This window comes from Saccharopolyspora kobensis, assembly GCF_900108315.1.
Lineage (GTDB): Bacteria > Actinomycetota > Actinomycetes > Mycobacteriales > Pseudonocardiaceae > Saccharopolyspora > Saccharopolyspora kobensis.
The window spans coordinates 623,534-677,629 of sequence record NZ_FNVB01000003.1; the positions used below are offsets into that span (position 1 = coordinate 623,534).

The following is a 54,096-nucleotide window of genomic DNA, read 5'->3' on the forward strand; positions in this document are numbered from 1 at the left end:
CCGACGCGGCCCGGGTGCGCGAGCAACGAGCGGTGCCCGAGAGCGCGTGGACCGAACTCGCTTCGCCCTTGGAACCAGCCGACCGCTTCGTCCCGCGACAGCGCTTCGGCGGCGACCTCGGCGATGTCGTCCGGTCGCTCGTAGCGGACGTCGGCGGTCTTGAGCAGCTCCTCGATCTCGGCGTCGGACCACTCGCGCCCCAGGTCCGCTCCGGGCATCGGCGACACCGCGTCGCCGTTCTCGGCGGCGTGGTGCAGCGCCGCGCCGAGCGCCGTGCCCGCATCGCCCGCCGCCGGCTGCACCCACACGTGCCGGAAGGGGCCGTCCGTGGCCAGCCTCGTGTTCGCCACGCAGTTGAGCGCGACACCACCGGCCAGCGCCAAGCAGTCCTGTCCGGTCCGCTCGTGCAGCCACCCGACCACGTCGAGCAGGACCTCCTCCAGCCTGGCCTGCACGCTGGCGGCGAGTTGCGCGTGGACTTCGTCCAGCGAATCGCCCGGGCCGCGGCGCGGCGCCCACCTGTCCCACTCGATCTCGCCGATCTCGTAGAGCCCTTCGCCGGTGGTCCGGACGAGTTCGGCGAAGTCCGGCAGGAAGGTCGGTTTCGCGTACGAGGCCAGCGCCATGACCTTGTACTCGTCGCTGGACCGGTGAAAACCCAGGTGCTCGGTCAGTTCCTCGTACATCAGCCCGAGGGAGTGCGGCAACCGCTGCGCGGCGAGCACCTGCAACCGGCCGTCGACGTACTCCCCGGCGAGGGCCGAGGTGCTCTCACCGCGTCCGTCGACGGTCAGCACCGCGCAATCGCCGAACGGTGCGGCCAACCCGGCCGACGCCGCGTGCGCGACGTGGTGCGGCACGAAGTGCACGATCTCCGGGTCGAGCCCCGGCAGTGCGGTACGCAGGAAGTACGGCGCGCGAAGCGCGAAGGTGGTGCGCAGGTGTTCCCACTCCGAATCCACCCCGGACACCGCGTGATCCACCAACCGCGGGTCGTAGGAGCAGACGACGGCGTCGAGCTCCGACGCCGCGATCCCGGCCTTCCGCAGGCACCACGCGGCGGCCTGCTCCGGTTGTTCCCACGCCGAGAACGGAACCGGCTGCTTCCCGTGCTTGCGGCGGGAGAAGCGTTCCTCCTCCGCAGCGGCAACGATGCGTCCGTCCACGACCAGCGCGGCCGCCGGGTCGTGGAAAACGGCGTTGATCCCGAGGATTCGCACGGTGTTCTCCTCCTGCGGGTGCGGATGTAGCGGTGGGAGGCCGACCTGCGGAGCGGCCGTGCCTACATCGCTACCCTGCGAAGCGACTCTTAAACGCGCCACGCCTGTGCCCGCCCGGTCCGCGGCCGGATGCGCGCCAGTCGCTCACGGTCCGCAGTTGACTGGCATGTGCGCGGCAGCGCTCGGGTAGCCGATGCGAAGCAGCGGTTCAGGAGGTGTCGTGCGAGTTCTGATCACGGGATGGCCCAGTTTCCTGCACGGTGAAGCGACCGCGGGTGACGTGCTGAGCATGCGGCACCTGGCGGCTGAGCTGACGGCGCGGGACATCCGCAACGAGACGGCGTGGAGTCCGCGGTTCGTCCCCGGTGCACTCGGTCTCGACGACGCACGACCCGCGGACTACACGCACCTCGTCTTCGTCTGCGGTCCCGCGCACGGCTGGCAGGTCTGCGACCTGCACTCGCGGTTCCCGGACTGCACCAGGGTGGCGGTCGGCGTCTCGGTGCTGGACGAGGCCGATCCGGCGGTGACGGGCTTCCACCGCGTGCTCCCCCGCGACGGGGTCGGGGAGCCCGCGGTGGACCTCTCGGCCCCCGTCGACGCCCGCGAAGTACCGGTGGCAGGCGTCGTGCTGGCTCCCGGCCAGCCCGAGTACGGGAACTCGCGCAGGCACGAGGAGGTGCACGCCGAGCTCCGGTCCTGGCTCAACGACCTCGACGCCGCCGTGCTGGAGCTGGACACCCGCCTCACCGGCGACGACTGGCGCCTGTGCTCCACAGTGGACGAGTTCGTCGCTCTCGTCGACCGGATCGACGTCATGGTGACCACCCGCCTGCACGGCCTCGTGCTCGCGTTGTCCCGCGGCAAGCCGGTGCTGGCGGTCGACCCGGTGCGAGGTGGCGGGAAGATGTCGGCGCAGGCCGAGGCCTGGCAGTGGCCCGCGGTGCTCCAGCCCGGCCAGTTCCTCGGCGGCGATCCGCGGTCGCTGCTGGACCGCTGGTGGGCCTGGTGCCTGCGAGCCGCGGGGAAATCGGCGGCGCGGCAGAGCAGCACCACCAGCTCACCGCTGGTGGCCGCCGGTGTCGACGCCCTCCTCGCGGAGCGGGAGCGGGTATGAGCACCGTGCTGGACACCACCGTCGTGATCGCCACGCGCAATCGGCGCGCGGAGCTGCGCCGAACCCTGCGCGAGCTCTGCGCGTTGCGGCAGCAGCCGCAGATCGTCGTGGTGGACAACGCATCGACCGACGGAACTCCGCAGCTGGTGGCGGAGCAGTTCCCGCGGGTTCGCCTGGTCGAAGCACCGCGCAACCTCGGCGCAGCGGCGCGCAACCTCGGCGTCGATCACGCGGACAGCACCTACGTGGCGTTCAGCGATGACGATTCGTGGTGGACGGAGGGCTCCCTCGCCCGCGCTGAGGAGATCTTCGCCGAGCACCGCGGAGTGGGGCTGATCGCCGCGCGCACGCTCGTCGGCCGCGATGAGCGCCCGGACCCGGTCAACGACCTGATGACGCGTTCGCCGCTGCGCACACCCGTTTCGCTGCCGGGCCCGCGCATCCTCGGCTTCACCGCGTGCGCCGCCGTCGTCCGGCGGCGGGCGTTCCGCGCTGTCGGCGGCTTCAACGCCACGCTCTTCTTCGGCGCCGAGGAGAAGCTGCTCGCCTGCGATCTCGGCGCGGCCGGGTGGGACCTGGTCTACGTCGACGACGTGGTCGCGCACCACCACCCGTCAACGGCACGCGATTCCCCGCAGGCCAGGCGAGTGCTCGAGAAGCGCAACGACCTGCTCATCGCCTGGATGCGCTATCCGGCCGGGGCCGCCGTCGAACGGACTTTGAAGCTGCTCGGCGATTCCGTCACCACCGGGGCGAGCCGCCGCGCTGTTCTCGGGGCCGCGCGGCGGCTTCCGCGAGCTCTGGCGCAGCGCAGTCGCCTGCCGCCGGAGACCGCGCGGGAAGTGCGCGTGCTGGAGGAATTCGGCCGGTAGGTGCCAGCGACCGGAACGGGGGCGAGAGGTGGACGCGCACCGCACCCGCAGCGGACGCCGCTCCGCGTCCGCTGAACTCCTGCTGCGCGGGCTGCTCTCGGAACTCCTCGTCGCGGTTCCGGGTGCCGGCATGGGCGGCATCAGCTGCGCCGCCCCGGCCCGCTTGTTCCTGCACACCGACGAACGGGCCGGGCGGATCGATGCGGGCCAGCTGCGCGACGGCACCGGGCCGTGTCCGGAGGCCATGCGCACCCGCAGCGCCGTTCTGGCCGACGTCACGGAGATCCGGACCTGGTGGCCGGGCTTCGCCCGCGCCGCGCGCGAAGCGCGCGTCTTCAGCTTCCTCGTCGTACCGCTCATCGGCGAGCCGCAGCTGCGCGCGGCGGTGAGCCTCTACGGGCAGCGCTCGCACGCGTTCGCCGACGCCGACGTTCCGACCGCGCTGAACGCGGTGGCGCAGCTGCGGAAACAGCTGTGCGAGCTCTTGCGCGACGGGAGCGGGCGCGCGGCGCTCGCCCGCGAGACCGCGGCTACCCCGCTGCGGAGGCACCGCCCTCAGCGGCGAACCAGCTGATCGTGCGCCGCAGCCCCTCCACGACACCGACCTCGGGACGCCAGCCGAGCTCGCTGTTCGCCAGGCTGATGTCCGGGCACCGCCGGCGCGGCTCGTCGACCGCGGCGTCGGTGTGGCGGATCGGCGAGTGCGACCCGACCAGGCTGCGGACCAGTTCGGCCAGGCCCAGCACCGGGATCTCCCCGGGACGTCCGATGTTCACCGGAGTGGTGAGCCGACCGGCCGCGACGGCCAGCAGGCCGCGCACCGTGTCGTCCACGTAGCACAGCGACCGGGTCTGGCTCCCGTCGCCGTTGACGGTGATCGCTTCGCCGCGCAGCGCCTGGCACACGAACGTGGACACCACGCGGCCATCACCCGGCCGCATGCGCGGTCCGAACGAGTTGAACACGCGCGCGATCCGCGTTCCGACCTCGCGGTGCTCGCCGAAAGCCGAAGTGAGGGCTTCGGCGTACCGCTTCGCCTCGTCGTACACCGCTCGGGGCCCGACCGGGTTCACGTTGCCCCAGTAGCTCTCGTCCTGCGGGTGGCGCAGCGGATCGCCGTAGACCTCGCTCGTCGACACCAGCAGGAAGCGGGCGCCGTTGCGCTCGGCGAGTTCCAGCGCGTTCAGCGTCCCGTTGCTCCCCACCCGGAGCGTTTGCAACGGCATTCGGAGGTAGTCCGCGGGCGACGCCGGGGATGCCATGTGCACCACCAGATCGATGCCGTCGGCTTCGTAGCCGTGACGCGCTATGTCGTGCTCCACGAACTCGAATTCCCGTTCCGAGCGCAACGCGGCGAGGTTCCGCGCCGAACTCGTGCACAAGTTGTCGAGGCAGACCACCGATGTTCCGCGCGCGATCAGCTCCTCGCACAAGTGCGATCCGAGGAAACCGGCTCCACCCGTCACCACTGCCCGGCCGAAATCCCAGTACACCTGTCTCCCACCCCCATCGGCTCGCGATACGGCGCTACCCGGCGCGGCCGACCGGCAAACCGGTGGTTACCACCGGGCCCCGCCGGGTAATCGCGGATCGTGCCGCCAGGAACCGACCACCGCGTCTCCGTCGTCATCGTGACGCACAACAGGTGCGCCGAAGTGCTGCGAACGCTCGAGCACATGACGGAACTGCCCGAGAAACCGCCGATCGTCGTCGTGGACAACGGTTCGGACGACGGCACTTCCACGCGCATCCGGGCCGAATTCCCCGGTGTGCGGCTGCTGAGCCACCGCGAGAACCTCGGCGCGGTGGGCCGGAACTGGGCCGTCGAGCACGTTTCCACGCCGTACGTGGCGTTCTGCGACGACGACACCACGTGGCAGCCCGGCGCGCTCGAACACGCGGCCGACGTGCTGGACCGCTTCGGCAGCGTGGCCGCGGTGATGGGGCGGTGCCTGGTCGAGCCGGATCTCCGCGAGGACCCGCTCGTCCCGGAGCTGCGCGAATCGCCGGTACCCGCACCGCACTGGCTGCCGGGACCGGCGTTGATGAGCCTCATGGCCGGGCTCACCACGTTCCGGGTCGCCGCCTTCCGGGAGGCGGGCGGGTTCTCCCCGAAGCTGTGGCTCGGCGGTGAGGAGGAGCTGCTCGCCCTCGACCTGGTGGCCGCCGGCTGGTGGTTGTGCTGGCGGCCGGACATCGTCATCCACCACGCTCCGTCGACGTCCCGGAACGCTCGGCTGCGGCGGCAGCTCGGCATCCGCAACACCGTGCTGACCGCTTGGCTGCGACGCCCGGTCCGCGATGCGCTCCGCCGCAGCGCCGCCGTCGCCGCGAGCGCGCCGAAAGACCGGTGCACGCTGGCCGCCCTCGTCGCGGCCGCCAGGGCGACGCCGTGGGTCCTGCGCGAGCGGGAGGTGGTCCCGGAGCGGGTCGAGCGCTGCCTGCGGGTGCTCGAAGAACCGCAACGGCACTCCCCCGCCCGCCGCTACGTGGGCTGACCTACTTCCGCGAGAGCCTCGCGCGGCGGCTGCGCAGTCGCCGGGTGAGCCGCCGACCCGGGCCGGCCCGGAGCGGACCCCGCGACGGCCGGTCGGGCACCCTGCGGGACCCGCCGGAGGCCTCCGCGGCGGTGGCCGCCGACGGCGGGACCAGATGCGCCCAGCGGGTGTGCGCAGGCATCGCGCGACGCTGCGGAGACCGGGCGAACAGCATCCAGGCGACGGCGGTGGCCAGCACGGTGACCAGCCCGGCCACTTCCAGCGCGTGGTCGGCACCGGAGACCTCCGAGAGCCATCCCAGCAGCGGGCCGCCGATCGCGCCGGACAACGCCGTCACCATGCCCTTGGCCGCGAGGACCCGGCCGCGCATGTCCTCGTCGGTGTCCAGCTGGATGCGGGTGCTCGTGGCGGTGTCGAGGACCACCGCACCGACGGCGATCGGGAACAGCACCGCGGCGAAGATGCCCAGTGTCGGAGCGGCTCCGCTGAAGAACTGCAGCACGCTCGTCAGCAGCGCCATGACCAGGACCAGGCGCAAGGTCAGCTGCTTGCAGGCCGCGGCGACGAAACCACCGGCGATCGTGCCCACGGCGAAGACGACCGACAGGACGCCGTATCCCGCCGCACCGGCCTGCAGCGGCCCAGCGCTCATGGCCGCCATCGTCACCTGGTAGTTGCGCCCGAGGCAGGACAGCACGAAGCTGAGCAGGAACAGCAGCACGAGCGGCCGGTGGCCGAACACGTAGCGCAGGCCCGCGATCGCTCCTGCCCGTCCCGGTGCGCTGGTCGCCAGCTGGAACATCCCGTCCGGGCGCACTCGGGAGATCGCGAAGAGCACCGCTGCGAAGCTGAGCGCGTTGAGCAGGAAGAGCAGCGGCACGCCGGTGACCACCACGAGCGCGCCCGCCAGCCCCATGCCGAGGATCCGGCCACCGGAGCTGATGATCGACCCGAGCGCCAGTGCGTTGCTCAGATCCTCCCTCGGAACCAGCTGCGAGCCGAACCGGCCGAGCGCGGGCCCGTCGAACACGGTGACCACACCACCGATCAGCGCCGTGGCGTAGACGACCGACAGCGGTCCGTCGACCCACGCGATGCCGGCGAGGACCAACGCCAGCGCGCCGTGCAGGCCCTGCGTGGTGAGCAGCACCCGACGGGTCGGCCAGCGGTCGGCCATCGCGCCCGCCAGCGGCGCCAGCACGACGCCGGGGAGCGTCTGGAAGAACAGCGACAGCCCCAGCATTCCCGGCGAACCGGTCTTGACCAGGACGAACCAGTTGAGCGCGAGGTTCTGCATCCACGCCCCGGTCACCGAGACGAAGTCAGCGGTCGCCCAGTGCCGGTAGTTCGGGTGTTTCAGCGCGCGGAACATCGGGGCCGCGGAGGCGCGCAAGGCGGGAGTCCTTTCCTGCTCTCGTCCCGGCGGCCGTTGATCGGGGTGTTCGGGCACCGGGCAGCGCCGAGTGGTGCGGGCGCTGCAGGAGACGGTGGCACTCCGACCAGGAATCTGAACACTATTTGTGTTCGGCTTCTCAGCGAATCGGTGAAATCGCAGGCAGATCGCGACTTCCAGCCGAACGACTGGTCACGAGGAGTCATCCCGCCCGGCGCGCACCAGCGACGAGCAGGACGGGATCCAGAATTGTCCACAGTAGATTTTCTCGGTCAGCGCTCAGCACCGATCGAGATCGCGAGCGCGGGTGGTGCGCTCAGCAGTGGTTCCGGGCGTCGCCCTGTCCTGGGACGGACGCCACAGCTTCGCGAATCGGTTCCGACCACGCCGACGGCGCCGACCAGACGAAGCTGTGCGGCCCGGGCATGACCGCGAAGCGTCCGTCCGCGGCCTCGGCCGCCAGTCCTCGCGCCCACGCCTCGGTCGACAGCCCGTCCTCGTCGCCGCGCAGCACCAGCACCGGGCACCGCACCCGGTGCACGGTGTCCTCGATCCGGTCCCGCAGGTGCACTTGGAGGAGGTGCCACAGCTGCCGGAACCCGGCGCGCGCCCAGTCCGGTGTGTGCTGCTGCTGCAGACCGGGCATCGGGTGGCGGGAGTCCATCCGCCAGTGCAGGAGGACCCGCGGCGTCGACCGGTACGCGGGGTCCACGGTGGGACCGGCGAGCACGAGGAGCTGGAGGTGCTCCGGCCGCATCGCCGCAGCGTGCGCCGCCACCTGCGTGCTGCTGGAGTTCCCGATCAGCACCGCGGGCGGCAGCTGGGCGCGGTCCACCCACTCGGCCACCGCCGCGGCGTATCCGGGCACGTCCAACCACCGGCGGGCGGGGCCGCTGCCGCCGAGCCCGGGCAGATCGACGAGGTGCGCCTGGGTCCACGTCGACAACGCGCGCATGGCGGGCATCAGGTAGTCCGAGACGCCCATTCCCATCAGCGCGATCACCGGCGGTGCACCGGCGCGCTCGCAGCCGAACACCCTGCTGCGCATGCGCCCCGCGGTGGTCTCGGTGTAGCGGACGAAGTGATCCGCGGCCGGGGCCGTTCGCCGGTCGGTCATGCGCACCACCTCGTAGCCGGCCTCGTCAACCGCCGGAGCCCGGCCTGCGCACCATGACCATGCCCGCGACCAGCAGCCCGAAGATCACCGACAGCGCGCCCACGACGACGTTGTTCCAGATCATGCCCGCCGTGGGAGCGCCCACCGTGGTGACCCAGGTCGCGATGATCAGCCACGCGCCGATCGGGGCCGCGGTCCAGCTGATGCCACCGCTGCGCTCCGGGGTTCCGGTGAGGCCGAGTCCGATGGCCGTGACGATGAGCCCGAGCACCAGGTTGTTCATGCTCAGCAGCGGCTGCGCGTCCGCGAAGCCGACCACCCACGGCGACACCGCGGTGTAAGCACCGGTGAGCATGAGGAGGGATTCGCTGCCTGTGGTCGTTGGTGCGGACAGAGCCGATTCGTGGCCCGCCAGGCCTCCGGTTGCTCGCCGCTCGCGCGTACCACGCTGTTCCGGGGCGACCATGACAAATCATCTCCTCCTGCGAGGTTTTGATTCCGGACTCCGGTTTGCCCCTCGGAAAAGCCGCGCAAACCTGCGCGGGCCGCCATTCGGGACCGCCACGCCTCCGGCGGAGTTTCGGCATTTCGCCGCGAGGAAAACCGAGAAATGGACATCATCGCTTCCGCTCCGGAGGAGGCGGGTCGTGAGAACCTTCTCGAATCGAGTTCAGCGGACGCACCGACTCGGCGCGGCGGTGCTCGGTGCGGCATTGCTGGCGCTGGGCATCGTGCAACTGCCGTGGACTCCCGTCCAGGCGCCGTGGCCCGAGATGAGCGCGCCGGTGGCAGCGGCCACGGCCATCGCGGGATTCGTCCTCGTCTGCGCGGCACCGTGGGGCAGCAGGATCGCGTCTTCCACCGGTGCCGTGCTGGGCGCTGTCTTCCTCTTGGCCGGACTGGCGCACCTGGCGCTGCTGCACACCTCGGCGAACGTCCTCGGCTTCGCCCTGTCGACCGCCTTGTTCTGCATCGGCGCCGGTGCCGTGCTGCTCGTGATCAGCCTGTTCGGCCGGGTGTCCGGTGGGCTGCCCCCGGACAACCCGTACCGCAGGAGCCACCCGATCAAGACGCACCGCCCCGACCCGGACGAGCAACTGCGCGCCGAGCACGCCGACGAGCGCGAACAGCGCCTGATCGACGCGGAGGTCTCGATGGCCCAGGGCACCGCGACGCCCCAGCAGTTCCGCATGGTCAAGCAGGAGTGGGCGCGCAGGCGCGAGGAGGAGCGCCGCCGCGCCCACCGCCACTACGAGGAGCAGGACTGACTCCGCGACGGAGTCGGTCCTGGACAGCGCAATTCAGCTGCGCCTCATGTCACCGCTGCTGCCCGCGTCGACGAGCACGAGCAGGTCATCGGTCAACGTGTCGCGCACGTGGTCCATCACACCGCCCTGGGTCGCCTCGCGGAGCACTTCGAAGACCACCCGCGCCGCGTAGGTGGCCTGCGGCTCGTCGAAACCGCTCCGCGAGCTCACGCGGTGCACGAACTCGTCCAACCCGAACCGCTCGCCGGTGCCCGCGCCGCCGAACACCTCGGTCCGGCGCAGGTGTTCGCCGATCTCCCGCGGGAGCTGGCCCGCCAGGTGATCGGCGACCTGCTCCGGAATTCGCTCGCCGAGCGTCTCCAGAGTGGCTCGCGTGGCGCCCTCGGCATCCCCGCGGCTGGCCAGCCTGGCCCGGTCCTGCACCTGTCCGATGAAGGCATCGTGCTGCATGAGGCATCAGTCCTCGATTGCGGTGAACGGTCGCATTCCGCTCCTCGGCCTTCCCGGAGCACGCGCGGGTTCAAACGGCGTTGCGCGGCCCGCAGCTACGACTCGTCGCCCCGGCCGGCCCGCCCGCGCATGTCGACGAGGTAGACCAGCCAGCCCAGCACCGCCAGGCCGACCCAGTTGATCCCCCGGTACACCAGGACGACCGCCATCGCTTCGGCCGCCGGAATCCCGGACGTCACCAGCACACCGAGCAGTCCGGCTTCGGCCAGACCCGCGCCGCCCGGCATGATCTGCAGTGCGATGCTCGCCTGCACGACGAGGAACCCCACCACGAGCACGGACCACGGCATCGGAACACCGAGGGCGATGGCGGTGGCCGTGAGGCTAAAGAAGTCGAGCGCCCAGCTCAGGGCCGCGACCACCACGACCGCCGCCCACTGGAGCCCGGTGGGGCGGAGCAGCTGGATCCGCTCCGACACCCGGCGCGCGGTCGCATCGGGCTCCGCCGCCCACGCTCCCCGGCCGATCAGCGGAACCCGGCGGGCGAGCTCGGTCAGCGCGTGCATGCAGCGGTGCAGCAGCCCGGCATTCGTGACGACGCGCCAGCACGCCCACGACCCGGCGGCGATGACGACGGCGACCGCAGCCGCGGTGAGGACCGGAACCCTGCCGGTGGCTCCCAGTCCGAGCACGCCCAGCAGCAACAGCACGACAGTCGCCACCACCCCGCTCAGCACGGTCGACCAAGCGGCCAGGACACCGCCCACACCGCGCTGGTGCAGCTTGTAGGTCGCATACGCGAAACCCGCCGGGTCGCCGAGCGCGGGCAACGTGGTCGACAGCGCGTTCTCGGCGAAGTGGATCGCTTGGACGGCCCACATCCCCACCTGCACGCCGCCTGCCAGCAGCAGGCGCCGGTGCAGCTCCCCGTAGGCCACCAAGCTGCCGAGCCCGCACAGGACGGCGACCGAGACCCACTCCCAGCGCGGGCCCGCCAGCGCGGAGCGCAACCGACCGGCCTCCCCCACCAGCCCGGGCAGCTGCCAGGCCAGGAAACCGATCCCGATGACGAGCACGGACCACTGCACGATCCTGCGCACGAGCTTCCACATGACTCCCCCGCTGCATTCCCCCAGGACCGCGCTCGCAACTACGTGTTCCCGGACGCGGATCACCGGCAAACACGCGCCCGGACCGCGCCGTGACTCGCCACCAGCGACGGGTTGTCGTCCTCACCGGCCGGGTAGTGAGTTAGGAGGAAATCGGGAGCGAGGTGAGCCATGCACCAGGAGAAAAACCACCAGCGGCACCGCGAGGGCGACGACGTCGAGACCGAGCCGGAACCGACCGGTGGGCAGCGCCGGGACAAGCTCAACGAGGACACCGAAGCCACGTTGGACGAGATCGACGACGTCCTGGAGGACAACGCCGAGGACTTCGTCCGCTCCTACGTCCAGAAGGGCGGCGAGTAGCCGCGGTCGTGCGCGATGTTCTTCGGGACGGCAGCGCTGCACCCGGCTTTCGTCGCGAGATGCGATGAAGACGCGGAACCGACTGACGCGCCGAGCCCGGCGAGCGGAGCGCAACACCGCCGTGCGGTTGATGGGAATGGCGGGCTGGGCCTGCTACGGGTTCATCCACCTCGTCATCGCTTGGCTCGCGGTGGAAGTCGCCTTCGGTCGGCCGCAGGAACAACCCGCTCCGCAAGGCGCGATCGCCAAGATCGCCCAGCAGCCCGTCGGCGCTGCGTTGCTGGCCCTCCTCGCAGCGGGTTTGACGGCGTTCGCGCTCTCCCAGTTCGCGATGGCCGCGATCGGCTTCGACTGGGTTCGCGGCCGCGGCACCCGCATCGCCCGCAAGCTCGGCGCGCTCGGTCGCGCCGTGCTGTCGCTCGGCCTCGGTGTGCTGGCGGCACGGCAGCTCACCGGCGTCCAGGTCGGCTCCAGCAGCGCCCAGCAGAAGCACTTCACCGCCAGCGTCCTCCAACTGCCGGCCGGCCGGATCTTCGTGGGTCTGCTGGCCGCCGTCGTGCTGGTGGTGGCCGTGGCCACGATCAGACGCGGGCTGATCAAGAGCTTCCTGGAGGACCTGGACCTGAGCGGCATGTCCGGGAGCGCCGAGACCTGGGTCGAGCGGTGCGGGGTGATCGGCTGGGTGGCGAAGGGCGTCGCCTACGCGAGCATCGGGGTGCTGTTCGCCGCTGCCGCGATTTCCCGCGACGCCCGGCGATCCGGTGGGCTCGACCAGGCGCTGCACCTGCTGGCCGCCAACGATCCCGGCAAGGTCGCTCTCGGGTTGATCGCCTTCGGCTTCGTCGCCTTCGCGCTCTTCTGCTTCGCCGCAGCGCGCACGCATCGCCGCTAGGCGTTCCCTTCCGATGGAGCCGACTTCCGCCGGCGCGCGACCGGAAGTCGACTCTCCTGAAGAACTTGCGCTCAGTCGCCGGGGCTCAGCAGCACCTTCACGGCTCCGTCCTCCTTGCGCTGGAAGATGTCGTAGCCGTGCGGCGCGTCGTCCAGGGACAACCGGTGAGTGGCGAGATCGCGCACGCCGAGCGGGTCGGACTCGTCCTGGACCAGCGGCAGCAGATCACCGATCCACCGCTTCACGTGCGCCTGCCCCATGCTGATCCGCACGCCCTTGTCGAACATCGCCAGCATCGGCATCGGGTCGGCCGTACCGGCGTAGACGCCGCTGACCGAGATCGTCCCGCCACGCCGCACCGCATCGATGCACTGGTGCAGAACCGTCAGCCTGTCCACCCCCGCCTTGGTCATCATCGGCTCGGCGATGGCGCCGGGCAGGGAGCTGACCAGCTTCTGCGCGAACTCGGCTCCGGGCGAGCCGTGGGCTTCCATGCCGACCGCATCGATCACCGAATCGGCCCCGCGCCCGTCGGTCATGTCCCGGACCGCGCCCGGCACGTCCTCCACGTCGCGCGCGTCGATCACCTCGATCCCGTGGCGCGACGCCATCTCCAGGCGCTCGGGCACGAGATCGACGCCGATCACCCGGGCGCCGCGGAAAGCGGCGATCCGGGCGCACATCTGGCCGATCGGTCCGAGCCCGAACACCAGCACCGTGCCCGCCTCCGGGACGGCGGCGTACGCCACCGCCTGCCAGGCCGTGGGGAGCACGTCGGAGAGGAAGACGAACTGCTCGTCCGGTGGCCCGTCGGGCACCTTGATCGGGCCGAACTGGGCTTGGGGCACGCGCAGCAGGTCGGCCTGGCCGCCCGGCACGCTGCCGTAGAGCTTGGTGTACCCGAACAGCGCCGCACCGCTGCCGTGCTCGCGCACCTGCGTCGTCTCGCACTGCGCGAACAGGCCGCGGTCGCACATCCAGCAATGGCCGCAGGAGATGTTGAACGGGACCACCACCCGGTCGCCCGGCTTGATGTGCTCGACCGCCGAGCCCGTTTCCCGGACGATGCCCATCGCCTCGTGCCCGAGCACGTCCCCGGGCTCCAGGAAGGGCGCGAGCAGTTCGTACAGGTGCAGGTCGGAGCCGCAGATCGCGGTGGTGGTCACCGCGATGATCGCGTCGGTGTCCGCTTCGATGCGGGGGTCGGGCACCTCGGTCACCTGCACGTTCCGCGGTCCTTGCCAAGTCAGTGCCTTCACGCGCACCTCCGAACTCTGTCGAGCGCTTCTCACACCGCGGGCCGGTCGGCGCTGCCCGCGTCGAACAGGACGCGCAGGTCGCAGCTGAGCGCCTCCCGGACCGCGTCCACCGCCCGGCGGGCGGCCATCCCGTGGACCAGCCCGAACACGACGCGCGCCCCGTAGGTGCTCTGCGGCGCATCGAGCCCGGAGCGCTCGCTGACCCGGCTGATGAACTCGCAGATGTCGAACTCCTCCGGGTCCGGGGAGCGCCCACCGAGTAGCTGTCCGGCCAGCTCGGCGGGCAACGCCTCCGCGAGGCCGACCGCGGTTCCCGGGGGATGCGCTCGGCCAGCGTCCGCAGGGCCACCCGGCCGAGCGCCGCCGCCTCGCCTCCGCTCAACCCGGTCCGGTGCTCCACCTCCGCGACGAAGGCGTCGTAGCGCATGACCGCTCCCAGAACTCCCGCCCGACCACAACGCCGGGCTCCATCGCGCAGCTGGACCGGAACCCGGTGACGTGCACTGCGCGCGCCCGGTTCCGCGGGTGCGGCCATCACGACCGCGCCCGCTTGGTCTTGCGGTCGCTCTCCTTGCGCAGCGCGTCGACGAGCTGGTGCTTGGTCATCTTCGAGCGGCCCGAGATGCCGAGTTCCCGGGCCTCCTCGTAGAGGTGGCTCTTGCTCGCGTTCGCGTCGACGCCACCGCTGGTGGGCTTCGCCGGCTGTCCGGCGCCGCGCTCGGCCTGCTCGTCCGACGGTCCCTTGCGCTGCTTGGGAATCCACCGGTCGCCGACCTTCTCGTACTTGTGCTTCAAGGCGGAGTAGGCCGTCTGGTGAGCACGCCGCCCTTCCCCGTAGGACTCGACAGCGCTGTCGTGCGCCTTGATCCAGGTCTCCTGGGCTCCCTTCGGGGAGCGGCGCAGCGTCGAGGGGAGCTCTTCCCGTGCGGGCATGACCGCTACCTCTTCCTTCGCCATCTCGGCTGTTCGCGGAACGCGGGGCGTTCCGCCTGCCCCAGAGATACCCGCGGCGGGCCTCCTTGAACGTTCAGGGCACGGGACGGCTCGTATGGAACTCCTCGATGACGGGTACTTCCGGGGAACGGGGGAAAGTGCACAACATCCCACCAGGAGAAAGGACGATCATGATCACGCTGGGAATCATCCTGCTCCTCATCGGGTTCCTCACCGGGATCCAGATCATCTGGACCCTCGGCATCGTCGCGGTCGTCGTGGGCGCCGTCCTGGCCATCGCCGGTGGTACCGGCCACGCCATCGCGGGCCGCAAGCACTGGTTCTAGAACCGGCGTTGCGCGCGCTGCTGCCTTCCCGGCGCGGGAAGGGCAGCAGCGCGGATCTCACCGATCGCGTCCGGACAAGCTGTCCCGCAGGCGATCGACCATGCCCGCGCCCGGGTCCAGGATCATGTTCGCCGGAGGCTTGTCCGGTGCCGAGGGGTGCGGCCGGGTGGGCGCCCGCTCCTTGGCCTTGGTGATCTTCGAGCCGAGTTCCATCATCTCCTCGGCAGAGCAGCTGCGCTGCAACCGCGGGAACAGGTCCCGCTCCTCGTCGTCGACGTGGTGCCTGATGTCCTCGATCAGCTTGCGGACGAGCCGGTCGTACTCCGCCTCCGACGGTTCCATCCCCTCAAGCTGCTTCATGACCTCTTCGGCTTCGGCGTGCTCCTGGATCTCGTGGTCGGCGACCGAGTCCCCGTCGGGCAGGCTCTTGCGAGCGGTCGGGTAGAGGTACTGCTCCTCCGCGACCGAGTGCCGGACCAGCTCCGTGATGATGTGGTCGACGAGTCCTCGGCGGGCCTGCTCGGACAGACCACCGCGTTCGTACTCCTGGAAGGCGCTCTCGACCGCCCGGTGGTCCTTGACCAGGACGTCGACCATGTCGCCTTGCTGCGTCATGCCCTGCGTCATGTCGTCCCCACTCCTCCTCGGTCATCAGGATCGGGAAAGTGCGCACCCGAGGGATGCCCGCGGGCGGAAGACCGGCAAACCAGGCAGCCGCTCATCGCCGGAACCGGGACTTGCGGGATCGGCGGCTGGAGCGCCGGCGGCCGGTCCACGACCACGGACCGAGCCGCAGCGTCCAGCTCGTCGCGCCCAGCGGCCCTCGCCGCCAGCGCACGGGCCCGATCTTCACCTCTCGCGCCATCCCGATCCGCACCTCGAACACCCCGCCCTCGAACGGTCGACCGCTTCCACTCGAGCTGTACCCGGCACGGCCCGACCTGATAGCCGGACGAGCGCGCCGGGTACCCGAGGCCGGTCGGGAACCACACGGGAGGGAGGCCCGATGACCAAGGCCGACGATCGACGGGTTCGCAAAGCCCTGCAGGGAGCGGACTTTCCCGCTTCCAAGGAGGAACTCGTCGAGTACGCACGAGAGCGCGGCACCGGCGCCAGGACGCTGCTCGCCCTGCGAGGAATCCCGGAGGGCACCTACGAGGACAGCGATGAGGTCGAGCGAGCGGTCCCGCAGAACCCGGAAGCCGGTTCCGCCGACTGATCCACTGTGAGGAGGGGCTCTGATGCCACGCGAATCGGACAAGCACGGACCTCGCAAGGACGACGAGCTCGAGAAGGAGGTCGAGGGGCACCTCCGCAGCGGCCACCCCACGCGGGCCGATGAGTCGCTCGAAGCGGAACCGCCCGCCGACGACGACCCGGAGACCGACGTGCGGCCCCCGCCACCGGAGCGAGGAGAGTCCTGACCACGACCTGGCCGTGCTGGCCTCCCGAGCTCGCCCGGTGGTTGCGCACGCAGCCACCGGGCTTTTTCTCGCGCCCGGTGGTGGGTGAATTTCGCACCGCGCGATGCCGGTGGTCAGTGTTGGCGTGCGCTTCACCTCATCTCTCCGCCGCACCCTTCTCGCAGGTCAGCGAGGTGGCTACCGTGAGGGGCAGCTGTCCCCGAACAGCGAGAAAGCGAGGTCCCGACTTGTCCGCGGCCCTCTCCCCGATCATCACGGCCACCGCGCGCTGGCTCACCAACGCCTACCCGGCGCCCGCCGACGGAGCCCTCAGCCGCGCGCTGGTGCAGGCTCAAGCCGAACAGGCGGTGACCGCGGCGGCCTGGCTGCGCTACCCGACGCCCGTCGACACCGATCTCGTGCTGATCGCCGGCCCGGGTGGCTCCAGCCGCCTGGACGTGCTGATCGCGGGCAACGCGACTGCTCCCAGCGCCGAGGACCACGCGTGGCGGACCTGGGTCGACGAGGTCGTCGCGAGCTGGGCGGCCTGCCTGCTCGGCGAACCGACCTTGGCCGCGAGGGCGGTCGAGGTGCTCGTCGCCCGGAACGGCCCGGCCGTCCCGGACCACTTCCGCCGGCTCACTTCGCCCAGCGGACGGGAGCTGGACGCCGCTGCCCTGCTCCGGCACCCCGATCTGCTGGCTCCGCTGGCCGAACTGCACCGCCGGCCGCTCCACGAAGCCCTGAACACCAGCGGAGCGGTCACCTCGTGAGAAGCGGCAGTTCCCGATCGGGATAGCGGACACCTCGACGGGGTAGGCCCCAGGCGTGGAAGACCGGACGAAGAACATCGCCGTCCTCGGCCTGGACGAGCGAAACCTGGCGCTGCTGCGGGAGATCGCGCGCTCCGAGCCGTACCGGTTCCACGCCTTGCTGACGAGGGAAGAGCTGATGCTGGGCGATGTCTCGCTCGCCCGCCTGCTCGACGAGGCGCAGGACCGGCTCGACTCCTTCGGGTTCCCGGTGGACGCGATCGTCGGCTACTGGGACTTCCCCGTCAGCTCCATGGTTCCGATCCTGGCCACCCGCTCGGGCCTGCCGGGGCCGAGCCTCGAATCGGTGGTCAAGTGCGAGCACAAGTACTGGAGCCGGCTCGAGCAGCGCAAGGTCACCGATTCCCACCCCGGGTTCGGGATCATCGACCTCGACGACCCGCATCCGCCACCCGGCCTGTCGTTCCCGATGTGGGTGAAGCCGGTCAAGTCGTTCTCCTCGGACCTCGCGTTCAAGGTGGAAGATCCCGGCGAGCTGGCGGAAGCGGCCACCGAGATCCGCCGGGGCGCGTGCCGGGTGGGCGAGGCCTTCGACTTCCTGCTCTCCATGCTCGAACTGCCGCCGGAGATCGCCGAGATCGGCGGCCTGGCGTGCCTGGCCGAGGAGGAGGTCGGCGGTGTTCAGCTCACGGCCGAGGGCTACTGCGCCGACGCGGGACCGCAGGTGTACGGAATCGTCGATTCGCTGTGCTACCCGGACTCCTCCAGCTTCCTCCGCTACCAGTACCCGTCCAAGCTGCCCGCGGACGTCCAGGACCGGATCGCGGCGATCTCCGCAGACGTCATCCGCCAGATCGGCCTGTCCTCCTCGGCCTTCAACATCGAGTACTTCTGGGATCCGGACCAGGACGAGCTCAACATCCTGGAGATCAACCCGCGCCTGTCCCAGTCCCACGCCCCGCTGTTCGAGTTCGTCGACGGAGCTCCCAACCACCTGTGCATGGTCAAGCTCGCGCTGGGCGAGGAGCCGTTCATGCCGCACCGCCAGGGCGACTTCGCCGTAGCGGCCAAGTGGTTCATGCGGACCTTCACCGATGCCGTGGTCCGGAGCGTGCCGTCGGAGGAGGACGTCGAGCGCCTCCGCAGCACCTTCCCCGAAGCGATCGTGGACATCATCGCCGATCGAGGGCACCGCCTTTCCGATCTGCACGGGCAGGACAGCTACAGCTTCGAGCTCGCCGCCCTCTACCTGGCCGCGCAGGACGAGGCCGAACTGATCCGCAAGTACCGGCGCTGCCTGGATATGCTGCCGTTCTCCCTGGCGGACGATCACGATCCGGACTGCAGCCGGTCGTAGCACAGCTGCAGGAAGTCGGCCCCGGCCAGAACGGAGAACGTGGTCGCCACCGTCCGCGTGAGCCGCGGCGCGAAGACCATGCCGATCATGAACCCGGTGGCGATCCAGAGGTCCAAGCAGAACGGGCAGGTGACCAGCTCCCCGATCGCGTGCCGCAGCTGGCTCGGTTTGCGCACCTCCTCGGCGACCTCCGAGGGGCCGGACTGCCCGGCGTACCGCGCGAACGGAGAACGCAGCGGACTCGTCACGGCGTCCTTGGTCAGCGTCCGGGAGACCTTGTGCGTGCCCACCGTCAGCAGCACCACGTCGAACACCGGCAGCGACGAGGGCAGTCGCCGCCCGGCGCCCCGCGCGACTCCGGCAGCCCCGGAGACGACCGCGACGAACGCGCCCATCACCACCAGGTAGCCGCTCAGCGGCCGTTGCGCGCTGCCCCGGTACCGGTCCGCCTGTTCCTCGTCCGCCCTCACCCGGGATGGTCGATCAGCACTCATGCTTCGCTCCGCGCGGCTCCGAAAACCACGGCGAGATCGCCGTTTGGACGGTCCAGGGGTTCCCGGCCGGTGTCCTCGCCATTCCTCCGAGATCCGCCGACGTTTGGGGCGGTGGACCCGGCGGGAACGCCATGGGAGAGAGGAAACCCGATCTGTAGGAGCGCGCCATGACCGACAAGCCGAGCAGCCCCGTCAAGGACAAGAACTACAACCTGATCACGGTGCTGCAGGAGTCGCTGCAACACGTCTGGATCATGGAGACCTACATCGCGGACGCCGAGAAGCAGGGCGACGAAGAACTCGCCGAGTGGTTCCGCAAGATCCAGCACAACAACCACAAGGCAGGGGAACAGGGCAAGGAACTCCTGCAGAAGCGCCTCAAGAACGAGAACGCTTGATGCGCTCGGTCAGCGGCACCTGATGTGCGCGGCCGCGAGCCGCTGCTCGTCCTCGCCGAATCCCGCGGCAGTCGTGCAGTAGGGCGAGCTGGTCGGCGGCACCTGGTGCACGCAGCAGGGTTGCTCGTCGTCCGCCAGCACTGCGAGCTCGCCGCCGCCTTCGTCACCCACCATGACGTAGGCGGCGGCGAAAGCTTGTGCCTCGGTGGGCAGCGGAGCCGCTGCCTGCACCTTGGCGGGGCTCAGGATCTTCCACCAGCCGTCGGCCAGCGGCCGGATGTACCACCTGCCCATGTCGCCCGCCCCCTCAGCAGTCGAATCCGGCGAGCCGGCGCTCCAGGCCGTCATCGGAGTTGGGCAGCCGGAACGCAGGCGCCACCGGCGTGCCCGGGTTGCGCCCCAGGATCGCGTCCCGCAGGAACTCCTGCACCGCCTCCGGCGGCGGCAGGACGTTCTCACCGAGGAATTCCAGCGACACGGTCCGCCCGGCTCCGCCGGCCTCCACCCGCAACGCCCAACCGCTGACCTCGTCCCAGGTCAGCAGCAGCGGGAAGCCGACCAGCGTCGGCACGCGCGAGTTCAGCTGGATGATCACCGTGGCCAGACCGCCGTCGACGTCGACGTCGATCTCGCTGACCTCGTCGTCCAGATCTCCGGCCACGCTCCGGACGTAGTTGACCAGACCGCCGACCGCGCGACTCGTCGTTTCCATCACCGGCCCCTCTCCTCGACCGACACCCGCTCGTTCGGGCCATTCCCGTCGTTTCGGTTGTTCTCGGCCAGGGTGGTCGACGGCCGGGACGAACACCGCGCATGCGACTGGCCCGGCCTCAGCGGCCGGACCAGTCGCGATCAGCGCCACCCCGGAAGACCAGCCGTCCCGCTCGGACGGTGGCTCCCCGCTGAATACCCGTTCGCAGAGCGGACGAAACCGCCGCGGCCTCGCGGGCGCCTCAGTCCCCGGCGCGGGTTTCCTCCAGCCATCCGGTGTGGACCGGACCGGCGCGGAGCCGCGGATCGGCGGTCAGCCCGCGGTGCAGCGAGATGGTGCTCGCGACGCCTTCGACGTGGAACTCGGACAGCGCCTGCCGCGCTCTGGCGTAAGCCTGCTCTCGGTCGGCTCCCCAGCAGATGAGCTTGGCGATCAGCGAGTCGTAGAACGGGCTGATCCGGTCGCCCTGCGCGATTCCGGTGTCCACTCGCACGCCGGGGCCGCCGGGCAGGTGCAACGCGGTGATCTCGCCGGGCGTCGGCGCGAAGTCGCGCTCCGGATCCTCTGCGTTGATGCGCATTTCGATCGCGACGCCGCGCCGCTCGATCGAATCCTGATCCAGGGCCAACACCGCGCCACCGGCGATCCTCAGCTGTTCGGCGATGACGTCGACACCGGTGATCGCCTCGGTGATCGGGTGCTCGACCTGGACGCGGGTGTTCATCTCGATGAAGTAGAAGTTCTCGTCGGCGTCGACGAGGAACTCCACCGTTCCGGCGTTGCGGTACCCGACGTGCTCGGCCAACCGCACCGCGGCCGAGGTGATCGCCTGCCGGGTGCTTTCGCGCAGGTCCGACGCGGGCGCCTCTTCGAGCAGCTTCTGCCGACGCCGTTGCACCGAGCAGTCCCGCTCGAAGAGGTGCACCGCGTTCCCGTGCTCGTCGGCGAGCACCTGCACCTCCACGTGCCGCGCCCCGGGGACCGCGCGCTCGAGGTAGACCGTCCCGTCGCCGAACGCCGAACGCGCCTCGGCCCGCGCCCCGGGCAGCACGTCGACCAGCTCGGCCGCGTCGGCGACCGGCCGGATCCCCCGGCCTCCGCCGCCCGCCGCCGCCTTGACCAGCAGCGGGTAACCGACCTCCTCGGCCGCGCGGACGGCGTCGTCCGGATCGTCGACCGGACCGCTTCCCGGCACCACCGGAACGCCGGCGGCCTGCGCCGCCCGACGTGCGGCCGCCTTGTCGCCCATCTGCTCCATCGCCGAAGGCGGTGGCCCGACGAACACCAGCCCGGCCTCGACGATCGCCCGGGCGAAAGCGGCGTTCTCCGACAGGAAGCCGTAACCGGGGTGCACCGCTTCCACGTCGGCGGAGCGCGCCGCCTTGAGCAGCGCATCGGAGTCCAAGTAGGACTTCTGCGCGGCGGACCTCCCGATGTGCACCGCCTCGTCGGCGAGCCGCACCCAGCGGGCGTTCTCGTCCGCGTCGGAGTACACCGCGACGGCCTCGACGTCGGCCGCGTGGCAGGCGCGGACGATCCGCACCGCGATCTCACCGCGGTTGGCCACCAGCACTCTCCGCAGGCCGGTCATGGCTCGTCGACCTCGAACATCGTCTGCCCGACGTCCACCTCGTCGCCGTCGTCGAGCAGGATCTTGCTGACCCGGCAGGACTTCTCGGCCTTCACCTCGTTGAAGGTCTTCATGACCTCGATCAGCGCGATCGTCTGCCCGGCCTCCACGACGCCGCCCGCTTCGATGAACGGCGCCGCATCGGGCGAGGGCCGCCGGTAGAACACACCCGGCACGTGAGCTTCCACTGTGGACATGAGTACCCCCTGTTCACCGCTGTTCGGCGGACACCGCCGCCCGCGCCTTGTCCAGCCGCACCCGCCGTTCCCGGCGGGCGGCCACCGCCGTCTCGACGTCCACAGGCGCGAACCGCACCCGGCCGCCCGTCCTGGCCTGGGCCATGCGGTCCCGGTCGACCGAGATCACCGTGCCGATGGTCGCGTAGCCACCCCCGGTCACCGCGTCGTTGAGCAGCACGATCGGTTCGTCGCCGCCCGGCACCTGCACCGAGCCGACGGGATAGCCGAGGTCGACGACGTTGGCCTGGTCGCGACCGGCGCCGAACGGCTGCTCGCGTTCTACGAATTCCAGCGATCCGCCGCGCAGCCGGTAGCCGACGCGATCGGCGTCCTTGGTGACCTTCCACTCCACCTCGACGAACGACGCCAGCGCCCGCTCGGTCAACCGGTAGGCGCAAAGCCCGGCCACGAACCGCAGTTCGGTGACATCCGGCAACTCGGCCCGCAGTTCGCCGGGCACTTCCGTCCCCGCCGCCGGTGCTCCACCCGCGGCCTCTCCCAGCGGCAGCCGGTCGCCACCGGCCAGCGCGCGCCCCTGGAAGCCGCCGATGCCGGTGAGCAGGTAGGTCGAGCGCGACCCCAGGTAGAGCGGCACGTCGATCCCACCGCCCACCGCGACGTAGGGCCGAGCACCGCCCCGGACCTGCCCGAAGGACAGCACGTCACCGGCCGACACCCGCAAGGCCGTCCAGGTCGGGGCGGGCTCGCCGTTGATCGCGACGTCGCAGTCCGCGCCGGTCACCGCGACGCTGCGCGGATCGGTGAACTCCAGCTCCGGCCCGAGGTAGGTGGCCTCCAGCGCGGCAGCGCCGGGCGGGTTGCCGACCAGCGCGTTGGCCACCGCGAAGGAGTACTGGTCCATCGCTCCCGACGGAGGCATCCCGATGGCGTACTGGCCGTCGCGACCGGTGTCCTGCACCGTCGTGGACAAACCGCCGGAGCGCACGATCAGTTCGTTCACCGGTACAGCACCTCCAGCAGCCGGGTGTTCACCGCGTCGGGATCGGCGAGCAGCTCCGCGGGCAGGAACTCCGCCTCGCGGATCCGGTAGCGGAACTGCCCGGCCTCGACCTCGGCGCGGGTGCGGTCGTACTCGTCGCGGTCGACGGCCCGGTACCGCAGGACGTCGCTGGGCCGCGGGAAGGCGATGTCCTCGGCGAAGTCCGGCAGCCGCTGCGCCAGGTCGAACACCGGGGCGGGGGCGATCCCGAAGAGCTGGTAGCCACCGGCGCCGCGCACCGGGTAGACCACGGCGAAAGCCCCGCCGTAGCCGAAGGCCCGCTCCGGTGTGTCGGTGCGCGGGCGCACGTACTTGGGCACCTCGATCTGCCGCTCGCGCGGCACCATCTGGTAGCAGAACGGCAGTCCTGGGACGAAACCGAGCATGGTCACCAGGAACGGCGCCGAGGTGATCGCGTCGATCAGCGCCCGGACGTCGGCGAAACCGTTGATGCGGGCGGCGTATTCGAGGTCGGTCGCGCTCGGGTCCTGGTGCCGGTCGCGGAACTTCAGCAGCGTCTCGCGGGTCCACGGATCGTCGAAGAGCACCGGCACGTCGACGATGCGGGTCCGCACCGCGTGATCGTCCGGGAGCCGCCCCGCCGAGTGCTCCAGCGCGCGCAGGTGGTCGACCAGATCGGCCGGGTGCAGCCGGTCGGGATCCAGCCTGATCAGGTACGAGGCGTTGGACGGGCAGATGTCGATGATCCCGTCGATGTCCTCCCGCCGCAGCGCCCCGGTGATCGCCATCGCCTTGAGGTTGGCCTCCAGGCTCATCTCCTGGTCGAGCTCGACGAAGACGAACTCGTCGCCGCCGTGCTCGTAGCGGGCCGGGGGCAACCGGACTTCCGATGCGCTCACGATCACACCTCCTCGGCCGCCGGGTGCGAGTCGAGGATGCGGTGCGGCACTGCTCGACGCAGTGCGGTCGTGGCTGAACGATCCACCTTCGTGTGAGCGCAGCGCGGTGTGGCCACCCTGCGTGCGGGGAACCCGGTTCCTACCGCAACAGCTGATCAGGAGGTGGCCTCGTGCGCACGCTCGTCGATCTGAACGCGGATGCCGGGGAGAGCTTCGGACGGTGGCGGCTCGGCGACGACGCCCGCCTCATCCCGCTCGTCACCTCGGTGAACATCGCCTGCGGCTGGCACGCCGGTGATCCGTCGACGATGGACCGGTCCGTGGAGCTGGCGCTGGACGGCGGGACGTCGCTCGGCGCCCACCCCGGCTTCCCCGACCTCGTGGGCTTCGGCAGGCGCGCGCTGTCGATGAACCCGGTCGAAGCCGCCCGCGCGTGCCTCTACCAGTTCGGCGCGCTCCGGGCGATCGCCGAGGCCCGCGGTGCGACCGTTTCGCACGTCAAACCGCACGGCGCGCTGTACGGCCTGACGATGAAGGACGAGCGCGTCGCCGAGGCCGTCGTGGAGGCGATCGCCACGGCCGCTCCCGGTGTCCGGGTCGTGCTCCTCGCCGGGCCCGTCGCCGACCGCCTCCACGAGCGCGGCTTCCCCGTGGTCCGGGAGGCGTTCGCCGACCTGGACTACGACGACTCCGGGCACATCGTCATCGAACCGGAGCCCCGGCCCAAATCACCGCAGCACTGCGCCGACCAGGCGATCGCGGTGCTCCGGGGCGAGGTCACCTCCACCGCGGGCACCGCGATCGCCGTCGACGCGGACACCATCTGCCTGCACGGCGACCGGCCGAACGCGGTCGAGGTCGCGCAGGCGATCCGCGACCGGTTCGACGCCGAGGGCGTGCGGCTGGCGCCGATGGCCGAGGTCGCCGATCAGCGCGGGTCCGTCAGCCCGCAGGCAGCAGGTGCTCCGGCGGCCGCATCCGCGAGTCCGCGAGGTGGTCGCCCTCGGGGCTGAACGGGTGGACGGCCTGCGGCAGGCAATCGGCCACCAGCAGCGAGTCCACCGCCCGCTCGGCCGGGCCTGCCGACACCACCGCGGTGCCGTCGGGCGCCCAGATCCCGGAATTGCCGCGGTACTCCCACTGCCCGCGGTCCGAGACCTCCCAGCCGCGCCGGTTGGCGTAGGCCACGAACACCCGCCACACCGCGGCCATCGCCGGGATGATGTGCTCCGTGGCGTCGGGGTAGGGCACCAGCGTCGGCGTCCCGTCGTGGAGCGTGAAGTGCCGGTCCGCGGCGGTGGGTCCGACGATCAGCCGCGCACCGCGGTCGGCCAGGCTCTGGTACAGCGGCGGGAACTCGCACTCGTAGCAGTTGAGCACGCCGACCGGGAAGCCGTTCACCTCGACGACCGGCGGCAGGTCGTCGCCGGGCGTGAAGTTCGCGCGCTCGGCGGCGCCGTACAGGTGCGTCTTGCGGTAGTTGGCGCAGAGCCGCCCGCCGACGGCGATCGCCACCGAGTCGTGCAAGGCACCGGTTTCCGATCGCTCCACGTAGGGCAGCACGATCCCCACCCCGTGCTGCTGCGACAGCTTGCGGGCCAGCCGGACGGATTGGCCCACGCAGGACTCCGCCAGCAGCCGGCACTCATCGGGGCCGAGCGCGTAGCCGGTGTTGAAGCACTCCGGGAAGACGCAGAGCTGGGTGCCGTAGCTCGCGGCCAGCGCCACCGCCTCCTCCATCCTGGCCAGGTTCGCCATCACCGCATCCGGCGAGCCGGCCGGGTTCTCCGCCTGGAACAGCGACAGCCGCAGTCCGGTGCCGGGTTCCGGCGGCTCGCGGTGGCGCAAGCTGCTGACGATGCGCACAGGACGCATGGCTACTCCTCTCGATCAGTTCGCCGCGGCGACGAATTCTTCGACCGCGGCGGAGAAACGTTCCACTTCTGCCGAGCTGAGATCGCTGCGGACGACGACCCGCATCACCTCGACGTCGTCGAGCTCGCCGGGAAGCGCGTAGACGGGCACCGCCCACCCCCGGTCCGCGAGGTGCATCGCCAACTGCCCCAACTTCAGCTCCGGCCCGGCGGTCACGGCGACCACCGGCAACTCGCTGCCGTCCGAGAGCAGCCGGAACCGGCCGCTGTCGTGCAAGCGGGCGGCCAACTGCCGCGCCAGGGCCCGGCAGCGCTCGTGCACGGCGCGAAAACCGGTGAATCCCAGCCGGACGAAGTTGTAGTACTGGAGGACCACCGGAGCGGCCGGCCTGGAGAAGCTCAACTCGTAGTGCGTCTCGTCGCCACCGAGGTAGTTGATCCGCTGCCCCAGTTCCGGTCGGCGCCAGCTGCCGTCCCGCCACAGCAGCCAGCCCAGTCCTGGCGGGACGAGACCGGACTTGTGGCCCGAAGCGTTGATGGACGCCACGCGCGGGAGCTGGAAGTCCCACCGCAGCTCGCTGTCCAGGAACGGCGCGATGAACCCGCCGGATGCCGCGTCGACGTGGACGGGCACGTCGATCCCGCGTTGCCGCTCGAGCGCGTCGAGCTCCGCGGCGATCTCCCGGACCGGCTCGTAGCGACCGTCCAATGTGGTTCCGAACACGGCGACGACGCCGATGGTCGCCTCGTCGCACAGCTCGGCGGCGCTGCGCCCGTCCAGGCCGATGCGGCCCGGTGCCGCCGGTGCGATGCGCGCTTCCACGCCCCAGTGCCGGCAGAACTTCTGCCAGCAGGCGTGCGCGCCCGCACCCATGACGAGGTTGGGGCGCATCCCATCGCTTCCGGCGCGCTGCTGCCAGCGCCGCAGCAGTGCCGCACCGGCCAGCAGCGCTGCCTCGCTGGAACCGGTGGTCGCGCTGCCGACCACCCGGCGCGCGTCACCGTGCCAGAGCGCACCGATCATCCGCACGCAGTCGCGCACCAGTTCGCCGACCGCCGGGTACTGCTCGCGATCGACCAGGTTGAAGTTCGCGTAGTCGTGGAAGAGCCGCTGGGCCTCCGGTTCGATGGTCGTGGTCAGGAAGGTGGCGAGATTGCGGACCGGGTCGCAGTCGCCGCGCAATCTCTTCCGGACGACGTCGGAGGCCGTCGTCGCGTCCAGCCCGGAATCCGGGATCTGGCCGCAGAATCCTGGTGAAGAACGTGGCAACGCCCCGCTCACCTCTGGCGGAGCCGACATCGTGCACTCCTCTCGCTCGTGGACTTCCGGGACGACGGCGACGCTACGAGCGGCGGAGTGCGCGGTGCCATGAACAATTCGGCCCAACCCTTCCGGACGGGGTGCCGGAACCGGGCGGCGTTCGGCTATCCGGGTCAACCCGGTCGGCATTCGAGCGATTTGCCCGCCGCGCCGAACTGCTGGGCCGATCACGTGGCGAAATAAGGGGTGAGCGGTCGGCAACCGGGCGCCGGTGAGCCCGTCTCGACGACCGGGCCGTGCGAAGAGTGGAGGCGCTTGATGGGCCGTACCGACGACCGGGCGCTGGACCGGGCGATTGCCGCTCTGCTGCACGAGGCCGTCGAACACTCCCGCGCGATGCGGCACGTGCTGGACCACGTGAGCCAGCTCGTCGCGATGCGCGTACGGCTCGAACAATCCGGCAACGGCGATCGCGATGCCCGGGTGGCGGTGAACGGCGAGATCCTCCCGCAGCTGACGAAGCGGGAGAAGGAAGTGCTCGATCAGCTGATGCACGGGCGCTCCAACCGGCAGATCGCCCGTTCGCTGGGCATCTCCGAGCGCACCGTGAAGAACCACCTCCGGAACCTCTTCACCAAGCTCGACGTCGGCGACCGGACTTCAGCCGTGGTGAAGGCACTGGGCGCCCGGGGCCAGTAGGCGCGGTGGCGCGGACTAGGCCGCCAGGACGTGTTGGTCGCCGAGTGGTCCGCTCCCGCAGCGCGTTCCTCCACCACCGCTCAGGTTTCGGACGCCGGAGTTGCCGACGACACTGGTCCGGCGCCCCACTGCCGACAGCGGCCGTCCGAGGGCGGGACGGCGAAGGAGGTGCGCGAAGTGGGCGGAACGACCGGGATCGAAGCCGTGGACGGCGATACCGGTTTCTGGGCCGACGGTGATTCCCTGCGGTCCGCGCTGCGGGAGACACCGCCGCGGATCCCACCGCACTTCGGCTACGACGCGCTCGGCTCGCAGCTCTTCGAGGAGATCACCGAGCTCCCGGACTACTACCTGACCCGCGTGGAAGGCGATCTGCTGCGGCGGCACGCCGATGAGATCGCGGACGCGGTCGGCACGCCGTGGGTCGCCGAACTCGGCAGCGGCAGCGGGAAGAAGACGCGGGCGCTGCTCGCCGCGTGCGCCGCCCGGCGGAGCACGACGTACCTGCCGATCGACGTCAGCCGCGAGATGCTCGTCTCCAGCGGCGACGCGCTGGCCGCCGAGTGCCCGGATGTGGCCGTGCGAGGTCTGTGGGGCCGGTACGAAGCAGGGCTGGGCTGGATCCGCCGGGAACGGGCCTCGCCGGTGACGGCGATGCTGCTGGGGAGCACGCTGGGAAACGCCACCGCGGACGAACGCCGCGCGCTGATCGCCGAGATCGCGCGCACGCTCGCGCCCGGCGACCGCTTCCTCGTCTCCGCGGACCTGATCAAGCCCGGGCACGTCCTCGAACGCTGCTACAACGACCCGCCGGGCCGCTCGGCGTTCGTGCGCTTCCGGCTCAACCACCTGGCCCACCTCAACCGCCGCTTCGACGGTGACTTCGCGCTCGACCGGTTCCGGGCCGTGGCGCACTTCGACGAGCGGACCCGCGCCGTCGAAGGCCACCTCCACGCCACCGCTGAGCACATGGCGCGACTCCGCGCGCTGGGCCTCAGCATGGCGTTCCGGCCCGGTGATGTGATCAACGTCGGGATCTCCGCGAAGTTCGACCCGGTGCGCCTCGCCGACGAGATGGGCGAGTTCGGCCTCGTCCCCGGCTCGTCCTGGACGGACCACCGCTGGCGCTACGGGATCTTCCTGTTCCACCGCCGCTGAATTCACCGGCTGACGTTTCGCCCGGTCGCCGCTGGGTATGGGGCTTGGCATGCACCTCGTGCGCCCGCCCGGCGTGTACCGGGCAGCCGACGACACATCGCTGCTGGCCGATGTCATGCGCCGAGGCGGTTACGCCCGTGGCCGCCGCGTGCTGGACCTCGGTTGCGGGACCGGCGCCCTCGCCCTCGCGGCAGCCCGGGCGGGGGCCGCATCGGTCACCGCGGTCGACCTCTCCCTCCGCTCGATCGCCGCGACCTGGCTCAACGCCCGCGCGCACCGGGCCCCGGTCGTCGTGCGCCGCGGTGACCTCTTCGAGCCGGTGCGGGGCCAGGCGTTCGATCTCGTGCTGGCCAACCCGCCCTACGTGCCCGCACCCACCCCGGCGCTCCCCCGGCACCGGATCGCTCGCTGCTGGGACGCCGGTGTGGACGGCAGGCAGGTGCTCGACCGGATCTGCGCCGGGGCCGTCCGGGCGCTCACCCGTGACGGCACGGTCCTGATCGTGCAGTCCGAGGTGTGCGACGAGAGCGCCACCGTGGCGCGCATGCGCGAAGCCGGCCTGCGGGCGCAGGTGATCGAGCGGTCGATCGTGCCGTTCGGGCCGGTGATGCGAGCGCGCGCCGCGCTCCTGGAGGGCCGGGAGCTGCTGGAGCCGGGCCGCCGCGAGGAGGAACTGGTCGTCGTGGAGGCGCGCCGTGCCTGACGGCTCGCCGGTGCGCGTGGAGATCACCGGCGAGGGGCCGGTGCTCATCCACGGACCGGTCGACCTGGTCATGCCGGACGGGAGCCGCATCCGCTCCGAACGGGCGGTCACCGCGCTGTGCACCTGCCGGGGCAGCCGCCGCTACCCGATGTGCGACACCAGCCACCGCCGCTGCGCCCGAAATCGCCGGAAGGACAACGATGAGACCAACAGGGACGGTCAGCAGCGCTGAGACCCCCGAGCTGCCGGTTCCCCGCGGCCCGCTCTCAGCCGGAGTCGTCGAAGCGCTCCGCGACGGCACGCCGCCGGCACCGCACGACGACGCCGATCCCTACGGGCAGGACCTGCAGCTCGCCCTCTACTGCCTGTACGAACTGCACTACCGCGGATTCCGCGGTGTGGAGCCGGAACGCGAGTGGGATCCCGGGCTGCTGGCGCTGCGCCGAGAACTCGAGCTGGCGTTCCTGACCGCCCTGCGCGACGACATCCCGGTCGGCCACGACGTGGAGGCCGAGTTGCGGGGGCTGCTCGTCGAGACACCGGACGCCTGGGGTGCCACGCACCACCTCCGCCGCGACGGCCGGCTGTGGCAGCTGCGCGAGTACGTGACGCACCGGTCGCTCTACCACCTCAAGGAGGCCGATCCGCAGGCCTGGGTGATCCCGCGGCTGTCCGGGGCCGCCAAAGCGTGCTTCGTCACCATCGAGCACGACGAGTACGGCGCCGGCCGACCCGAGCGCATGCACTCCCACCTGTTCGCCGTGATGATGCGCGCTCTCGGCGTGGACGACCGCTACGGGGCGCACCTCGACGTCGTGCCCGCCGAAACGCTCGCCGAGGTCAACCTGATGTCGATGTGCGGGTTGCACCGCAGCCTGCGAGGTGCTCTGCTCGGGCAGTTCGCCACGGTCGAGCTGACCTCCTCGCCGGGTTCCGACCGGCTCGTCCGGGCGATGCGGCGGCTGGGCTGCGGACCCGAGGCCACCGACTTCTACGCCGAGCACGTCGAAGCCGACGCGGTCCACGAACAGCTCGTCCGACGCGGCGTGCTCGGCCCGCTGCTGACGGCCGAACCGGAACTGGCCACCGATGTCGTGTTCGGGGTGCGCGCCGCGATCCACCTGGCAGGCAGGCTCGAAGCGCTGCTGCTCGAGCGCTGGGCCAGGGGCGAGAGCTCTCTCCTGGCCCAGGCCCGCTCCGGCGCGTGAACGCGGCTGCGCACCCCGGTATCACGCGGCCTGGCGCTGGTCGATCAGCTCACGTCGCTCCCGCTCACCCAGGCCGCCCCAGATGCCGTACGGTTCACGTGCCGCCAGCGCGTGCTCGCGGCACTGCCGCATCACCGGGCACTTGGCGCAGATCTGCTTGGCCTGCTCCTCGCGGTCCTCGCGTGCGCTACCGCGTTCGTTCTCCGGGTGGAAGAAGCGGCTGACGTTCACGTCCCGGCACGCGGCGTGGAGCTGCCAGTGCCAGGCCTCGCTGACGGGCTTGGGCAGACGAGATGTCGCGGCCAATGCTGCTCACCCTTCCACTTCGTCGACGTTCAGCGGCTGTCCAGCGCGCTACCCGGCACCTCGCCGACGCACACATCCGGTCGCGACGTAGATCGATTTCGCCCGCGATGTTCACCCGATCGGCCCAGTCGCCGCCCGCGCGGACCGACCGGGTGTGGTCGGCGGATCTTCCGGGTAGACCGCTGGACACGACTCGTACGGGAGAAGCCATGAGGACACCACTGCACGCGTTGGCGGAGCACGGGCAGAGCGCCTGGGTCGACTACCTGTCCAGGCGGTTCATCCGCGACGGCGACCTGGCCCGCCTCGTCGAGCGGGGCCTGGCCGGGGTGACGTCCAACCCGACGATCTTCCAAGGCGCCATCGCGGAAGGAGACTTCTACGACGACCAGCTCCGCGACCTGCTGGCCGCCGAATCCGACCCCAAGGAGGTCTTCCTGGCCATCGCTCGCGAGGACATCCGGGCCGCGTGCGACACCCTCCGCGAGGTCTTCGACCACGACCAGGACAACCTGGGCGGGTGGGTGTCCCTCGAGGTCGACCCGAACCTGGCGAACGACACCCGGGCCACCATCGCCGAGGTCTCGCGGTTGCACCAGATGATCGACCGGCCGAACCTCTTCGTGAAGATCCCCGGCACGCTGGCCGGGCTGCCTGCCATCGAGGAGTCCATCGCCAGGGGAATCCCGGTCAACGTCACGCTGCTGTTCTCCCTGGAGCGGCACCGCGCCGCGGGCAAGGCCTACCTGCGGGGGTTGCGGCGGCTGCGGGACAACGGCGGAGACCTGCGATCGGTCGCCTCGGTGGCGTCGTTCTTCGTCTCGCGCGTCGACACCGAAGCCGACCGCAGGCTCGACGCCATCGGCGGGCACGATGAGCTCAAGGGCACCCTGGCCATCGCCAACGCCAAACTCGCCTACCAGAGCTACAAGGAGTTGTTCTCGGGTCCCGAGTGGGAGGAGCTCGCCGCCGCCGGCGCGACCCCGCAGCGCTGCCTGTGGGCTTCGACCTCGACGAAGAACCCGCAGTACCGCGATGTGCGCTACGTCGAGGAGCTCATCGGGCCGCAGACCGTGAACACGATGACGCGGGAGACGCTGGACGACTTCCAGGACCACGGCCACGTCGCGGACACCCTGGAGCAGGGCGTGGACGAGGCGCGCGGCCGTCTCGACCGGTTCGCCGCCGTCGGCGTCGACTACGACGACGTCACCGCGGTGCTGGAGCGCGAAGGCGTGGACAAGTTCGCCGCGTCGTTCCAGCAGTTGTTCGACGAGATCACGCACAAGCGCGAGCAGCTGATCCGGAGCTGACCGCGTTCGGTGGCGATCGCCCGTCGCGGGGAGCCGGAACCCGGTCAGCTCGACCGGGAAGGTTCCTCGCGCGGCGAGCCGCCGATCTCGCCCGGCCGCACGGGCTGCAGCGGCAGTTCCCTGATGTGGTCGAGCTTCGTCTGCAGGTAGTGCAGCATGATCCCTTCTCGCAGGGCCCACGGGCAGATCTCGACCGACGTGGTGTTGAGGGCCTTCATCGTCGCCTTGACGACGAGCGCGCCGGCGAGGACCTGGCGGGCCCGCGCGCGAGAAACGCCTCGCAGCTTCGACCGCTTCGCCGCGCACTTCGCGGCCAGCCTCGGCACCCAGTCCCCGAAGTCCTTGGCCGAGAGCGCTCGCCGGACGAAAGGGCCTTTCCGCTGAGGCGGCGCACCGGCCAGCCGCGCCAGCTGCTTGAAGGTCTTCGAAGTGCCGATCGCCCGCGCGGGCTCGCCCTCCCACCGGATCCGGTCGACGACCTCGCGGAGGGTGTCGCGAATGTGCTTGCGCAGTGCGCTGATCTGCTCTCCGGTGGGCGGATCGTCGGGCAGGAACTCCCGGGTGAGCAGGCCTGCGCCCAGCGGCAGCGAGACCGCCAGCTCCGGCTCGGCGTCGCGGCCGAGCATGATCTCCATCGACCCGCCGCCGATGTCCACGACGAGCAGCCGCCCCGCGGACCACCCGTACCGGCTGCGCACCGCGAGGTAGGTGAGCCTGGCTTCGTCCTGACCGCTGAGGAACTGCGGGCGGATCCCGGTCTCCCGCTCCAGCCGGTCCAGGACCTGGTGCCGGTTCGCGGCGTCGCGGATCGCGGAAGTGACGAACGCGAACAGCTGCTCCACCGAGGACTGCCGGGCCGCCGCGAGCGCTCGGCCGGTGGCCTGCACCACGCGCTCGACGCCCGCGGGCTCTATCGAGCCGTCCGCCGTGAACGACTCGCTCAGCAGCGTGGGTTCCTTGACCGCGTGGGTGGGCAGCGGAGGCGCGCCGGGATGGAAAGGTCCACGATCTGCAACTGCGCGGAATTGGAACCGATGTCGAGCACACCTAATCGCATGCCAGTCACGTACCCCGCGCGCCACTTCCTACACAGCTGCCGGGCGGGCACGCGGATTCGGGAGCGCTCCCCCGGCGCCGGGGTGCGCTCCCGCATCGCTGCTGTCACGCCCGCGCCACGACCTCCAGATCCGCCAGCAATCCCCGGAAGGCCGAGTGCCGGTCCGGTGCGCGCACGACCGAGGACGGGTGCACGGTGGCCAGCGCCAGGCGGGGCCGCTTCGAGCCGAGCTCGGGCACGTCCGGGAAGTCCAGGAGCACGCCGCGGTCCGCGGTGACGCTGAAACCGCTCCCCAGCAACGACTTCGCGGCCGTCGCCCCGAGGCAGACCACGATCTCGGGGCGCACGACCTGGAACTCCGCCGTGAGCCACGGGCGGCAAGCGCGGATCTCCGCGGCGTTCGGCTTCTGGTGGATGCGGCGCTTCCCCCGCTCCTCCCGCGCGAACTTGAAGTGCTTCACCACGTTGGTCAGGTACGCCGAGCTCCGGTCGATCCCGGCCTCGCCCAACGCGCGGTCCAGCAGCCGGCCCGCCGGGCCGACGAACGGCTCCCCCTCCCGGTCCTCCCGGTCACCGGGCTGCTCGCCGATGAACATCAACCGGGCCGGAGCGGGCCCCGCGCCGAACACCGTCTGGCTCGCCGCGCGGTAGAGGTCGCAGCCCCGGCAACTCCTGGACGCCTCCTCCAGCGCCCGCAGGCCGCCGCTGTCCGGCACGTACGGTGCCGCGCTGGACCCGGTCGCCATCGGTGCGGTTCCCCTCTGCGCGAGGACGAGAGGCGCGGCTTCAGCCGGGGTGGGTCTCACCGCCGACCGGAGCCAGCACTTCGCCGGTGTAGTAGCTCGAGAGCTGCTCGGCCGCGAAGAAGACGTAGGACGGCGCGATCTCGTCGGGATGGGCCATCCGCCCCATCGGCACGTGCTCGCCGAACCCCTCCACGTGCTCGGCGGGCAGCGTCGACGGGATCAGCGGCGTCCACACCGGACCGGGCGCCACGCAGTTCACCCGAACGCCCGTCGTGGCCAGCGATTGCGCCAACGACATGGTGAGGACGTGGATCGCTCCCTTGCTCGCGGAGTAGTCGATGAGCGTCTTGTTCCCCCGCAACCCGTTGACCGAGCCGGTGTTGATGATCGACGAGCCCGCGCCCAGGTGCGGCAGCGCGGCGCGGATCAACCAGAACACGCTGTAGACGTTGACCTTGAAGGTCCGGTCGAACTGCTCGGTGGTGGTGTCGGTGAAGTCCTTCACCGGCGCCTGGGTTCCCGCGTGGTTGACCAGCACGTCGAGACCGCCCAGCTCTTCGACCGTCTCGCGGACGAGTCGCTCGCACTCCTCCTCGGACGCGAGGTCGAGGCGGTGCAGGGCGCAGCGCCTCCCCTCGGCGCGCACGAGCTCGGCGGTCTTCTCGGCGTCCTCGTCCTCCATGGCGGCGAGGTAGGCGATCGACACGTCCGCGCCTTCCTTGGCGAACGCCACCGAAACGGCGCGGCCGATCCCGGAGTCCCCGCCGGTGACCAGCGCACGCTTCCCCGCCAGCAGGCCCCTGCCCTGGTAGCCCTCCATCCGGTCTTCCGGAACGGGTTCCATCGGGGAAGTCGCGCCCGGGTACTGCTGCTGCTGCTGTCCCGCCACTCCGGACATGAACGCCTCCGATTCGGTGCCGGCTCGATGCTTCGCGGCTCCTGGTTAGCCGCTGGGCCCGGTGGTCAAACGCCGCGTCGTGCGGCCTTCGCCGCGGGATCCGAATGGCCGGCCGGGCTTCTGGGTATGGCCGGGTGAGGTCGCGTCACGGAGATGAGGAGGTACGACGGTGGCGGAACTGGTTGCGGACTTCCTCCTGCGCCGACTGAGGGAGTGGGGCGTGGAACACGTCTTCTCCTACGCCGGCGACGGGATCAACGGCTTGCTCGCCGCGTGGGAGCGCGCCGGGAACGAGCCCCGGTTCGTGCAGTCCCGGCACGAGGAGCTCGCCGCCTTCGAAGCCGTGGGCTACGCGAAGTTCTCCGGGCGGGTGGGCGTGTGCGCGGCGACTTCCGGCCCGGGGGCGATCCACCTGCTCAACGGTCTCTACGACGCCAAGCTCGACCGGGTTCCGGTGGTCGCGCTGATCGGGCAGACCGCCCGGTCCGCGATGGGCGGCTCCTACCAGCAGGAAGTCGACCTGATGTCGCTGTACAAGGACGTCGCCTCCGAGTACCTGGAGATGGTCACCGTCCCGGAGCAGCTGCCGAACGTGCTGGACAGGGCGATGCGCACCGCCCAGACGCGGCGGACGGTCACCGCCGTCATCGTGCCGGGGGACGTGCAGACGCTGCCGTACTCGCCGCCGCAGCACGAGTTCAAGATGGTGCCCTCCAGCACCGGGGTCTCCGGGTGTTCGGTGGTGCCCGACGCGGAGGGGTTGCGCGCCGCCGCCGAGGTGCTCAACTCCGGCGAGCGGGTGGCGATCATGATCGGCCAAGGCGCGCGGGACGCCGCCGAGGACGTCGTCGCGGTCGCCGACGAGCTCGGCGCCGGGGTCGCCAAGGCATTGCTGGGCAAGGACGTCCTGCCCGATGACCTGCCGTTCGTCACCGGTGCGGCCGGCCTGCTCGGGACCAAGCCGTCCTACCAGCTGATGCGCGACTGCGACACGCTGCTGGTGATCGGCTCCAGCTTCCCCTACAGCCAGTTCCTGCCGCAGTTCGGCCAGGCGCGCGGGGTGCAGATCGACATCGATCCGAACCGCATCGGCATGCGGTACCCGTTCGAGGTCAACCTCGTCGGCGACGCGCAGCACACGCTGCAGGCCCTGCTGCCGATGCTGCACCGCAAGACCGACCGCGAGTGGCGGGACACCATCGAGCGGAACGTCCGCGACTGGTGGGACGTCATGGAGCGCCGCGCCCACGTCGACGCGGAGCCGCTGAACCCGGAGCGGGTCTTCCACGAGCTCTCCCCGCAGCTGCCCGACGACGTCATCCTGACCTCCGACTCCGGTTCGGCGGCCAACTGGTACGCGCGGCACCTCAAGATCCGGCGCGGCATGCGGGCCTCGCTGTCGGGCACGCTCGCGACGATGGGGCCCGGTGCGCCGTACGCCACCGGGGCCAAGTTCGCCCACCCCGACCGGCCCGTGATCGCGCTCGTCGGTGATGGCGCGATGCAGATGAACGGCCTCAACGAGCTGATCACCATCGCGCACTACTGGCGGGAGTGGTCCGATCCGCGGGTGATCATCGCGGTGCTCAACAACGGCGACCTCAACCAGGTCACCTGGGAGCTGCGCGCGATGAGCGGCGCTCCGCAGTTCATCCCGTCCCAGCGGCTTCCGGACGTCGGCTACGCCGCGGTGGCCGAGCAGTTCGGCCTGCGCGGCAGCAGGATCGACGCGCCGGACCAGGTCGCGGGCGCCTGGCGGCAGGCGCTGGCCGGCGACCGGCCCTGCGTGCTGGAGTTCGTCACCGATCCGTCCGTGCCACCGATCCCGCCGCGCGCCGACCTCGACCAGCTGGAGAAGGTCACGAGCTCGCTGCTCAAGGGCGATCCGGAAGCCTGGTCGGTGGTCCGCGAGGGCGTGAAGTCCAAGCTCCAGGAGTTCTACCCGCGGGGCCGTGACCGCGAGTGAGCCCGCCGGCCACGCGCATCCGAGGACTGCGGGATGACCCGCTGCGGCGGGTTCGGCGAATGGCTGCGGGTGGCGGCGCTGGCCGCCGCGCGCAACCGCGAGATCTCCGGGCACTGCGCCCAGAACCTCAGCGCCCACGTCGCGCTGGCCACTCCCAACGCACGGCACCTGGAGTGGTTCCACGACCACGACCGCATCGAGTCGATGCTGTTCGACGGAGCTCTCGACCCCAGCGGTGGCGAGGTGCGCGCCGAACTCTCCCGACCAGGTCACGGCATGACGCTCAAGGAAGCCGACGCGCACCGCTTCCGGATCAGGTGAGAGGAGACCGACGATGTCGACGGATCTGCTCGAACGCGATCTGCTCCGCGAGGTCGACGGCGAGATCCGCTTCGACGCGGGCGCTCGTGGGGCGTACTCGACGGACGCCTCCAACTACCGCCAGGTCCCGATCGGCGTGGTACTGCCCCGCAACGTCGAAGCCGGCGCACGAGCGATCGCCGTCTGCCGCGAGCACGACGTGCCCGTGCTCTCCCGCGGCGGCGGCACCAGCCTCGCCGGGCAGGGCACGAACGCGGCGGTGATCGTCGACTGGAGCAAGTACTGCAACCGGCTGGTGTCGGTCGATCCGCGGCGGAGCACCTGCGTCGTCGAGCCCGGCATCGCGCTGGACGACCTCAACCGGCAGCTCGCCGAGCACGGGCTGAAGTTCGGCCCGAAACCGGCCACCCACAGCCACTGCACCATCGGCGGGATGATCGGCAACAACTCCTGCGGCGCCAGCGCGCAGCGCTACGGCAAGACCGCGGACAACGTCTCCCGGCTGGAGATCCTCACCTACGACGGCCGACGAGCCTGGGTGGGGAGGTCGTCCACCGCGGACGACGAGCTCGGGGATCTGCGGGCGAAGCTGCGGGACATCCGCGATCGCTACGCCGAGGAGATCCGCGAGCGCTTCCCCGACATCCCGCGCCGGATCTCCGGCTACAACCTCGACCGCCTGCTCGGCGAGGAGCTCGACCTGGCCGGGCTGGTCGTCGGCAGCGAAGGCACCCTGGCCACCGTGCTGCGCGCCGAGATCGACCTGGTCCCGGTGGTTCCCGCCACCGCGATGCTCGCACTCGGCTACCCGGACGTCACCGCGGCCGCCGACGCCGTCCCCGACATCGTCGGGCACAGCAGCCCGATGCAGGTGGAGGCCATCGACGGCGAGCTGGTCCACTTCATGAAGGAGGAGGGGCAGTTCCTCGACTCGGTCGCCACCCTGCCGGAAGGCGAGAGCTGGCTGCTCGTCCAGTTCGGCGCCGACACCGGTGAGGAGGCCGATCACCAGCTCCGCTCGCTGCTGCGCGCGCTGGGCAAGTCGGCGTCCGACGAGGACGTCGCGGTGTCCGAGGAACCCGACCGGCAGCAGCAGATGCTCAAAGCGCGCGAAGCGGGCCTGGGTGTCACGGCGCATCCGCCGGACATGCCCGCGAGCTGGGAGGGCTGGGAGGATTCGGCCGTCCCACCGCACCGCCTGGGCGACTACCTGCGCGACCTGCTGTCGCTGTTCGCCGACCACGGGTACGAGAAACCCGCGCTCTACGGCCACTTCGGGCACGGCTGCGTGCACATCCGGATGCCGTTCCGGCTCAAGTCCGGGCCCGGTGTGCGCGATTTCCGGCAGTTCCTGCACAGCGCCGCGGAGCTCGTCACGTCCTACGGCGGATCGCTGTCGGGCGAGCACGGCGACGGCCAGGCGCGGGGCGAACTGCTCCGCTGCATGTTCGGCTCCGCGATCGTGTCCGCGTTCGAGGAGGTCAAGGCCGCGTTCGATCCCCGTGACCGGATGAACCCCGGCAAGATCGTCCACCCGTACCGGACCGACGAGAACCTCCGCCTCGGCGCCGACTACCACCCGTCGGCGCCCGCCACCTTCCTCGGCTTCCCGGACGACGGCGGGAGCTTCTCGCAAGCCGCCTCCCGGTGCGTCGGGATCGGCAACTGCCGCCGGAGCACCGGCGGGGTCATGTGCCCGTCGTACATGGTCACCCGCGAGGAGGAGCACTCCACCCGCGGCCGGGCCCGGTTGCTGTTCGAGATGCTCCAGGGCCACCCGGACGCGCCCGTGCGAAACGGCTGGCGCTCGACCGCCGTCCGGGACGCGCTCGACCTGTGCCTGGCCTGCAAGGGGTGCAAGTCCGACTGCCCGGTGGGCGTCGACATGGCGACCTACAAGGCGGAGTTCCTCGCGCACCACTACCGGCACCGGCTCCGGCCCGCCGCGCACTACTCGCTGGGCTGGCTCCCGATCGTCTCCCGGCTCGCCCAGTCGGCACCGCGACTGGTCAACAGCGCCCTGCGCGCACCTGTGCTCGCGCAGACGGCGAAACGGCTGGGCGGGATCGCACCGGAGCGCACACCACCGCGTTTCGCCGACGTGAGCTTCCAACGCCTGTGCCGTCGCCGAGCAGCACCGCGACCGGGAGAACCCGGCGCGGTGGTGCTGTGGCCGGACACCTTCACCAACCACTTCGCCCCGCACATCGGCCGTGCGGCGGTGGACGTCCTGGAGGACGCCGGGCTGCGCGTCGCGGTGCCCCCGCAACCGCTGTGCTGCGGGCTGACCTGGATGTCGACCGGCCAGCTGGGCATGGCGAAACGCGTCCTGCGGCGAACGCTGCGCGTGCTGCGCCCCTGGCTGGAAGCGGGCACGCCGATCGTCGGGCTCGAACCCTCGTGCGACGCGGTCTTCCGGTCCGACAGCCGCGAGCTGCTTCCCCACGACGAGGACGCCCAGCGCCTGCGGGAGCAGTTCGTCACCTTCGCCGAAGCGCTCCGGGACCACGCGGCACCGGGCTGGCAGCCACCGCGGGTCGACAAGCGCGCCGTCGTGCAGGAGCACTGCCACCAGCACGCCGTCCTCGGCTACGGAGCCGACGTCGAGCTGATGCGCCGGGCCGGTGTCGACGTCGACGTCCTCGACTCGGGATGTTGCGGACTCGCCGGGAACTTCGGCTTCGAACGCGGCCACTACGACGTGTCCGTCGCCTGCGCCGAACGGGTGCTGCTGCCCGCGCTCCGGGAGGCCGACCCGAGCACCGCGGTGGTGGCCGATGGTTTCAGCTGCCGCACGCAGATCGAGCACGGCCTCCCGTCCCGGCGTCCCGTCCACCTCGCCGAACTGCTGCGCTCCGGGATGCGGTGATCAGATCCGGAAGGCATGTGGCGGCGCGGGCGTGCCTGGGGTGGTGTCAGCGTTCGAAGAAGGCGGTCGCGGCCTCCTTGAACAGACGGCTGGACACCGCGTTGAAGTGGTTGCGGCGTCCGAGGGAGACGAACGGTGCTTCGAAGCCCGCGGCGAGTTCCGGGGCGTCCGCCGCGACGTCGTCCTGCTCGCCCGCGGCGAAGAGCACCGGAGCCGGTGGCGGGCCTTCCAGCCGGTGGCCCGCCACCTCCTCGATGCACGCGTCCAGGCCGGTCGCCGACAGCGCCTCCGCCACCCGGCGCATCGAGTCGCGGTCGGCGGCCCGGCCGCCGATGCCGCCGAGGGCGAGCCGCCGGACCCGGCCGGGCGCGAGCTTCGCCAGCTCCCAGCCGACGAGGCCGCCCATCGAGTAGGCGACCACATCCACAGTGGACAGACCGGCTTCGTCCAGCACGGTGAGCACGTCCCCGGCCAGTGCGCCCGGTGCGTACCCGGAGGTCGGGCGGTCGCTCTGCCCGTGCCCGCGCAGGTCGACCAGGACGTGACCGCGGTCGGCCAGGGCCCGCACCCAGCCGGTGCGCACCCAGGTGCTCTCGCCGTCCGAGGCGAAGCCGTGGATCAGCAGCACCGGGGCCGGCCCGGGTGCCGTGGCGTACCAGATCTTCGCGCCATCGCCGGTCGTGGCGAACACGGTCAATCCTCCGGCAGGGTCAGGCGGACGCGCCGCTGCGGCTTGCGCTCCTCGGGGACGGCACCGACGATGCCCGCCTGCTCGTCGGAGACGGTGAAGGTCACCAGCGACTCGCCGACCGCCAGCTCCGCGTCCTCGGCGACGTGCAGTCGCGCGACCCGGCCGGACTGCGGCGAGGGGATCTCCACCGCCGACTTGGTCGTCTCCAGCTCGACCAGCGGCGCGTTGCGCTCCACCCAGTCGCCCTCGGCCACCAGCCACTCCAGCACGCGAGCGCTGATCAGGCCCTCGCCGAGATCGGGCAGCGGAAAGGTCACTTCAGCCACGGCGGTACTCCAATGTGGTCTGGACGGCGGTCAGGATGCGGTCGACGCTGGGCAGGTACTGCTCCTCCAGCTCGCCCGACGGGACGGGCACGTCGTAGCCGGTGACCCGCTGCACCGGGGCGCGCAGGTCGCCGAAGCAGCGCTCGGTGATCAGCGCGGAGACCTCCCCGCCCAGCCCGGCCGTCAGCGGGGCTTCGTGGATCACGACCGCGCGGCGCGTCTTCGCCACCGACGCGGCCAGTCCGTCGGTGTCGATCGGCTTGAGCCAGCGCAGGTCCAGCACCTCCAGCTCAACGCCGTCCTCGGCGGCGAGCTCGGCGACCTGCTCGCAGCGCGCGACCATCGCACCCCACGCGATGAGCGTGGCGTGCTTGCCTTCGCGCACCACCCGGCTCGTGCCCGGCGGCAGCACCTCGACCGGCTCGGTGGGGTCGAAGGATTCCCGTTGCCAGTAGCGCGGTTTGGGCTCCAAGAAGATCACCGGGTCGGGATCGGCGATCGCCTGCCGCAGCAGGTGGTAGCCCTCCGAGGGCGTCGAGGGGCTCACCACCTTCAGGCCCGGCACGTGCGCGAACAGCGCCTCCAGGCTCTCGCTGTGGTGCTCCGGCGCGCGGATCCCGCCGAAGCTGGGCAGCCGCAGCGTGATCGGCATGTTCAGCACACCGCGGCTGCGGTAGTGCATGCGAGCCATCTGGTTGACGATCTGGTCGACGGCCGGGTAGCTGAAGCCGTCGAACTGGATCTCCGGCACCGGGCGCCAGCCGTGCATCGCCAGCCCGACCGCCATGCCCATGATCGCCGACTCGGCCAGCGGCGTGTCGAACACGCGGTCCTCGCCGAACTTGGCGCGCAGGCCGTCGGTCACCCGGAACACGCCGCCGAGCGTGCCGACGTCCTCACCGAAGATCAGCACCCGGTCGTCGTCCTCGCACGCGTGCTGGAGGGCCAGGTTGAGGGCCTTCTGCAGGGACAGCTCAGGCATCGAGGTGCTCCTTCCACGCCCGCTGCTGCGCCAGCAGGGACTTCGTGGGCTCGCGGTAGACGAACGAGAACAGCTCCTCGCCGGGACGCACGTCGAGCGAGACCAGGCTCTCCCGGACCTCGCGCACCACGGCGGCGGCGTGCTCTTCAGCCGCGGCGACCTCCTCGGCGGTGAGCTGCTGCGCGGCGACCACGAGCGGATCGCGCCCGGCCCACGCCTGCTCGTCCTCCAGCGTCCGGTAGCGGCCGGGATCGTCCGAAGTGGAGTGCGGGCCCATCCGGTAGGTCATCGCTTCGATCACCGTCGGCCCGCCGCCCTCGCGCGCCCGCTCCAGCGCGGCGCGGGTCGCCTCGAACACCGCGAGCGCGTCGTTGCCGTCGACGCGCAGGCTCTCGATGCCGTAACTCGCGGCGCGGGCGGCCACCGAGCCACCGGCCACCTGGCGTTCGGTGGGCACCGAGATGGCCCAGCCGTTGTTCTGGCAGAAGAACACCACCGGGAGCCGGTACACCCCGGCGAAGTTCATCGCCTCGTGCACGTCGCCCTGCGAGCTGGCGCCGTCGCCGAAGTACGCGATGGCCGCGCCGCCGGTCCCGTCCAGCTTCGCACCCATCGCCCAGCCCACGGCGTGCAGGACCGGCCCGCCGACGATCGCGTTCAGCGGCGCCAGGCGCGAGGACTGCGGATCGTAGAGCCCGCCGTGCCAGATGTTGCGGTGCGAGGCCAGGTAGGCGGCGAGATCGACGCCCATCCCGACCGCCACGCCGACCTCGCGGTAGGTGGGGAACGCGAAGTCCCGGTTCAGGTCGAGGGCTGCGCCACTGGCCACCTGCGCGGCCTCCTGGCCCTTCGCCGGCGCGTAGGCGGGGAGAACGCCCTGGCGCTGCAGCGCGATGGCCTCCTCGTCCAGCCGCCGTGCCACCAGCATCAGGCGGTGGAGCGTACGAAGATCAGCGTCCATGCCGGGAAGCGTGCGCAACCACCGCCCGGCCGTGCAAGCGCCGCCATCCCGGCTGATCACTCTGCACGGTCTCACCCGCGATGGGCGCCCGTTCACAGTAAATATTGCCCTGTGAACGAACCCGGTCGCGGACTGCTCGCTCCGTCCCCGGCTAGGCCGATTCGCGGATGACCAGTTCCGGCGTCAGCTCGACCACCGCCGGTTCCCGCTCGCCCGCGAGCAGGCGCTCCACCTCGCCGACCGCTAGAGCGCCCAGGCGCCGCTTGTCGATGTGCAACGTGGTCAGGGGCGGCGTGATGAGCTCACCGAGCATCAGCCCGTCGAAGCCCAGCACCGCGCAGTCCTGCGGAACCCGCAACCCGCGCGCGTGCGCGGCGCGCACCACCCCGACCGCGGTCAGGTCGTTGAACGCGAACACCGCGGTCACCTCCGGGTGGCGGTCCAGCAGCCGGTGCGTCGCCCGCTCGGCACCCGGCACCGACTGCTCGCTCTCGACGACCGCGCCGGCGGGCAGCGCGATCCCGTGGTCGGCGAGGGCCTGCTGGAAGGACTTCCGGCGCTGGTGGCGGTCGCAGCTGGTGGCGCAGTCGATCATGCCGAGGCGGTGGTGCCCGCGATCCAGCAGGTGCCGGATCCCGGCCCGCACGCCCGCGTCGACGTTCACCGCGACGGCCCCGCACCGCGGCACCCGCACCTCGGCGTCGAGCAGCACGACCGGGATGTCGAGCCCCTCGGGCGAACGGTCGAGGTGGTTGAAGTAGCCGACCAGCGCGTCGACCTCCGCGGCGAAGGACCGCAGCAGCTCGGCCTCGTCGGCAGGCCCTCCGGCCCCGCTGACGACGTTGACCTGCCAGCCGCGCGCCGCGGCGGAGTCGATCACGCCGGCGATGACCTCGGGGAAGAAGGGGTTCGTCAGGTCCGGGACGGTGAGGCCCAGCGTGCTCGGGCGGGGCTTGACCAGCGCCCGCGCGTGCCTGCTCGGCCGGTAACCGAGCTGCTCGGCGACTTCCAGCACCCGGCGCTTGGTGTCCGGATCGATCTCCGGCTTGTCGTTGATCGCCCGGGAGACGGTCTGGTACGAGACCTGCGCCGCGCGCGCGACGTCCTTGATCGTGGGCCTTCGCGCCGGTGCCGCCATCCACCCATCTCAGCACACCGCGCGGTCACCCGGGAACCGCGCCGCACGCTCGGCGCCTTGACATCGACGGCCTCCCGCAGCATCCTCGTGAACGTTCACGTGACCGTTCACAGGCGTGAGGTCGTGCACCGTGGGTGATGAGAAGAACGCCGGGCAACGGTTGTTCAGCGGCGTCGGGATCGCCGGAGCGTTCGCCGGCTTCGTGCTGATCGGCGCGCTCCAGGCCCTCTACGGCCCGGCGATCCCGGCCGTGCGCGCCCACTACGGGATCTCCCCCGCGGTGGCCGGTCTGGGCCTGAGCGCCCACTTCGTCGGCGGGCTGCTCGGCGTGGTGGTGTTCCACCGGTGTTGCGGCAAGACCGGGAACCGCCTGCTGCTCGGCTGCTCCTACCTGGCCATGGCCGCGGGCGCCGTCGTGTTCGCCGCGACACCGCCCTGGCCGGTGGCCCTCCTGGGCGCCTTCGTCGCGGGCCTGGGCTACGGCTCGATCGACTACGGGCTCAACCACCTTTTCGCCATCGGCTTCGGCGCGCGCAGCCCGGCCATGCTGAACCTGCTCAACGCCTTCTTCGGGGTCGGCTCGATCCTCGCTCCGGTCGCGCTGGCGCAGCTCGGCCCGGACAGCTATCCGCTGGTCTTCCTCGCCTTCGCGATCGCCTCGGTGGTGCTGATCGCGGCCCTGCGCGGCGTGCGCAACACTCGCGTCGAGAGCGGCGGCGCAGCACCGGACCGGGGCTCGGTGCTGCGCAACCGCAGCATCGCCATCACCGGGGCGTTCGTGGTCCTGTACGTGCTCAACATCGGCGTCGAGGCCGGGGCGGGCGGCTGGGAGCCGACCCACCTGATCGGCGCCGGTTACCCGGCGAGCGCGGCGACGTCGGCCACCGCCGCGTACTGGCTGATGATGACGCTCGGCCGGTTCCTCGTCGCGCCGCTGACCCTGCGGTGGTCCGAGCAGAGCATCCTCACCTGGAGTTGCGTCGGCATGGCGGTCTGCCTGGCGCTGGCCGTGGTGCCGTCGCTGGCGCCTTGGGCCTACGCCGGTCTCGGGCTGTTCATCGCGCCGGTCTTCCCCACCGGGCTGCCGTGGCTGCACCGGCTGGTGCCCGACGCGCAGCGCGCCGGTGCGTACGTGATCGCGGCATCGATGCTGGGCGGTGTCGTGTTCCCGCCGCTGATCGGCGTGGGAATCGCGCTCACCTCCACCACCGCGGTGCCGATCATCCTGTTCGGACTCAACGCGCTGTGCCTGCTCGCGATCCGGTGGCTGCTTCGCCAACGCGGGACGCCGCCGCGCCGTCTTGCCCAGCTCGAAGATGAGGAGCACGCGATGACCGGCAATTCCCGCCTGAAAACCGCACTGCGCCGGCTGGACGCCTGGTCGCTGCGGGTGCTGAACCCGCCGGAGGTCTTCCTGGCGGTGGCCCGGCACGACTTCCGCCACCGCCGGGCCGAACGAGCGCCGTCCGCACGTGTGCACCGGGCAACGGCCGGCTCATGCGATGCGCTCGCGGGAACCACGTTCGTCCGCGAGAGATGCTGAACGCCGAGAACCGCTCCGCTCTCGCGGTCGAGCGGAACACCGCTGGCCCCCGCCCGGAACCGGACGGGGGCCAGCGGAGAACGATCAGGTCAGACGCGCACGCTGGCGGCCTGCGGGCCCTTCGGCCCCTGGGTGACCTCGTAGGTCACGTGCTGGTCCTCGGAGAGCTCGCGGAAGCCCGAGGCCTCGATGGCCGAGTAGTGCACGAACACGTCCGGGCCGCCGTCGTCGGGGGCGATGAAGCCGAAGCCCTTTTCAGCGTTGAACCACTTCACGGTTCCCTGTGCCATGACGATCTCCTTGAGAGCTAGAGAGGAACCGGCGACGCCTTGCACGCCTGCCGGGGCCGGAGGGGATCTCAGACGGCTGCTCACTCCAGCTGCACCAAAGAAAGCCGCTCACCCGCATCGATATCCTGCGAGCCTGCGCAAAACACGAAACAGAACTACTCCTACCACGACCAAAGCTACACGACGTCGAGCCGCACGGCCAGCACGCCCCACCGCGGGCCCGGAACGACTACTGCTGGCGGTCCGCGATGCCCTTCATGCACCAGTCGCCATCGGTCACGCCGAGCACGACGTCGATCGGCACGGTCTGCGTCTGGCCCTGCACGCTGATCGTGAGGTTCACCGGCGTCAGCGCCTCGCTGTCCAGCGACCGGCGCGGCGGGCCCGACTGCTCCGCGGACTGGATGAGCTGCAACGCCTGTGGCGGGAGTTGCGGGGCCAACGTGCCGTCGGGGGCGCGGCAGGAGCTCGCCGCGAGCCCGCTGGCGTCCTTGCCCGCCAGCGCAGCGGTGACCGCGGAGGCGGCGCCGTCCGGCTTGCCCGGTCCGACGAGGAAGTCCGGTTTGACGAACCCGGCGAACGCCAGCGCGGCAGCAGCACCCACGAGCAGCCCGCTGCCGAGCCCGATGAACAGCCCCTTCTTACCCCCGCCGCTCGCGGCGGCTGAGGTCTCCTCAGCCTCGACGGTGTCCGCTGAGGCCTCGTCGGACGAGTCGTGCTGCGCGGCCTCCACCTGCTCCTCGGCCTGCGCCGAGCCGTCCGGCTCCTCCCCGACCACCACTTCCTCGGCCGTCGGCTCTTCGCCCTTGCTCCGTTCGGTCATGTGCGTGCCTCCCGACGACGCCCTGCGAGCGCCAACGCCTCGAACGCGGCGCCCCCGCGGGAGCGCCAGTGCTGCCGACCACCCTGCCTGCACCCCCGGCGCACGTCCACGAACGCGCCGACGAGAGTGGCATTCCTCATAGGCCGATCACAGCGACCGCCGGAACCGACCACCTCGAACTCCGACGTCGAACCCCCGCGCTCCAGCGGAACGTTCCCGCGCACCTCGCACGGCAATCATCCACATAGGACACTCCCATTGGCGGCCACACTGAAAGTGCGGCACAGCACGATCGGGACGCCGCTCGCCACGTCGCGAAGCACCGCACTCCCGAAAGGCCGAACACATCCGGAACGTGCGTCCAAACAGGACTGCTGAACCGACGACCACTCGACCTTCCCCGGCACAGCCATCGACACGGACTCCTGTTCTTCAACGGCACGTTCCACCACGCCACCCAGTTGACAGCCGATCGAGAAGTTGCGGGCACAACATCCGTTCGCACGAATCCCCGAAGCCCTGCCGTGGAAATCCTCCCCGACGCCGCTTTCACCCTTGTGCGCTGCCGGATCTCGCTACGCTGATGATCTGCTCATGCCCCCGAACCGGCGAGGATGCAGAAGTGGCGGACAACCCGGCCCAGGTGCCGAAGACCGAGCAATCCCGCACGACCGGCAGGCAGCTGGAGACCTTCGGCTGGTTCGCACTGCTGATGGGCGTCCTGTCCCCCCACGTTCGCCGGCATCGGGCCGGACTGGTCGGCGGTGACCGGAGTTGTGCTGGGCCTGGCCCTGATCGGGTTCGGCCTGTGGGCCGTGCTGCGCGGCAGGCGGCACCTGGCGCCGGTGCTGCCCAGTCTGCGCGCCTTGCCCCCGGACGAGCGGATAGTGCTCTTCCTCCGCTCGTTCTCCGACGACCGCGGCCTCGCGCGGACTCCGAAGCTGCGTCTCCACCACCTGCTGTTCCGGCAGTTCCTGGTCTCCGTCAACGACGTCCGCACCGAGGAGCAGCAGATGGCCCGGGGCGTTGCGCAGGACGACCGGCCGACCAAGCCCCGGCCGGAGGTCGTCACCGCCTGCGTGGCCACGTTCGCCTCGTTCTGGCCCTGCGCCGAACTCGCCTACCTGGTCGTGCCGGTGACGATCGGCATGTTCGGTCCGGGCTCCGGCGAGGTCACGGGCGCCCTCGCGCTCACCGGGAACCCGACGTTGGACACCATCTTCCCGCTGACCGCGCTGACCCTGCTGTGGGCGGTCCCGCTGGTGCTGTGGATGCGCCGCGCACTGCGCGGCGGCCCCGTCGCGGTGCTCATGCTGCAGATCATGAGCATCTTCATCGGTTTCGTGCTCCTGCTGAGCCTGGTGCCGATGGCCTTCAGCGCGGCTGCCTGGGGAATCGGTCTCTCCATGGCGTTCGAGTCCTTCACCCCGATCGCCGTGCTGCTGCCCCTCCAGATCACCGTCTACCTGGTCGGCACGATCCCCCTGCCGACGCTGGGCTTCCTCCTGCTCCGCCGCGAAGTCCGCGAATGGCTGGAGTCCCGCGCCTGACCGCACCGCTCACCCGGTCCGGGGAGTTGTGCCGAAATGGCCCCTTCCGGTAGGTGGTTCGGCCAGGATTCACTGGGGTCCCCGAGTCATGGAGTGTGCATGTCGAGTACCGATCAGCTTCGGACGTTGAGCGACGCCGACTTCCCGGGGCTGTTCCAGGCGGCGGACACGGCTTCGGTGCGGCAGCAGCGCTCGTACCTGCGAGGTGTCCGCGCGCAGTTGCTGCTGACCGTCTCGGCCGCGGTGTTCGCCGCGTTCCCCGTGGTCGTGGGCTCTTTCGACGTGTTCGCGGTGGGAACCGCGCTGGCGCTGGTCGGTGTGATGGTGATCGAGATGGCCACCGCCGGGTCGCGGCCGGACAAGGTCTGGTACGAGGGACGGGCGCTCGCCGAGTCGGTGAAGACCCTGACCTGGCGCTACGCCGTGGGAGCCGCGCCGTTCGCGCTGGACTCCGAGTCCGCCGACGACGATTTCGTGTCGCGAGTCCGCGCCCTGCAGAAGGACAAGCCCGGTGTTCTGCTGCTGCCCAACACCTCCTCGGCGATCACCAGCGGCATGCGCGCCCTCCGCGCCGCCCCGCTGGCCGAGCGCAAGGCGGCCTACCTGGCCGGCCGGGTGCACGACCAGCAGCAGTGGTACGCCGCCAAGGCCGTCTTCCACCAGCGACGCGCGCGGATCTTCCGGACGATCATGCTGACCATGGAGGTGCTCGGCGTGGCGAGCGCGCTGGCGAAGGCGGTCGGCGTGGTCGGCTTCGACCTGGCGGGCATCGTGGCCGCCGCGGTCTCGGCGGTCGCCGCCTGGAGCGCCACCCGCCAGCACAGCACGACCGCCACGGCCTACGTGATGGCCTCCCACGAACTGGCGACGGTCCGCGACCTCCTCGACCGGGACCTGAGCGAGCAGCAGTGGTCCGACGAGGTGGTCGACGCGGAATCGGCGATCAGCCGAGAGCACACCATGTGGCACGCCAACCGCACCAGCTGACCAGCGGGCCGCCTGGACCCGGTTCTCGTGGTGGCTCCGGCTGGACCTCCCGCGTTCTCAGCCGGGCTTCGACCGCCGTGTTGTGAGGAGGTGGGGTTCCATGTCTTCGGGCTCCGGCGCGCGTTCCTGGCCGAGGCAGGACGCTCGGAGCACCGCCGCGCTCATCATCGTGCTCACGCTGACCAGCTGGGTCATGTACAGCGCCCTCACCGAGTTCGAATCCGACCTCTCGCACGGGCGGGAGGAGCTGGGGACTCTCGTCCTGGGTGTGCTCGCCGCCGCCGAGGTCGTCGCCACCGTGCTCGTCCTCTCCGGGCACAAGCGGGGATTGGTCGTCGTCGTTCCCGCCGAAGCGCTCCGCTCGCTCATCCCGCTGGTGACCTCGGCGGACGCCTCGATCAGCGTGCTCGCTGTCATCAACCTGGGACTCCTGGGCTATGTCCTGCTCCGCTCCGACGAGCTCGACGACGCGGTCCCCGCGCCACGAGCCCGCGGAACCGGGGCTGCGGTCGGGCGGGAGGACGGCTCCGGGAAGCCCGATGTCTTCCTCAGCTACTCGCGCAGGCAGTTCCACTTCGCCGAATCGCTGATGCTGCGCTTGGAAGGCCGGGCGGTGTCCACGTGGTTCGACACGCACCGGATCCGGGCCGGTGAGGACTGGCGGGAAAGCATCGAGCGCGGTCTCTCGGTCTGCACGTCGCTGCTGCTCGTCGCCTCGCGCGAGGCCTTGGCGTCGCCGGAGGTGGACTACGAGTGGCGCACGGCGCTCGAACGCGGCAAGAAGCTGTACGTGGTGCTGTTCGAAGCCGTTGAACTGCCACCTGAACTGCGCGGTGAAGCGGTGGCGATCATCGACATGCGCACGCGGTTCGAACCGAAGGCGGAGACGCTGGCCGAACTGCTCGCCCAGCCCCGCCACCACCGCGACGAGATCCCGCGCCGGAAGCCGTTCGGCCTTCCGCTGCCCCAGCCGGCGGGCACCTCCCTGATCGCCGCAGCGCTGCTGCTGATCCTGCTGGTGAGCTTGTTCTTCGACTTCCTCAACGCCCGAACCCTGGTGGCGATCACCACGCCGCACCCGAAGAACATCCCGGTCGACTACGACGAATCCTTCACGACTCGGCTGCTCGGCATCACCTTCCACGGGATGTCCAGCAAGGTCTACGCATTCCTGGGCATCACCACGGTCACCTTGCTGCTCACGGCCTTCGCGGCGTTCCTCCTGGTGGCCCTGCTGCAACGGCGGAGGTTCCGGCTGTCGCTGCTGCGGGCGACCCTGCTCGGTGCGTGCTGGCTCTACCTGAACACCAGCTTCATCGACCACTCGACCAGCCACATCGTGGTCAGCGGCGGTGGCGGTCTCGTGCTGGGGCCCGGCAACACGAACTCCTCGGCGTGGCGGGACGTCGACGACATGCTCCTAGGTCGGTACGTGGAGTACGGCTCGCCCTCCTCGTCCTCCGAGTACGAATCCCCGTTCCTCTCGGTGGGCGACGTGGGTCCCCACCTGACCGCGACCAGCGCGTTGTGGCGGTGGCCCACGCTGCTGCTGATCGCTTTCGCCGTGGTGGCGTGGCTGGCCGTGCAACGCTCCAGCTCCCTGTACCGCTGGCTGGCCACCGGCAGCGCACCGGATGAACTGCGCCTGCGGCACAACGGGCTTCCCGGCGCCAGCCGCAGCGCTTTCGCACCCATCTCCGGACGGGAGCTCGGCGAGCGGAGGCGGTGGCGCCTGCTGCACCATCCCGCGGACAGCCACGTCGCCGCTGAGATCGCGCGCGCCCTGGACGAACGGGTGCCCGCCGGTTCGCAACGGCGCACCGCCATCGTCCTGCTGAGCAACCACACCCGGCTGGCCTGGCTGGAGAACCTCGAACGCGACGAGCCCGACCTCGTCTACGTGGTGTGCACGAACATCCGGGAAACCGGGATCGCGGAACTGATCGGCAGGCACCAGTGGTTTGACTACCGGGAGCGCTCGTACGACAAGCTCTCCCTGCTCGCACGGGCCCTGGAGGCGGACTCGTCCCGGAACGCGGGCTACGCCTTCCCAGCACTCCCGGAGAGCCTGGCGCGGACCGTCCTGCCCAGACCGGTCCGGTACAAGAGCCACGTCATGCGGCTGCTCGCGACGTGGTCGCTGGCCGTCGCACTGTTCGGGCAGGGCGCGATGGACCGTCACTTCGATCCGGACGGCGTGCTGCTCCAGCTCGTCCCGGTTCTGGTCGAGCTGATGTCCCTGCTCAGCATTCCTTGTTCCCTCTACCTGTTCTGGCTGGCGCTCCGACTCGCCTCGTCGCGCATCTCCCACGACAAGTTCCAGCGGCACCAGAACATCGTGATGAGCGCCCTGCTCGTGAGCCAGCTCCAGTTCCTGCTGGCCTTCACCGACGTGTTCAGCATCGTCCTGCTGGGCACCCTGTTCAACGCCTTCCTGGCGATGGCCTGGTTCACCCCCGATCCGGACGAACTGCGGCGCTGGCTACCGGAACGCGAACCCCCGGCCGAAACGGCAGGCACCCTGACCGTCCCCGTCAAGCACCAGTTCGGCCCCTCCACAGCGCTCTACCTGGCCCTGTTCGCCATCTGCTACCTCACCAGCGCGATCTTCTTCGCCGACCTCGCCTGAGCCCGTACTGGCACGCAGCTCGGCAACGTGCTGAGCGGTTCAGCGGGTGCGGTTGTAGTGGCGGCGGGCCTTTTCGCGGTTTCCGCAGGTGGCCATCGAGCACCAACGGGCTCGGTTGGCCCGGCTGCGGTCGAGCAGGAAGAGCTGGCACTTCTCGTTCGCGCAGGGGCGCAGGCGGCCGGGCAGCTGTTCCTCGGTGGCCGCCCAGGCCAGGATCACCTCGACCGCCAGGCGGGCGTGCGGCGGTGATTCGACCGTCCACCGGAGGCCGTCCCGGGTCATCTCCGGGAGCTGCTTGACCCCTTCGAGCAGCGGGTTCAGCGCGGTGGGCCGACGTTCTCCGCACACCACGTCCCGCAGGACGTCGCGCACGTCGCGCAGCAGCGCCAGCTCTTCGGGGCTGCCGTCGCCGCCGTGCTCCAGCGCCCAGCGCCTGCCCCCGGCCGGGTCGGCGAGCGCGTCCTGTTCCGCTCCGTTGATCAGCGGCCTGCTGTTGAGCAGGTCCAGCAGCACGTCCACCAGGCACTCCCTATCTAACCGGATCGAACCCTTTGACAGGTTAGCCGATCGCGTGCTTGCATGGCGAACAACTAACCGGATCAAATCTTCAAAGGGGTTAGAAATGAGCTCGGTGCACCACCGGACCGCCGTCGTCGACGGCCACGAGATCTTCTACCGCGAGGCCGGCCCCGCCGACGCTCCCGCGATCGTCCTGCTGCACGGATTCCCCACCAGCTCGTTCATGTTCCGCGAGCTCATCCCGCTGCTGGCCGGGGACTACCGCGTCATCGCACCGGACCACCTCGGCTTCGGCCACTCCGCCGCGCCCGCCGCGGCCGAGTTCACCTACACCTTCGACGCCCTCGCCGAGCTCACCTCCGGACTGCTCGACCAGCTGGGCCTGAATCGCTACGCGATCTACGTCCAGGACTACGGCGCTCCCATCGGGTGGCGGCTCGCGCTCGATCACCCGGAACGGATCTCCGCCATCGTCACCCAGAACGGGAACGGCTACGAGGACGGTTTCGTCGAGTCGTTCTGGTCCGACCTCTGGGCTTACGGGGCCGATCCCGGCCCCGACACCGAATCCGCCGTCCGCGCCGCGCTGAGCTTCGACGCCATCCGCTGGCAGTACCTGCACGGCGTGCCCGACCCGAGCGTCGTCAGCCCGGACACCTGGGCGCACGACTTCGCGCTGATCTCCCGCGAGGGCAACGACGAGATCCAGCTGGCGCTGTTCCGGGACTACCAGCACAACCGCGCGCTCTACCCGCTGCTGCACGAGTTCCTGCGCACCAGCGAGGTCCCGGTGCTGGCCGTGTGGGGCCGCAACGACGAGATCTTCGGCCCGGCGGGCGCGCGAGCCTTCGCCCGCGGCGCCAAGGACGCGGAAGTGCACCTGGTCGACGGCGGGCACTTCCTGCTGGAGAGCCATCTGGACGTCGTCGCCGGTTGCATGCGCGGTTTCCTCGGGCGAGTCCTGGGTTGACCGGTGACGGGTGCTCGCGATCGGGCGAGCACCCGTCATCCGTCAGCACCTGCGAGAGCACCGGCGCCCCGCCGCCACACGGCCCGCCAGGTCTCAGGCCTTGTCGAGCTCGGCGTTCACCAGCTCTTCGAACTGCTCCCGGCCTTCGACGCCCAGCGCCCCGCCGATGGCCGTGGCCAGCCGGTCGAACGGGTCCTCCAGGTTCAGGCCCGCCAGGCCTTCCGCGAGCTCCGCGGTCGTCCAGAGCTCGCCGTCCTTGTCGATCCGGTCGCCGCGGCTCCAGCCGTGGTTGACCGCGATCGAACCGCCCCGCACCGAGAGCACCTGCCCGGACAACGCGCAGTCCGGGTGGACGAGGTGGGCGACCAGGGGCGCCACGGTGATCGGGTCCTTCGGATCGAACCCCGCCTCCGGCGCCTGCGGCATGCCGGGCACCTCCGTCGTCAACCGGGTGCGGACCATCGACGGGCTGACGCAGTTCACCCGCACCCCGAGCCGCTTCAGCTCCAGCGCGTGCACGGTCGTCATCGCCGCGACCCCGGCGTTGGCCGCCGCGTAGTTGGTCTGCGCGGGAAGCGGGTTGAGCAGGCCGGATCCGGACGCG

The 54,096-nt window shown here is 70.8% G+C and carries 61 protein-coding genes (2 of these 61 only partly in view); 28 read left to right on the forward strand and 33 right to left on the reverse strand.

What is annotated here, in order from left to right:
• Window positions 1–1,220, reverse strand: the 5' portion of a protein-coding gene (locus C4T78_RS11350) for a carbamoyltransferase family protein (protein WP_093356740.1). The gene continues 418 nt to the left of window position 1, outside the view; the window shows 1,220 of its 1,638 coding nt (coding positions 1–1,220); the start codon lies at window positions 1,218–1,220; its stop codon lies off the left edge, out of view.
• Between the two features lie 220 nt (window positions 1,221–1,440).
• Here C4T78_RS11350 and C4T78_RS11355 point away from each other — a divergent pair, with 220 nt between their 5' ends.
• The 3 genes from C4T78_RS11355 to C4T78_RS11365 are packed head-to-tail and all read left to right on the forward strand — an operon-like array spanning window position 1,441 to window position 3,783.
• A complete protein-coding gene (locus C4T78_RS11355; RefSeq protein WP_107916120.1) occupies window positions 1,441–2,337 on the forward strand; it encodes a polysaccharide pyruvyl transferase family protein in 897 nt (298 codons plus the stop codon).
• A complete protein-coding gene (locus C4T78_RS11360) occupies window positions 2,334–3,209 on the forward strand; it encodes a glycosyltransferase family 2 protein (protein WP_093356742.1) in 876 nt (291 codons plus the stop codon). The genes C4T78_RS11355 and C4T78_RS11360 overlap by 4 nt, the downstream gene beginning before the upstream one ends.
• 28 nt (window positions 3,210–3,237) lie before the next feature.
• On the forward strand, window positions 3,238–3,783 hold the full coding sequence (locus C4T78_RS11365) for a GAF domain-containing protein (RefSeq protein WP_177247738.1): 546 nt from the start codon (window positions 3,238–3,240) through the stop codon (window positions 3,781–3,783).
• On the opposite strand, the gene C4T78_RS11370 is transcribed toward C4T78_RS11365, so the two are convergent.
• Complete coding sequence (locus C4T78_RS11370) at window positions 3,740–4,675, reverse strand: NAD-dependent epimerase/dehydratase family protein (protein WP_177247748.1); 936 nt, start codon at window positions 4,673–4,675, stop codon at window positions 3,740–3,742. The two genes, C4T78_RS11365 and C4T78_RS11370, sit on opposite strands and share 44 nt — an antisense overlap.
• Window positions 4,676–4,801: 126 nt before the next feature.
• On the opposite strand from C4T78_RS11370, the gene C4T78_RS11375 reads away from it, so the two are divergent.
• Window positions 4,802–5,707 carry a glycosyltransferase family 2 protein gene (locus tag C4T78_RS11375; protein WP_093356747.1) on the forward strand — a complete coding sequence of 302 codons (906 nt, stop codon included), beginning with the start codon at window positions 4,802–4,804 and terminating at the stop codon, window positions 5,705–5,707.
• A 1-nt stretch (window position 5,708) separates the two neighbouring features.
• On the opposite strand, the gene C4T78_RS11380 is transcribed toward C4T78_RS11375, so the two are convergent.
• From C4T78_RS11380 to C4T78_RS11390, 3 genes are all read right to left on the reverse strand, one after another.
• The gene (locus C4T78_RS11380; protein ID WP_235863771.1) at window positions 5,709–7,100 is read right to left on the reverse strand and encodes an MFS transporter; all 1,392 of its coding nucleotides are present in this window, start codon (window positions 7,098–7,100) and stop codon (window positions 5,709–5,711) included.
• A 316-nt stretch (window positions 7,101–7,416) separates the two neighbouring features.
• Complete coding sequence (locus C4T78_RS11385) at window positions 7,417–8,217, reverse strand: alpha/beta fold hydrolase (RefSeq protein ID WP_093356751.1); 801 nt, start codon at window positions 8,215–8,217, stop codon at window positions 7,417–7,419.
• Between the two features lie 25 nt (window positions 8,218–8,242).
• Complete coding sequence (locus tag C4T78_RS11390) at window positions 8,243–8,572, reverse strand: SPW repeat protein (RefSeq protein ID WP_177247739.1); 330 nt, start codon at window positions 8,570–8,572, stop codon at window positions 8,243–8,245.
• A 292-nt stretch (window positions 8,573–8,864) separates the two neighbouring features.
• On the opposite strand from C4T78_RS11390, the gene C4T78_RS11395 reads away from it, so the two are divergent.
• Complete coding sequence (locus C4T78_RS11395; RefSeq protein ID WP_093356754.1) at window positions 8,865–9,485, forward strand: hypothetical protein; 621 nt, start codon at window positions 8,865–8,867, stop codon at window positions 9,483–9,485.
• Between the two features lie 33 nt (window positions 9,486–9,518).
• Here C4T78_RS11395 and C4T78_RS11400 read toward each other — a convergent pair whose 3' ends face one another.
• Complete coding sequence (locus C4T78_RS11400; protein ID WP_093356755.1) at window positions 9,519–9,935, reverse strand: DUF2267 domain-containing protein; 417 nt, start codon at window positions 9,933–9,935, stop codon at window positions 9,519–9,521.
• A gap of 95 nt (window positions 9,936–10,030) precedes the next feature.
• Window positions 10,031–11,047, reverse strand: a complete 1,017-nt coding sequence (locus C4T78_RS11405) for a lysylphosphatidylglycerol synthase transmembrane domain-containing protein (RefSeq protein WP_093356756.1) — start codon at window positions 11,045–11,047, stop codon at window positions 10,031–10,033.
• Between the two features lie 168 nt (window positions 11,048–11,215).
• Between C4T78_RS11405 and C4T78_RS11410 the strand changes: the two genes are divergently transcribed.
• Together C4T78_RS11410 and C4T78_RS11415 are read left to right on the forward strand one after the other, a co-directional pair.
• Complete coding sequence (locus C4T78_RS11410) at window positions 11,216–11,407, forward strand: ubiquitin-like protein Pup (RefSeq protein WP_093356758.1); 192 nt, start codon at window positions 11,216–11,218, stop codon at window positions 11,405–11,407.
• 64 nt (window positions 11,408–11,471) lie between these two features.
• The gene (locus tag C4T78_RS11415; protein WP_093356759.1) at window positions 11,472–12,299 is read left to right on the forward strand and encodes a DUF1206 domain-containing protein; all 828 of its coding nucleotides are present in this window, start codon (window positions 11,472–11,474) and stop codon (window positions 12,297–12,299) included.
• Window positions 12,300–12,370: 71 nt separating this feature from the next.
• Here C4T78_RS11415 and C4T78_RS11420 read toward each other — a convergent pair whose 3' ends face one another.
• The 3 genes from C4T78_RS11420 to C4T78_RS11430 form a co-directional block, all read right to left on the reverse strand.
• Complete coding sequence (locus C4T78_RS11420; protein ID WP_093356761.1) at window positions 12,371–13,558, reverse strand: zinc-dependent alcohol dehydrogenase; 1,188 nt, start codon at window positions 13,556–13,558, stop codon at window positions 12,371–12,373.
• 29 nt (window positions 13,559–13,587) lie between these two features.
• Window positions 13,588–14,016 carry a DUF2267 domain-containing protein gene (locus tag C4T78_RS37005; protein ID WP_093356762.1) on the reverse strand — a complete coding sequence of 143 codons (429 nt, stop codon included), beginning with the start codon at window positions 14,014–14,016 and terminating at the stop codon, window positions 13,588–13,590.
• Between the two features lie 76 nt (window positions 14,017–14,092).
• Window positions 14,093–14,491, reverse strand: a complete 399-nt coding sequence (locus C4T78_RS11430) for a ChaB family protein (protein WP_093356764.1) — start codon at window positions 14,489–14,491, stop codon at window positions 14,093–14,095.
• A 191-nt stretch (window positions 14,492–14,682) separates the two neighbouring features.
• Between C4T78_RS11430 and C4T78_RS11435 the strand changes: the two genes are divergently transcribed.
• Entirely contained in the window at window positions 14,683–14,838 is a 156-nt protein-coding gene (locus tag C4T78_RS11435) for a DUF6131 family protein (protein WP_235863772.1), read from the forward strand.
• Window positions 14,839–14,895: 57 nt separating this feature from the next.
• Here C4T78_RS11435 and C4T78_RS11440 read toward each other — a convergent pair whose 3' ends face one another.
• The gene (locus C4T78_RS11440) at window positions 14,896–15,465 is read right to left on the reverse strand and encodes a hemerythrin domain-containing protein (protein WP_177247741.1); all 570 of its coding nucleotides are present in this window, start codon (window positions 15,463–15,465) and stop codon (window positions 14,896–14,898) included.
• Between the two features lie 379 nt (window positions 15,466–15,844).
• Between C4T78_RS11440 and C4T78_RS11445 the strand changes: the two genes are divergently transcribed.
• From C4T78_RS11445 to C4T78_RS11460, 4 genes are all read left to right on the forward strand, one after another.
• Window positions 15,845–16,057: a DUF2795 domain-containing protein gene (locus tag C4T78_RS11445; protein ID WP_093356767.1), complete on the forward strand. Its 213-nt coding sequence runs from the start codon at window positions 15,845–15,847 to the stop codon at window positions 16,055–16,057.
• Between the two features lie 22 nt (window positions 16,058–16,079).
• The gene (locus tag C4T78_RS11450) at window positions 16,080–16,262 is read left to right on the forward strand and encodes a hypothetical protein (protein WP_093356768.1); all 183 of its coding nucleotides are present in this window, start codon (window positions 16,080–16,082) and stop codon (window positions 16,260–16,262) included.
• Window positions 16,263–16,489: 227 nt separating this feature from the next.
• Window positions 16,490–17,014, forward strand: coding sequence for a hypothetical protein (locus C4T78_RS11455; protein ID WP_093356770.1), 525 nt, complete (start codon window positions 16,490–16,492; stop codon window positions 17,012–17,014).
• Between the two features lie 55 nt (window positions 17,015–17,069).
• The gene (locus tag C4T78_RS11460; protein WP_093356771.1) at window positions 17,070–18,371 is read left to right on the forward strand and encodes an ATP-grasp domain-containing protein; all 1,302 of its coding nucleotides are present in this window, start codon (window positions 17,070–17,072) and stop codon (window positions 18,369–18,371) included.
• Here C4T78_RS11460 and C4T78_RS11465 read toward each other — a convergent pair.
• On the reverse strand, window positions 18,344–18,865 hold the full coding sequence (locus C4T78_RS11465) for a DUF1360 domain-containing protein (protein WP_093356773.1): 522 nt from the start codon (window positions 18,863–18,865) through the stop codon (window positions 18,344–18,346). The genes C4T78_RS11460 and C4T78_RS11465 overlap by 28 nt on opposite strands.
• Window positions 18,866–19,032: 167 nt before the next feature.
• Between C4T78_RS11465 and C4T78_RS11470 the strand changes: the two genes are divergently transcribed.
• Window positions 19,033–19,263: a hypothetical protein gene (locus tag C4T78_RS11470; RefSeq protein WP_093356774.1), complete on the forward strand. Its 231-nt coding sequence runs from the start codon at window positions 19,033–19,035 to the stop codon at window positions 19,261–19,263.
• Between the two features lie 9 nt (window positions 19,264–19,272).
• Here the strand turns inward: C4T78_RS11470 and C4T78_RS11475 are convergent, their stop codons facing one another.
• From C4T78_RS11475 to C4T78_RS11500, 6 genes are all read right to left on the reverse strand, one after another.
• Window positions 19,273–19,557, reverse strand: coding sequence for a DUF2188 domain-containing protein (locus C4T78_RS11475; protein WP_093356776.1), 285 nt, complete (start codon window positions 19,555–19,557; stop codon window positions 19,273–19,275).
• 13 nt (window positions 19,558–19,570) lie between these two features.
• Window positions 19,571–19,975 carry a DUF6292 family protein gene (locus tag C4T78_RS11480; RefSeq protein WP_093356777.1) on the reverse strand — a complete coding sequence of 135 codons (405 nt, stop codon included), beginning with the start codon at window positions 19,973–19,975 and terminating at the stop codon, window positions 19,571–19,573.
• Window positions 19,976–20,216: 241 nt separating this feature from the next.
• A complete protein-coding gene (locus C4T78_RS11485; protein ID WP_093356778.1) occupies window positions 20,217–21,566 on the reverse strand; it encodes an acetyl-CoA carboxylase biotin carboxylase subunit in 1,350 nt (449 codons plus the stop codon).
• The gene (locus C4T78_RS11490; protein WP_093356780.1) at window positions 21,563–21,802 is read right to left on the reverse strand and encodes an acetyl-CoA carboxylase; all 240 of its coding nucleotides are present in this window, start codon (window positions 21,800–21,802) and stop codon (window positions 21,563–21,565) included. Before C4T78_RS11490 ends, C4T78_RS11485 begins: the two co-directional genes overlap by 4 nt.
• Window positions 21,803–21,815: 13 nt before the next feature.
• Window positions 21,816–22,805: a 5-oxoprolinase subunit C family protein gene (locus C4T78_RS11495; protein WP_093356782.1), complete on the reverse strand. Its 990-nt coding sequence runs from the start codon at window positions 22,803–22,805 to the stop codon at window positions 21,816–21,818.
• Window positions 22,802–23,704: a 5-oxoprolinase subunit B family protein gene (locus C4T78_RS11500; RefSeq protein ID WP_093356903.1), complete on the reverse strand. Its 903-nt coding sequence runs from the start codon at window positions 23,702–23,704 to the stop codon at window positions 22,802–22,804. The genes C4T78_RS11495 and C4T78_RS11500 overlap by 4 nt, the downstream gene beginning before the upstream one ends.
• 170 nt (window positions 23,705–23,874) lie before the next feature.
• Between C4T78_RS11500 and C4T78_RS11505 the strand changes: the two genes are divergently transcribed.
• Window positions 23,875–24,717 (forward strand): LamB/YcsF family protein, encoded by an 843-nt coding sequence (locus C4T78_RS11505; protein WP_093356783.1) that lies wholly within the window; start codon window positions 23,875–23,877, stop codon window positions 24,715–24,717.
• On the opposite strand, the gene C4T78_RS11510 is transcribed toward C4T78_RS11505, so the two are convergent.
• Both C4T78_RS11510 and gad read right to left on the reverse strand, forming a co-directional pair.
• Window positions 24,647–25,579 (reverse strand): nitrilase-related carbon-nitrogen hydrolase, encoded by a 933-nt coding sequence (locus C4T78_RS11510; RefSeq protein WP_093356784.1) that lies wholly within the window; start codon window positions 25,577–25,579, stop codon window positions 24,647–24,649. The genes C4T78_RS11505 and C4T78_RS11510 overlap by 71 nt on opposite strands.
• Before the next feature lie 15 nt (window positions 25,580–25,594).
• On the reverse strand, window positions 25,595–26,878 hold the full coding sequence (gene gad / locus C4T78_RS11515; protein WP_093356785.1) for a glutamate decarboxylase: 1,284 nt from the start codon (window positions 26,876–26,878) through the stop codon (window positions 25,595–25,597).
• A gap of 279 nt (window positions 26,879–27,157) precedes the next feature.
• On the opposite strand from gad, the gene C4T78_RS11520 reads away from it, so the two are divergent.
• The 5 genes from C4T78_RS11520 (at window position 27,158) to C4T78_RS11540 (ending at window position 30,607) form a co-directional block, all read left to right on the forward strand.
• Entirely contained in the window at window positions 27,158–27,538 is a 381-nt protein-coding gene (locus C4T78_RS11520) for a LuxR C-terminal-related transcriptional regulator (RefSeq protein WP_093356787.1), read from the forward strand.
• A gap of 177 nt (window positions 27,539–27,715) precedes the next feature.
• Entirely contained in the window at window positions 27,716–28,696 is a 981-nt protein-coding gene (locus C4T78_RS11525; RefSeq protein WP_235863773.1) for an L-histidine N(alpha)-methyltransferase, read from the forward strand.
• A 49-nt stretch (window positions 28,697–28,745) separates the two neighbouring features.
• A complete protein-coding gene (locus tag C4T78_RS11530; RefSeq protein WP_177247742.1) occupies window positions 28,746–29,399 on the forward strand; it encodes a HemK2/MTQ2 family protein methyltransferase in 654 nt (217 codons plus the stop codon).
• Window positions 29,392–29,631, forward strand: a complete 240-nt coding sequence (locus C4T78_RS11535; protein WP_177247743.1) for a CDGSH iron-sulfur domain-containing protein — start codon at window positions 29,392–29,394, stop codon at window positions 29,629–29,631. The genes C4T78_RS11530 and C4T78_RS11535 overlap by 8 nt, the downstream gene beginning before the upstream one ends.
• Window positions 29,600–30,607, forward strand: coding sequence for an iron-containing redox enzyme family protein (locus C4T78_RS11540; RefSeq protein ID WP_093356789.1), 1,008 nt, complete (start codon window positions 29,600–29,602; stop codon window positions 30,605–30,607). Before C4T78_RS11535 ends, C4T78_RS11540 begins: the two co-directional genes overlap by 32 nt.
• A 21-nt stretch (window positions 30,608–30,628) precedes the next feature.
• Here the strand turns inward: C4T78_RS11540 and C4T78_RS11545 are convergent, their stop codons facing one another.
• Window positions 30,629–30,913 carry a WhiB family transcriptional regulator gene (locus C4T78_RS11545; protein WP_093356790.1) on the reverse strand — a complete coding sequence of 95 codons (285 nt, stop codon included), beginning with the start codon at window positions 30,911–30,913 and terminating at the stop codon, window positions 30,629–30,631.
• 209 nt (window positions 30,914–31,122) lie between these two features.
• Here C4T78_RS11545 and tal point away from each other — a divergent pair, with 209 nt between their 5' ends.
• Window positions 31,123–32,226 (forward strand): transaldolase, encoded by a 1,104-nt coding sequence (gene tal, locus C4T78_RS11550; RefSeq protein WP_093356791.1) that lies wholly within the window; start codon window positions 31,123–31,125, stop codon window positions 32,224–32,226.
• Window positions 32,227–32,270: 44 nt separating this feature from the next.
• On the opposite strand, the gene C4T78_RS11555 is transcribed toward tal, so the two are convergent.
• From C4T78_RS11555 to C4T78_RS11565, 3 genes are all read right to left on the reverse strand, one after another.
• Entirely contained in the window at window positions 32,271–33,116 is an 846-nt protein-coding gene (locus C4T78_RS11555; protein ID WP_235863774.1) for a Ppx/GppA family phosphatase, read from the reverse strand.
• Between the two features lie 271 nt (window positions 33,117–33,387).
• Entirely contained in the window at window positions 33,388–34,029 is a 642-nt protein-coding gene (locus tag C4T78_RS11560; RefSeq protein WP_093356793.1) for a UdgX family uracil-DNA binding protein, read from the reverse strand.
• Window positions 34,030–34,069: 40 nt separating this feature from the next.
• Window positions 34,070–34,927, reverse strand: a complete 858-nt coding sequence (locus C4T78_RS11565; protein ID WP_093356794.1) for an SDR family oxidoreductase — start codon at window positions 34,925–34,927, stop codon at window positions 34,070–34,072.
• A gap of 169 nt (window positions 34,928–35,096) precedes the next feature.
• On the opposite strand from C4T78_RS11565, the gene C4T78_RS11570 reads away from it, so the two are divergent.
• From C4T78_RS11570 to C4T78_RS11580, 3 genes are read left to right on the forward strand one after another with little or no spacing between them, the layout of a single operon-like run.
• Window positions 35,097–36,893 (forward strand): thiamine pyrophosphate-requiring protein, encoded by a 1,797-nt coding sequence (locus tag C4T78_RS11570; RefSeq protein ID WP_093356795.1) that lies wholly within the window; start codon window positions 35,097–35,099, stop codon window positions 36,891–36,893.
• 33 nt (window positions 36,894–36,926) lie between these two features.
• Window positions 36,927–37,214: an enolase C-terminal domain-like protein gene (locus C4T78_RS11575; protein WP_093356797.1), complete on the forward strand. Its 288-nt coding sequence runs from the start codon at window positions 36,927–36,929 to the stop codon at window positions 37,212–37,214.
• Between the two features lie 13 nt (window positions 37,215–37,227).
• A complete protein-coding gene (locus C4T78_RS11580; RefSeq protein WP_093356798.1) occupies window positions 37,228–40,083 on the forward strand; it encodes an FAD-binding and (Fe-S)-binding domain-containing protein in 2,856 nt (951 codons plus the stop codon).
• A gap of 46 nt (window positions 40,084–40,129) precedes the next feature.
• Here the strand turns inward: C4T78_RS11580 and C4T78_RS11585 are convergent, their stop codons facing one another.
• The 5 genes from C4T78_RS11585 to C4T78_RS11605 all read right to left on the reverse strand — a co-directional run bounded on the left by C4T78_RS11585 (window position 40,130) and on the right by C4T78_RS11605 (window position 44,181).
• Window positions 40,130–40,774: an alpha/beta fold hydrolase gene (locus C4T78_RS11585; protein WP_093356799.1), complete on the reverse strand. Its 645-nt coding sequence runs from the start codon at window positions 40,772–40,774 to the stop codon at window positions 40,130–40,132.
• A gap of 2 nt (window positions 40,775–40,776) precedes the next feature.
• Window positions 40,777–41,100, reverse strand: a complete 324-nt coding sequence (locus tag C4T78_RS11590; protein ID WP_093356801.1) for a biotin/lipoyl-containing protein — start codon at window positions 41,098–41,100, stop codon at window positions 40,777–40,779.
• Window positions 41,093–42,082, reverse strand: coding sequence for an alpha-ketoacid dehydrogenase subunit beta (locus C4T78_RS11595; protein ID WP_093356802.1), 990 nt, complete (start codon window positions 42,080–42,082; stop codon window positions 41,093–41,095). The genes C4T78_RS11590 and C4T78_RS11595 overlap by 8 nt, the downstream gene beginning before the upstream one ends.
• Complete coding sequence (locus C4T78_RS11600) at window positions 42,075–43,043, reverse strand: thiamine pyrophosphate-dependent enzyme (protein ID WP_093356803.1); 969 nt, start codon at window positions 43,041–43,043, stop codon at window positions 42,075–42,077. Before C4T78_RS11600 ends, C4T78_RS11595 begins: the two co-directional genes overlap by 8 nt.
• Window positions 43,044–43,194: 151 nt before the next feature.
• Window positions 43,195–44,181: a LacI family DNA-binding transcriptional regulator gene (locus C4T78_RS11605; protein WP_093356805.1), complete on the reverse strand. Its 987-nt coding sequence runs from the start codon at window positions 44,179–44,181 to the stop codon at window positions 43,195–43,197.
• Between the two features lie 130 nt (window positions 44,182–44,311).
• Between C4T78_RS11605 and C4T78_RS11610 the strand changes: the two genes are divergently transcribed.
• Complete coding sequence (locus C4T78_RS11610) at window positions 44,312–45,724, forward strand: MFS transporter (RefSeq protein ID WP_093356806.1); 1,413 nt, start codon at window positions 44,312–44,314, stop codon at window positions 45,722–45,724.
• A gap of 89 nt (window positions 45,725–45,813) precedes the next feature.
• Here the strand turns inward: C4T78_RS11610 and C4T78_RS11615 are convergent, their stop codons facing one another.
• Together C4T78_RS11615 and C4T78_RS11620 are read right to left on the reverse strand one after the other, a co-directional pair.
• Window positions 45,814–46,014 (reverse strand): cold-shock protein, encoded by a 201-nt coding sequence (locus C4T78_RS11615; protein WP_093356807.1) that lies wholly within the window; start codon window positions 46,012–46,014, stop codon window positions 45,814–45,816.
• 229 nt (window positions 46,015–46,243) lie between these two features.
• Complete coding sequence (locus C4T78_RS11620; RefSeq protein ID WP_093356809.1) at window positions 46,244–46,837, reverse strand: hypothetical protein; 594 nt, start codon at window positions 46,835–46,837, stop codon at window positions 46,244–46,246.
• Window positions 46,838–47,601: 764 nt separating this feature from the next.
• Here C4T78_RS11620 and C4T78_RS11625 point away from each other — a divergent pair.
• From C4T78_RS11625 to C4T78_RS11635, 3 genes are all read left to right on the forward strand, one after another.
• Window positions 47,602–48,387 (forward strand): hypothetical protein, encoded by a 786-nt coding sequence (locus tag C4T78_RS11625; RefSeq protein ID WP_143185991.1) that lies wholly within the window; start codon window positions 47,602–47,604, stop codon window positions 48,385–48,387.
• Window positions 48,388–48,486: 99 nt separating this feature from the next.
• The gene (locus C4T78_RS11630) at window positions 48,487–49,374 is read left to right on the forward strand and encodes a DUF4231 domain-containing protein (RefSeq protein ID WP_177247744.1); all 888 of its coding nucleotides are present in this window, start codon (window positions 48,487–48,489) and stop codon (window positions 49,372–49,374) included.
• Between the two features lie 100 nt (window positions 49,375–49,474).
• Entirely contained in the window at window positions 49,475–52,003 is a 2,529-nt protein-coding gene (locus tag C4T78_RS11635; protein WP_093356813.1) for a toll/interleukin-1 receptor domain-containing protein, read from the forward strand.
• A gap of 39 nt (window positions 52,004–52,042) precedes the next feature.
• Here C4T78_RS11635 and C4T78_RS11640 read toward each other — a convergent pair whose 3' ends face one another.
• Complete coding sequence (locus C4T78_RS11640; RefSeq protein WP_093356814.1) at window positions 52,043–52,522, reverse strand: CGNR zinc finger domain-containing protein; 480 nt, start codon at window positions 52,520–52,522, stop codon at window positions 52,043–52,045.
• 103 nt (window positions 52,523–52,625) lie between these two features.
• Here C4T78_RS11640 and C4T78_RS11645 point away from each other — a divergent pair, with 103 nt between their 5' ends.
• Window positions 52,626–53,492, forward strand: a complete 867-nt coding sequence (locus C4T78_RS11645; RefSeq protein ID WP_093356816.1) for an alpha/beta fold hydrolase — start codon at window positions 52,626–52,628, stop codon at window positions 53,490–53,492.
• Between the two features lie 93 nt (window positions 53,493–53,585).
• Here C4T78_RS11645 and C4T78_RS11650 read toward each other — a convergent pair whose 3' ends face one another.
• On the reverse strand, window positions 53,586–54,096 hold the 3' portion of the coding sequence (locus tag C4T78_RS11650; RefSeq protein ID WP_093356817.1) for an SDR family NAD(P)-dependent oxidoreductase. The gene runs 464 nt beyond the window's last position; the window shows 511 of its 975 coding nt (coding positions 465–975); the start codon falls outside the window, past its right edge — the gene reads right to left on this strand; its stop codon occupies window positions 53,586–53,588.

Coding starts and splice junctions, on each gene's coding strand:
- C4T78_RS11485 (WP_093356778.1), bottom strand. CDS start 21,566: ATGACCGGCCTGCGGAGAGTGCTGGTGGCCAACCGCGGTGAGATCGCG.
- C4T78_RS11605 (WP_093356805.1), bottom strand. CDS start 44,181: ATGGCGGCACCGGCGCGAAGGCCCACGATCAAGGACGTCGCGCGCGCG.
- C4T78_RS11440 (WP_177247741.1), bottom strand. CDS start 15,465: ATGACGCAGGGCATGACGCAGCAAGGCGACATGGTCGACGTCCTGGTC.
- C4T78_RS11470 (WP_093356774.1), top strand. CDS start 19,033: ATGACCGACAAGCCGAGCAGCCCCGTCAAGGACAAGAACTACAACCTG.
- C4T78_RS11565 (WP_093356794.1), bottom strand. CDS start 34,927: ATGTCCGGAGTGGCGGGACAGCAGCAGCAGCAGTACCCGGGCGCGACT.
- C4T78_RS11560 (WP_093356793.1), bottom strand. CDS start 34,029: ATGGCGACCGGGTCCAGCGCGGCACCGTACGTGCCGGACAGCGGCGGC.
- C4T78_RS11415 (WP_093356759.1), top strand. CDS start 11,472: ATGAAGACGCGGAACCGACTGACGCGCCGAGCCCGGCGAGCGGAGCGC.
- C4T78_RS11385 (WP_093356751.1), bottom strand. CDS start 8,217: ATGACCGACCGGCGAACGGCCCCGGCCGCGGATCACTTCGTCCGCTAC.
- C4T78_RS11635 (WP_093356813.1), top strand. CDS start 49,475: ATGTCTTCGGGCTCCGGCGCGCGTTCCTGGCCGAGGCAGGACGCTCGG.
- C4T78_RS11600 (WP_093356803.1), bottom strand. CDS start 43,043: ATGGACGCTGATCTTCGTACGCTCCACCGCCTGATGCTGGTGGCACGG.
- C4T78_RS11445 (WP_093356767.1), top strand. CDS start 15,845: ATGACCAAGGCCGACGATCGACGGGTTCGCAAAGCCCTGCAGGGAGCG.
- C4T78_RS11400 (WP_093356755.1), bottom strand. CDS start 9,935: ATGCAGCACGATGCCTTCATCGGACAGGTGCAGGACCGGGCCAGGCTG.
- C4T78_RS11540 (WP_093356789.1), top strand. CDS start 29,600: ATGAGACCAACAGGGACGGTCAGCAGCGCTGAGACCCCCGAGCTGCCG.
- C4T78_RS11490 (WP_093356780.1), bottom strand. CDS start 21,802: ATGTCCACAGTGGAAGCTCACGTGCCGGGTGTGTTCTACCGGCGGCCC.
- C4T78_RS11530 (WP_177247742.1), top strand. CDS start 28,746: ATGCACCTCGTGCGCCCGCCCGGCGTGTACCGGGCAGCCGACGACACA.
- C4T78_RS11475 (WP_093356776.1), bottom strand. CDS start 19,557: ATGGGCAGGTGGTACATCCGGCCGCTGGCCGACGGCTGGTGGAAGATC.
- C4T78_RS11410 (WP_093356758.1), top strand. CDS start 11,216: ATGCACCAGGAGAAAAACCACCAGCGGCACCGCGAGGGCGACGACGTC.
- C4T78_RS11630 (WP_177247744.1), top strand. CDS start 48,487: ATGTCGAGTACCGATCAGCTTCGGACGTTGAGCGACGCCGACTTCCCG.
- C4T78_RS11430 (WP_093356764.1), bottom strand. CDS start 14,491: ATGCCCGCACGGGAAGAGCTCCCCTCGACGCTGCGCCGCTCCCCGAAG.
- C4T78_RS11620 (WP_093356809.1), bottom strand. CDS start 46,837: ATGACCGAACGGAGCAAGGGCGAAGAGCCGACGGCCGAGGAAGTGGTG.
- C4T78_RS11480 (WP_093356777.1), bottom strand. CDS start 19,975: ATGGAAACGACGAGTCGCGCGGTCGGCGGTCTGGTCAACTACGTCCGG.
- C4T78_RS11405 (WP_093356756.1), bottom strand. CDS start 11,047: ATGTGGAAGCTCGTGCGCAGGATCGTGCAGTGGTCCGTGCTCGTCATC.
- C4T78_RS11360 (WP_093356742.1), top strand. CDS start 2,334: ATGAGCACCGTGCTGGACACCACCGTCGTGATCGCCACGCGCAATCGG.
- C4T78_RS11390 (WP_177247739.1), bottom strand. CDS start 8,572: ATGCTCACCGGTGCTTACACCGCGGTGTCGCCGTGGGTGGTCGGCTTC.
- C4T78_RS11645 (WP_093356816.1), top strand. CDS start 52,626: ATGAGCTCGGTGCACCACCGGACCGCCGTCGTCGACGGCCACGAGATC.
- C4T78_RS11580 (WP_093356798.1), top strand. CDS start 37,228: ATGTCGACGGATCTGCTCGAACGCGATCTGCTCCGCGAGGTCGACGGC.
- gad (WP_093356785.1), bottom strand. CDS start 26,878: ATGTCGGCTCCGCCAGAGGTGAGCGGGGCGTTGCCACGTTCTTCACCA.
- C4T78_RS11520 (WP_093356787.1), top strand. CDS start 27,158: ATGGGCCGTACCGACGACCGGGCGCTGGACCGGGCGATTGCCGCTCTG.
- C4T78_RS11465 (WP_093356773.1), bottom strand. CDS start 18,865: ATGAGTGCTGATCGACCATCCCGGGTGAGGGCGGACGAGGAACAGGCG.
- C4T78_RS11435 (WP_235863772.1), top strand. CDS start 14,683: ATGATCACGCTGGGAATCATCCTGCTCCTCATCGGGTTCCTCACCGGG.
- C4T78_RS11450 (WP_093356768.1), top strand. CDS start 16,080: ATGCCACGCGAATCGGACAAGCACGGACCTCGCAAGGACGACGAGCTC.
- C4T78_RS11595 (WP_093356802.1), bottom strand. CDS start 42,082: ATGCCTGAGCTGTCCCTGCAGAAGGCCCTCAACCTGGCCCTCCAGCAC.
- tal (WP_093356791.1), top strand. CDS start 31,123: ATGAGGACACCACTGCACGCGTTGGCGGAGCACGGGCAGAGCGCCTGG.
- C4T78_RS11510 (WP_093356784.1), bottom strand. CDS start 25,579: ATGCGTCCTGTGCGCATCGTCAGCAGCTTGCGCCACCGCGAGCCGCCG.
- C4T78_RS11575 (WP_093356797.1), top strand. CDS start 36,927: ATGACCCGCTGCGGCGGGTTCGGCGAATGGCTGCGGGTGGCGGCGCTG.
- C4T78_RS11615 (WP_093356807.1), bottom strand. CDS start 46,014: ATGGCACAGGGAACCGTGAAGTGGTTCAACGCTGAAAAGGGCTTCGGC.